Source organism: Collimonas sp. (genome assembly GCF_035566555.1).
Classification (GTDB): Bacteria; Pseudomonadota; Gammaproteobacteria; order Burkholderiales; family Burkholderiaceae_D; genus Collimonas.
This window is the reverse complement of record NZ_DATMRB010000146.1, coordinates 1-45,207: the sequence shown is the minus strand read 5'-3', so window position 1 is coordinate 45,207 and position 45,207 is coordinate 1. Positions and strand designations below refer to the sequence as shown.

Annotated in this window: 42 protein-coding genes and 1 tRNA gene; 16 read left to right on the top strand and 27 right to left on the bottom strand. The window is 58.9% G+C overall.

The window, feature by feature from the left end:
• Positions 1-3: 3 nt before the first annotated feature.
• Positions 4-3,219, bottom strand: a complete 3,216-nt coding sequence (locus tag VNZ65_RS18445; protein WP_325671588.1) for a di-heme oxidoredictase family protein — start codon at positions 3,217-3,219, stop codon at positions 4-6.
• A gap of 344 nt (positions 3,220-3,563) precedes the next feature.
• Here VNZ65_RS18445 and VNZ65_RS18440 point away from each other — a divergent pair, with 344 nt between their 5' ends.
• The 3 genes from VNZ65_RS18440 to VNZ65_RS18430 all read left to right on the top strand — a co-directional run bounded on the left by VNZ65_RS18440 (position 3,564) and on the right by VNZ65_RS18430 (position 5,078).
• Positions 3,564-3,698: a hypothetical protein gene (locus VNZ65_RS18440; RefSeq protein ID WP_325671586.1), complete on the top strand. Its 135-nt coding sequence runs from the start codon at positions 3,564-3,566 to the stop codon at positions 3,696-3,698.
• A gap of 111 nt (positions 3,699-3,809) precedes the next feature.
• A complete protein-coding gene (locus VNZ65_RS18435; RefSeq protein ID WP_414649170.1) occupies positions 3,810-4,436 on the top strand; it encodes a TetR/AcrR family transcriptional regulator in 627 nt (208 codons plus the stop codon).
• 237 nt (positions 4,437-4,673) lie between these two features.
• Positions 4,674-5,078 carry a VOC family protein gene (locus VNZ65_RS18430; RefSeq protein ID WP_325671582.1) on the top strand — a complete coding sequence of 135 codons (405 nt, stop codon included), beginning with the start codon at positions 4,674-4,676 and terminating at the stop codon, positions 5,076-5,078.
• 48 nt (positions 5,079-5,126) lie between these two features.
• Here the strand turns inward: VNZ65_RS18430 and VNZ65_RS18425 are convergent, their stop codons facing one another.
• Positions 5,127-5,756, bottom strand: coding sequence for a septal ring lytic transglycosylase RlpA family protein (locus VNZ65_RS18425; RefSeq protein ID WP_325671579.1), 630 nt, complete (start codon positions 5,754-5,756; stop codon positions 5,127-5,129).
• Between the two features lie 9 nt (positions 5,757-5,765).
• On the opposite strand from VNZ65_RS18425, the gene VNZ65_RS18420 reads away from it, so the two are divergent.
• The 4 genes from VNZ65_RS18420 (at position 5,766) to VNZ65_RS18405 (ending at position 12,038) form a co-directional block, all read left to right on the top strand.
• Positions 5,766-5,975 carry a hypothetical protein gene (locus VNZ65_RS18420; RefSeq protein WP_325671577.1) on the top strand — a complete coding sequence of 70 codons (210 nt, stop codon included), beginning with the start codon at positions 5,766-5,768 and terminating at the stop codon, positions 5,973-5,975.
• A 305-nt stretch (positions 5,976-6,280) separates the two neighbouring features.
• Positions 6,281-7,780: an efflux transporter outer membrane subunit gene (locus tag VNZ65_RS18415; RefSeq protein ID WP_325671575.1), complete on the top strand. Its 1,500-nt coding sequence runs from the start codon at positions 6,281-6,283 to the stop codon at positions 7,778-7,780.
• A gap of 24 nt (positions 7,781-7,804) precedes the next feature.
• The gene (locus tag VNZ65_RS18410) at positions 7,805-8,956 is read left to right on the top strand and encodes an efflux RND transporter periplasmic adaptor subunit (RefSeq protein ID WP_325671573.1); all 1,152 of its coding nucleotides are present in this window, start codon (positions 7,805-7,807) and stop codon (positions 8,954-8,956) included.
• Positions 8,957-8,969: 13 nt separating this feature from the next.
• Positions 8,970-12,038, top strand: coding sequence for an efflux RND transporter permease subunit (locus VNZ65_RS18405; protein ID WP_325671571.1), 3,069 nt, complete (start codon positions 8,970-8,972; stop codon positions 12,036-12,038).
• A gap of 76 nt (positions 12,039-12,114) precedes the next feature.
• Here VNZ65_RS18405 and cynR read toward each other — a convergent pair whose 3' ends face one another.
• On the bottom strand, positions 12,115-13,014 hold the full coding sequence (cynR, locus tag VNZ65_RS18400) for a transcriptional regulator CynR (RefSeq protein WP_325671569.1): 900 nt from the start codon (positions 13,012-13,014) through the stop codon (positions 12,115-12,117).
• Between the two features lie 113 nt (positions 13,015-13,127).
• Here cynR and VNZ65_RS18395 point away from each other — a divergent pair, with 113 nt between their 5' ends.
• From VNZ65_RS18395 to VNZ65_RS18380, 4 genes are all read left to right on the top strand, one after another.
• On the top strand, positions 13,128-13,790 hold the full coding sequence (locus tag VNZ65_RS18395) for a carbonic anhydrase (protein WP_325671568.1): 663 nt from the start codon (positions 13,128-13,130) through the stop codon (positions 13,788-13,790).
• Between the two features lie 63 nt (positions 13,791-13,853).
• A complete protein-coding gene (gene cynS, locus VNZ65_RS18390; RefSeq protein WP_325671566.1) occupies positions 13,854-14,324 on the top strand; it encodes a cyanase in 471 nt (156 codons plus the stop codon).
• A gap of 88 nt (positions 14,325-14,412) precedes the next feature.
• On the top strand, positions 14,413-15,612 hold the full coding sequence (locus VNZ65_RS18385) for an MFS transporter (RefSeq protein ID WP_325671564.1): 1,200 nt from the start codon (positions 14,413-14,415) through the stop codon (positions 15,610-15,612).
• 88 nt (positions 15,613-15,700) lie between these two features.
• Positions 15,701-16,351 (top strand): DUF1345 domain-containing protein, encoded by a 651-nt coding sequence (locus VNZ65_RS18380; protein ID WP_325671562.1) that lies wholly within the window; start codon positions 15,701-15,703, stop codon positions 16,349-16,351.
• A 131-nt stretch (positions 16,352-16,482) separates the two neighbouring features.
• On the opposite strand, the gene mgtA is transcribed toward VNZ65_RS18380, so the two are convergent.
• Positions 16,483-19,245, bottom strand: coding sequence for a magnesium-translocating P-type ATPase (gene mgtA / locus VNZ65_RS18375; RefSeq protein WP_325671560.1), 2,763 nt, complete (start codon positions 19,243-19,245; stop codon positions 16,483-16,485).
• Positions 19,246-19,896: 651 nt separating this feature from the next.
• Here mgtA and VNZ65_RS18370 point away from each other — a divergent pair.
• Together VNZ65_RS18370 and dacB are read left to right on the top strand one after the other, a co-directional pair.
• Entirely contained in the window at positions 19,897-20,079 is a 183-nt protein-coding gene (locus VNZ65_RS18370; RefSeq protein WP_061943661.1) for a hypothetical protein, read from the top strand.
• A gap of 173 nt (positions 20,080-20,252) precedes the next feature.
• A complete protein-coding gene (gene dacB, locus VNZ65_RS18365) occupies positions 20,253-21,671 on the top strand; it encodes a D-alanyl-D-alanine carboxypeptidase/D-alanyl-D-alanine endopeptidase (RefSeq protein ID WP_325671556.1) in 1,419 nt (472 codons plus the stop codon).
• 63 nt (positions 21,672-21,734) lie between these two features.
• Here the strand turns inward: dacB and VNZ65_RS18360 are convergent, their stop codons facing one another.
• The 3 genes from VNZ65_RS18360 to VNZ65_RS18350 are packed head-to-tail and all read right to left on the bottom strand — an operon-like array spanning position 21,735 to position 23,691.
• Entirely contained in the window at positions 21,735-22,235 is a 501-nt protein-coding gene (locus VNZ65_RS18360) for a TPM domain-containing protein (RefSeq protein WP_325671554.1), read from the bottom strand.
• Positions 22,235-23,092 (bottom strand): TPM domain-containing protein, encoded by an 858-nt coding sequence (locus VNZ65_RS18355; protein ID WP_325671552.1) that lies wholly within the window; start codon positions 23,090-23,092, stop codon positions 22,235-22,237. The genes VNZ65_RS18360 and VNZ65_RS18355 overlap by 1 nt, the downstream gene beginning before the upstream one ends.
• Entirely contained in the window at positions 23,092-23,691 is a 600-nt protein-coding gene (locus VNZ65_RS18350; RefSeq protein ID WP_061943649.1) for a LemA family protein, read from the bottom strand. Before VNZ65_RS18350 ends, VNZ65_RS18355 begins: the two co-directional genes overlap by 1 nt.
• A 173-nt stretch (positions 23,692-23,864) precedes the next feature.
• Between VNZ65_RS18350 and pyrF the strand changes: the two genes are divergently transcribed.
• Positions 23,865-24,692, top strand: coding sequence for an orotidine-5'-phosphate decarboxylase (gene pyrF, locus VNZ65_RS18345; protein ID WP_325671550.1), 828 nt, complete (start codon positions 23,865-23,867; stop codon positions 24,690-24,692).
• A gap of 42 nt (positions 24,693-24,734) precedes the next feature.
• Here pyrF and VNZ65_RS18340 read toward each other — a convergent pair whose 3' ends face one another.
• The 10 genes from VNZ65_RS18340 to VNZ65_RS18295 form a co-directional block, all read right to left on the bottom strand.
• A complete protein-coding gene (locus VNZ65_RS18340) occupies positions 24,735-25,238 on the bottom strand; it encodes a CinA family protein (protein ID WP_325671548.1) in 504 nt (167 codons plus the stop codon).
• Positions 25,239-25,338: 100 nt separating this feature from the next.
• Positions 25,339-25,863: a phosphatidylglycerophosphatase A gene (locus VNZ65_RS18335; protein ID WP_325671546.1), complete on the bottom strand. Its 525-nt coding sequence runs from the start codon at positions 25,861-25,863 to the stop codon at positions 25,339-25,341.
• Positions 25,860-26,855: a thiamine-phosphate kinase gene (gene thiL, locus VNZ65_RS18330; protein ID WP_325671544.1), complete on the bottom strand. Its 996-nt coding sequence runs from the start codon at positions 26,853-26,855 to the stop codon at positions 25,860-25,862. Before thiL ends, VNZ65_RS18335 begins: the two co-directional genes overlap by 4 nt.
• Positions 26,856-26,931: 76 nt before the next feature.
• A complete protein-coding gene (locus VNZ65_RS18325; RefSeq protein ID WP_325671542.1) occupies positions 26,932-27,489 on the bottom strand; it encodes a hypothetical protein in 558 nt (185 codons plus the stop codon).
• Between the two features lie 27 nt (positions 27,490-27,516).
• On the bottom strand, positions 27,517-28,224 hold the full coding sequence (gene trmB / locus VNZ65_RS18320; protein ID WP_325671541.1) for a tRNA (guanosine(46)-N7)-methyltransferase TrmB: 708 nt from the start codon (positions 28,222-28,224) through the stop codon (positions 27,517-27,519).
• 131 nt (positions 28,225-28,355) lie between these two features.
• Positions 28,356-28,429, bottom strand: a tRNA-Gly gene (locus VNZ65_RS18315).
• Positions 28,430-28,541: 112 nt separating this feature from the next.
• Positions 28,542-29,111, bottom strand: a complete 570-nt coding sequence (locus tag VNZ65_RS18310) for a hypothetical protein (protein WP_325671539.1) — start codon at positions 29,109-29,111, stop codon at positions 28,542-28,544.
• A gap of 92 nt (positions 29,112-29,203) precedes the next feature.
• Positions 29,204-29,524 (bottom strand): DUF4359 domain-containing protein, encoded by a 321-nt coding sequence (locus VNZ65_RS18305; RefSeq protein WP_325671537.1) that lies wholly within the window; start codon positions 29,522-29,524, stop codon positions 29,204-29,206.
• A gap of 165 nt (positions 29,525-29,689) precedes the next feature.
• Positions 29,690-29,932 (bottom strand): hypothetical protein, encoded by a 243-nt coding sequence (locus VNZ65_RS18300; RefSeq protein WP_325671535.1) that lies wholly within the window; start codon positions 29,930-29,932, stop codon positions 29,690-29,692.
• Positions 29,933-30,057: 125 nt separating this feature from the next.
• The gene (locus VNZ65_RS18295; protein ID WP_325671533.1) at positions 30,058-30,396 is read right to left on the bottom strand and encodes a helix-turn-helix transcriptional regulator; all 339 of its coding nucleotides are present in this window, start codon (positions 30,394-30,396) and stop codon (positions 30,058-30,060) included.
• Between the two features lie 349 nt (positions 30,397-30,745).
• On the opposite strand from VNZ65_RS18295, the gene VNZ65_RS18290 reads away from it, so the two are divergent.
• Entirely contained in the window at positions 30,746-31,009 is a 264-nt protein-coding gene (locus tag VNZ65_RS18290) for a hypothetical protein (RefSeq protein WP_325671531.1), read from the top strand.
• Positions 31,010-31,383: 374 nt separating this feature from the next.
• Here VNZ65_RS18290 and VNZ65_RS18285 read toward each other — a convergent pair whose 3' ends face one another.
• From VNZ65_RS18285 to psrA, 8 genes are all read right to left on the bottom strand, one after another.
• On the bottom strand, positions 31,384-31,692 hold the full coding sequence (locus tag VNZ65_RS18285) for a hypothetical protein (RefSeq protein WP_325671530.1): 309 nt from the start codon (positions 31,690-31,692) through the stop codon (positions 31,384-31,386).
• A gap of 395 nt (positions 31,693-32,087) precedes the next feature.
• Positions 32,088-32,972 (bottom strand): response regulator, encoded by an 885-nt coding sequence (locus VNZ65_RS18280; RefSeq protein ID WP_325671528.1) that lies wholly within the window; start codon positions 32,970-32,972, stop codon positions 32,088-32,090.
• Positions 32,973-33,032: 60 nt separating this feature from the next.
• Positions 33,033-35,126 (bottom strand): PAS domain S-box protein, encoded by a 2,094-nt coding sequence (locus VNZ65_RS18275; RefSeq protein WP_325671526.1) that lies wholly within the window; start codon positions 35,124-35,126, stop codon positions 33,033-33,035.
• 139 nt (positions 35,127-35,265) lie between these two features.
• Complete coding sequence (locus tag VNZ65_RS18270; protein ID WP_325671592.1) at positions 35,266-36,015, bottom strand: Crp/Fnr family transcriptional regulator; 750 nt, start codon at positions 36,013-36,015, stop codon at positions 35,266-35,268.
• A 355-nt stretch (positions 36,016-36,370) separates the two neighbouring features.
• A complete protein-coding gene (gene phnY / locus VNZ65_RS18265) occupies positions 36,371-37,828 on the bottom strand; it encodes a phosphonoacetaldehyde dehydrogenase (RefSeq protein ID WP_325671590.1) in 1,458 nt (485 codons plus the stop codon).
• Between the two features lie 81 nt (positions 37,829-37,909).
• A complete protein-coding gene (gene phnA, locus VNZ65_RS18260) occupies positions 37,910-39,142 on the bottom strand; it encodes a phosphonoacetate hydrolase (protein WP_325671524.1) in 1,233 nt (410 codons plus the stop codon).
• A gap of 131 nt (positions 39,143-39,273) precedes the next feature.
• Entirely contained in the window at positions 39,274-40,500 is a 1,227-nt protein-coding gene (locus VNZ65_RS18255) for an MFS transporter (RefSeq protein WP_325671522.1), read from the bottom strand.
• 263 nt (positions 40,501-40,763) lie between these two features.
• On the bottom strand, positions 40,764-41,867 hold the full coding sequence (psrA, locus tag VNZ65_RS18250) for an iron-containing alcohol dehydrogenase PsrA (RefSeq protein ID WP_325671520.1): 1,104 nt from the start codon (positions 41,865-41,867) through the stop codon (positions 40,764-40,766).
• Positions 41,868-42,260: 393 nt separating this feature from the next.
• Here psrA and VNZ65_RS18245 point away from each other — a divergent pair, with 393 nt between their 5' ends.
• Positions 42,261-43,145 carry a LysR substrate-binding domain-containing protein gene (locus VNZ65_RS18245; RefSeq protein ID WP_325671519.1) on the top strand — a complete coding sequence of 295 codons (885 nt, stop codon included), beginning with the start codon at positions 42,261-42,263 and terminating at the stop codon, positions 43,143-43,145.
• Positions 43,146-43,183: 38 nt separating this feature from the next.
• Here VNZ65_RS18245 and phnD read toward each other — a convergent pair whose 3' ends face one another.
• Entirely contained in the window at positions 43,184-44,182 is a 999-nt protein-coding gene (gene phnD, locus VNZ65_RS18240; RefSeq protein ID WP_325671517.1) for a phosphate/phosphite/phosphonate ABC transporter substrate-binding protein, read from the bottom strand.
• A 112-nt stretch (positions 44,183-44,294) separates the two neighbouring features.
• On the bottom strand, positions 44,295-45,207 hold a 913-nt coding region (locus VNZ65_RS18235), incomplete at its 5' end, for a phospholipase domain-containing protein (protein WP_325671515.1).

The window sequence follows — 45,207 nt, the reverse complement described above, 5'->3', positions numbered from 1 at the left end:
AAACTACAGAGACCTGAGGAACGCCAGCAAAGCTTCGCGGTCGGTCGCGGACAGGGCCTGGAAGCGCTGGCGGGTGCGGTCTGCCTCGCCGCCATGCCAGAGGATGGCCTCGGTGAGATTGCGGGCGCGGCCGTCATGCAGATAACCGACTTTGGCGCTGTTGCCCATCACCTTGTCGGTGTAGCCGATACCCCACAAAGGCGCGGTACGCCACATGCTGCCTTTGGCCTGGCCTTCGACAAATTTGTCGGCAAGGTCGGCGCCCATGTCATGCAGCAGCAAGTCGGTGTAAGGGTGGATGGTCTGGTTGCGCAGCTCGGCAAACAGATGGCCTGGCCCGGTCTTCATTTCTACTGCGTGGCAGGCGGTGCAGCGTATTCCCTGGAAGACCTTGGCGCCGCTGCTGACCTGCGCCGGATCGACGCGGTGTTCGTCCAATGGCGCGACGCCCTTGGGGAAGCCGCTGGCAAGACTGCGCTGGGCCGGCACGCCCACCAGCGAAAGATAGTGGGAGATCGCTTGCAGGTCGGATTCCGCGATGCCCTTCTGCACGCCGGCGGAGGCACAGCCGGCCGGATCGGTGTTGCAGGCAAGGTTGGGGTAGACCGGCGAGGTCACGGCCATGTCCAGCAGCAGCGCGGAAGCGGCCTGCTGGCGCAGCGTCGCCTTGGACGCCTTCCAGCCGAAACGGCCCAGGCGCACCGCGCCCGTCTCAGGATCGAAGACGAAATTAGGCAGGCCCTTGACGCCATCCTCATCCGGCGTCGCCCGAGCGCGCGCCAGGATGTCCGCTTCCGGTACGGCTTCCAGCAAGCCGGTGCCGATCATGGGCTGGGCGGCGCGTAGCGAGAAGGCGTCCGGCACCGGTCCCTCGAAGGCCAGTGTCGGCTTGCGCAATTCGACTGCGCTGCCGTCGGCCAGCTTCACCGAACGGCTCTCGAAGCCGCCGACGCTGACGCTGTTGCCCCAGTTCTGCGAGGTTCCGCTCGCCGATGCGCCATTCATCTGCACTGCGGTGCCGTATTGCGGATGCGGCAGCTGCTGGCCGCTGGCATCGGTCATCGCCACCCGCACCGACATGCTGTCCAGCCGCTGGTTCAATGCGCCTGGCGCAATGCTGCGGCCATTGTTGACGTGGCAGGCGATACAGGCGGACTGGTTAAAGCGCTGCCCCTGCAAGCCGACAGCCGGCGCGTAGCGGTCATTGCCCGGCTCGTTGTGGTCACCGGTGGTGAAGTTGGTATGCACCAGCCGCCGGCCTTCGACGAAGCGCTGCATGTTCTGCATGCCGACATTGTTCTGCGGCTGCTGGAACATGAACAATCCATTGTTTGAATAGTTGTAAGACACCGAGCCGACGCCGCCCGACAAAGTCTCTGCCGGCAGCGGCACCGAGTTCAGGCGCGGCTGCACGCCATACCAGGGCCGGAGGCCCGTGCCCACCACGTAGATCCATTCGGACGAATAGTAGCGGATGCCGCCATCGTCGCCTTTGGCGAGCATGGCGTCCTTGGTGGAGAAGAACGACGGCGAGACTTCGATGACATCGCCAACCACCAGCGGCCGTCCGGGAACGTTTTGACCGTTGGGGAAACCGTCGGCGCCAAGGGCGCCGTGCCCGGGGTAGCCGGTCACAGTCAGGCTGCAGCCGTTGTTGAGCAGGTTGGCGCTGGCCAGCTTGCCGTTCGGCGGGTACGGTACGGAAGGGCAGATGGTGAGAGTGCGGTCGACCAGTTCGCCGGGATTCATCCAGCCGTAGCCGGTGACGCCAGGCCGGTCGAAGGCGCGGAACCAGGCCACGCCGCCGGGCAGCTGGGCTTGCTGGAAGTACTCGTTGACCTTCAGCGTCGGCTTGGTCACGCCCGCGACGCGGCTATTGTCGATGACCTCGAAACCCCAGGTGCGGTTCTTGAAGTATTGCGGCACGAAGGTCAGGTAATTGCCCGGCCCCTTATCCACCGGCAAGCCGGTGACCGGGTCGACCGTCTCGTTGGGACCATAGCCGACCTCGTTCCATTCCTCGCCGCGCTCGCGGCCGTGACGGGCCAGGCCGCGCGCGCCGAAACGGGTCACCAGCGTGCCGTCCGGCAGCGTGAACTGCAGCGTTTCCAGCGGTTCGGCGGAGGTCGGCAATGGCATCATGCCGTTGCCGCTGGCGGGGAATTTCAGCGCCGAGGTAGTACTGCTTGGCAGCGTGTTGTCGCTGCCCGGCGTCTTGAATTCGACCTCGAACAGCGAGTAGCCATATTGCGTGGCCCGGGCGATACCTTGCAAGCGGATGTAGCGGGCATTGACGCCGAGATTGAAGAATTCTTCGGTGCCGCCCTGGCCATTGCTGACGTAGCGTAGTTGCGACCAGGTCTGGCCGTCGTTCGACACCCGCAGTGCGTATTGCTTGCCGTAGGAGTTTTCCCAAAGCAGTTTCATGTAGCCGATCTGCGTCTTGGCGCCAAAGTCGAATTGAATCCAGGCGCCGTCTTCGGAGGCGCTCGACCAGCGCGTCGTCATTTTGCCGTCGATCGCCATGGCGGCTGACAAGCCGGGATTTTCCAGCGCCGAGGAAGTCGCCGCTACCGGCTTGATGGCAACGCCCGGCTTGCTGGTGTCGACCGGCACCGGTACGGGATCGGGCACGGGCGCTACCACCGGACTGCCGGAGAAGGCCTGGATCTCGAAGATGGAATAGCCGTACTGCGTCGACCGTTTGACGCCCTGCATGCGCAGATAGCGGCCCTGGCCGGAAAGCCCGGTCCAGTCCTCGGCGCCACCCTGGCTATTGTCCACGGTCTTGATTGTGGTCCAGTTTGTATTGTCGTTGGAAACCTGCAGCAGGTATTGGAGAGCGTGGGCATTCTCCCAATCGATGTGTACGCGATTGATGACCTGGGATGTGCCGAAATCCAGCGTCAGGTACTCCGCGTCGGAAAATCCGCTGCCCCAGCGCGTGCTCTCATTGTGGTCGATGGCTGCGGCGGCAGAGAGGTCGCCGCGCTCCGCCGAACTGGCGCTGGCGCTCACCGGCGTCAGCACCACTTCCGCCGCGGCGCTGGCGGCGGCCAGAGACTGGGCGCTCTTGGCCGCAGCATTCTGGGCGGCGGGATCGTCGCTGCCGCCGCCGCAGGCGGCAAGCAACAAGCTCAAGGCCAGGACTAACCCTTGCGCGGAAAGAGCGCGTGCAGATTCCCGTTTTAGTCGACGCCTGTATGGCAGTTTATTCATGATGTTTCCTTTGCTTTTTTGTTAGTGCGTTCTAATCAAAAAAATGAGCAGTTTGATCAACCGTCAAAACTTTTCAGGACTTGCTTGCAGATGCGGCTTCAGAACAGCGGGCAGGTAACCATGCGAAGCCTGTGCGCGGACTTGCCCGAGTCCATGGTGTTTACTGATCAGATAGTTTTCACTTGCTGACGCGTGCGCCGTGCATGGCGCCGGTCAAATACTGCATTCCTCAAGCCGAGGTTCGCGTGAATTGATCCGTGGTGGACTCAGCGCGTTCGCAGTGCATGTATTGCGTAAGAGCAAGTGTTGTACCAGCAATATTACGGGTGTTTTCTTGACATTTAATGGCAGTAAAAGATTTATTGCTGCTCATTTGTCAGGTACTGACATTTTTTGTCGCCGGGATTGGTGTGTGCGGCAAGCAAGCGCTTGATTTGTTTAGGGTTTCTTTGATTTGTTTAGCGGATCTGCAGCGCTGACATGGCTTTAGACGTGCGCATTTCAGCCACTGCGCGATGATGGCGGGCGGGCTCGATACATCGTCCGATAGCCGGTAGAATATGAGTCATTACTCGCTTATGCCAGGTGGCATCGTGACGACCAAAAAACGCCAATCATTAAAGCCGCGCAAGATTCCCCAGCAATCGCGCGCCGGACAAACCGTTGCTGCGATCCTGGAGGCGGCGGCCCGCATCCTGGAAAGCAAGGGAATCGAGGGACTGAATACCAATATCGTCGCGCAGCGCGCGGGCGTCAGCATCGGCTCCCTGTATCAATACTTCCCCGGCAAGGATGCGCTTATCGTGGCCCTGTGCCAGCGTGAGCGCGCCGTGTTTTTCGCGGAGGCTGAAGGGGCGCTGAGCGAACCGGACGGGCAGCGGGGATTGCAGCATCTGATTGCCGCTTCCGTCCATCAGCAGCTGCGCCGGCCGACGCTTGCGCGGCTGCTCGATGCCGAGGAAAGCCGCCCGCCGATTGCCAGGGAACTGGCGCCGTTCATTGTCGCCATGAGTGAATTGATCCGGCAGCTTCTGGCCCATGAGGATATTCCGCCGCAGCCGGACATCGACATAGCGGCCGACGACATCATCGCCATCGTGCGCGCCATGGTGGATGCGGCGGGATACCGCGGCGAAGTGGATCGCGCGGCGCTGGAAGGCCGTGTCAGCCGTGCCCTGTTCGGATACCTGGGGATCGTGGAGCGCCGGCCCGGATAGCCCCGGGCGACTCCGCAAATGTGAGCAATTGCACGGGCCGTGGCTGCGCACGGCGCGCAAAGCCCGCGCCACTTCTGTGGCGGCGCGCTACAGACAGGCGCGGGAGGCAATGCGAGTTTTAAAATCGAGCAATTGCTCGCAAAATGGACCTTGTGGAGAGTCAAACGATCAGCGCAGCTGCATGGATCGGTGACTGCTTCCTCTATGACATATTCCAACCTTTTTGCGAGAGCCATCATGCATATTCATACCCAAGCAAAGCTGAATCATTTGAGCTTTCCCACCACCAATGTGGCAGAGACGGCTGCATTTTTTGAGAAATACCTCGGTTGCGAAATCGTCGCCGCCGGCGACAGCTGCCTGCTCAAGCGGCACGACTTTGACATTGTCCTCGACCATGTCGCGGAGGAGCAGCCGGCGTGGCCCAAAAATTTTCACTTCGGCATAGAGCTCGACAGCCTGGATCAGGTTCATGCTCTATATAAGGAGTTCCTGGAAGATGGCGTTCATATGGAAACGGAGGTCTTCAACAACGCGCGCGGATCGCGCTTCTTTTGCCGTACGCCGGGCGGCGTCCTGCTTGAAGTGAATACCCGTGCCGACATGCAGCAGCAGGATCAATGGCAAAAGCTGTTTGCATAGCGCCGTGGCGCTTTGCCTAGCTGGACTTTGTCGGCTAGCGCCAGGTACTTATTCTTCGCTTGCGCTGCAGTCACCGATATCAGCCGCCGGCGCGATGCCGCGCGCCACCTGCGCCTTCGCCAGCGGCATTTCGCTAGAGGACAAGGGCCGCACTTCGACGCGGGCCGTGCCTTTGCCGGCGAAGCCCAGCTGTTTCGCCGCGCTGTAGGAGACATCCAGTATGCGTTTGCTGTGGAAGGGGCCGCGGTCGTTGACTTTCAATATCGCCATCTTGCCATTGCCGACGTTACGCACCAGCACCCAGCTATGCAAAGGCAGGCTTGGGTGGGCAGCGGTCATGGCGTGCATATTGAAACGCTCGCCGCTGGCCGACTTGCGGCCATGCAGCTTGCCGCCATACCAGGAAGCCGTGCCGCGCTGGACCGGTTTTGTCGGCGCATCACTATCCGCTAGCGCGTGGTCATCGGTGGGAGCCGGACACTCGCCAGCCGGCGCCGTGACCATTGCTTGCTGCGTGGCGGCGGTCGCCGCGCCATCTCCGGCGGCAGCATCCGCGTGGACAGGCGCTGCGTCGGCAAGCGCGTCGGCTGCCCGGGCCGCTGGCAGCCACAGCATGCAGGCGCAAGCGCTCACTCGCAGGAGCGGCAAGAACATGCGGTACGGGTGTCGAGGCGTCATGGCCCTGGCTTGAAAATCATCATCTGGCCGAGTCTACATTTCTGGCGGCAATCTTGGCCACCTGTGTTGCAAAATCAAACAAATTTCCTGCGGCGGCGCCTGCGCTGCGCCTGCCGGCCGCATGGCGGCAAATCCTGGACGAATCTATATAGAGTATTCAGCAAAACCGGCTGGAAGCAAGCTATTATTGCCGGTCGGAAATTTGATTGGCGTGATTAAGCCGCTCAGTATATTATTTTTCCCACAACAAAGATGCATATTTGATAAATCCCGGCACGATTGCGTTCCATCCCGCGTTTTAGTCGATTTATCCTATCAAATCTGCAGCTTGTCGCAATCGCATACTCAGTAGCAATTTTCCTCTTTACAGTGTCGCCACACCCTGTACATTGGAGAGTTGTACAGAGCAATCAAAGATCTCGCTATATATAGTCAGGCAGTAAATCAGGCAGTACGAAAACCGCATAAAAAATTGAACATCCCGCATTTGGGAGCCCCGCAAAAAACTAGGTAAGGGAAAAAGGATGCGTTTATTAAAGATGCTCGGCAGCGTACCCCTGCTGTCCGTGATCGCCGGTTGCGTGGTTGGGCCTACCTATCAGGTACCCTCGCCAACGACATCATCGCAAGCAGTACTGCCGCAATTTCAAGGCGCTTTGCCGAAGCCGGCGGGAGCCGAGGCCGGCGCCACCGACCTGACACGCTGGTGGTCGCAATTCGACGATCCGCTGGTGGCCGAACTGATCGCCACCGCCGAGGCCAGCAATCCTAGCGTGGCGCAGGCGCTGGCGCGTATCAAACAGGCGCGCGCCACGGCGGGTTCCGCCGGCAGCGCGCTCTATCCTTCGGTGGCCGCCGATGCCAGCAGCACGCGCAGCAAATCCCTCTCCGGTGCGACCGGCGGCTTTGGCAGCCCGACCATCGTCTCGACCAGCAGCAGCGCGACTTTCGACGCCAGCTGGGAACTTGACCTGTTCGGCGGCAAGCGCAAGACCGCTGAAGCCGCCAATGCGCGCGTATTTGCCCGCAATGCAGACTGGTATGGCGCCAAGGTGTCGCTGGCAGCGGAAGTCGGCAGCACCCTGGTGGATTACCGTGCTTGCGTAGCCACTGCAGCGATGCTGGCGCAAGACCTGACGTCGCGCGAACAGACTGCCCAGCTCACCGCACTCAAGGTCAAGGCCGGCTTCACCGCGCCGGCCGATGGCGCCCTGATCAACGGCTCGACCGCGGACGCCCGGCAAAAACTGGTGGTGCAGCGTACCGAGTGCGATCTCGACGTCAAAGCCCTGGTGGCGCTGACAGACATTCCCGAGCCGCTCCTGCGCGGCAAGCTTGCTGCCAACGAACGCCTGCCGACGCCGCGCGGTTTCGTGGTCGAGAGCGTGCCGGCGCAGGCCTTGTCGCAGCGGCCGGACATTGCGGTCGCTGAACGCGAACTGGCCGCTGCCAGCGCCGAAATCAACGTCGCCCAGGCCAATCGCTACCCCAGCATTTCACTGCTGGGCAGCATCGGCATAGGCGGTTTCCGTTTCGACGGCAGCAGCTCGCGCTCCGACACCTGGTCGTTCGGTCCGTCGCTCAAGCTGCCGCTGTTCGATGCCGGCTTGCGCAAGGCCCAGGTGGACCTGGCGCAGGGGCGTTATGACGAGGCGTATGCCGGCTATCAGTTGCAGGTGCGGAGTGCCGCGCGCGAAATCGAAGAAGCCCTGGTGCGCCTGGATGCGGCGGCGCGGCGCGTCGACGACGCAGCGCTGGCGGCGAAGGAGTACGAGAGCTACTTCCACGCCAACGACGACAAATTCAAGGCCGGCAGCGGCAGCCTGTTTGAACTGGAAGATGCACGGCGCACCTTCCTGGCTGCGCAAACGACCCAGATCAGCGTCCAGCACGATCACGTGACCGCCTGGATTGCCCTGTACAAGGCTTTGGGCGGCGGCTGGCGCAACCAGACGGAACAGGCGGCCTTGCCGGCTACGCCCGCCGGATTGCCAAATGCTGCGCCAAACTCCGATCGTTCTTAATATAGATAAGCAAAGAAGACAGTCATGAAAAAGCCATCTTTGAAACTGGTAGTCATTGCAGTGCTGGTCGTGGTCTGCGGCTCGGCCGCGGTCTGGGCCATGACAGGGAAGAGCAGCAATAGCGGCAAAGCAGCCGAGAAGGAAGCGAGCAAGCCTAAAGCCTCCCTGACGGTCACCACCACCAAGGCGCAGAGCGCCGACTGGCCGCTGACCTTGTCGGCCAACGGCAGCATCGCTGCCTGGCAGGAAGCCGTGGTCGGCAGCGAACTGGGCGGCTTGCAGCTGGCCGAGGTCAGGGTCAACGTCGGCGATATCGTCAAGCGCGGCCAGGTGCTGGCGCGTTTCAGCAATGACAGCGTCGAGGCGCAAGTAGCGCAGCAAAAAGCAGCGGTGGAAGAGGCCAAGGCGGCGCTGTCGGAGGCGGACGCCAATGCCGAACGGGCGCGCACGCTGGTCAACAGCGGCGCCTTGAGCGGCCAGCAGACGACCCAGTATGAAGTCGCCCAGCGCAGCGCCAAGGCGCGCTTGCAGTCGGCCCAGGCCAGCCTGGAGATGCAGCAGATCCGCTTGCGCCAGACCCAGGTGCTGGCGCCCGACGACGGCGTGATTTCTTCGCGTACCGCAACCGTCGGTTCGGTGGCCTCGCAAGGACAGGAGCTGTTCAAGCTGATCCGCCAGAACCGCCTCGAATGGCGCGGTGAGGTGAATGCCACCGATCTGTTGCAGATCAAGGTCGGCCAGGCCGTCAAGCTCAGGGTCACCAATGGCGTCATGGTCGACGGCAAGGTGCGCATGATTGCGCCGACCGTCGATCCGCTCACGCGCAACGGCCTGGTCTATGTCGACCTGCCGGCGCCGGGCAGCGCCCAGGCCGGCATGTTCGGCACCGGCCAGTTTGCGCTGGGCCGCGCTGCGGCGCTGACCTTGCCGCAGAGCGCGGTGGTGATGCGCGACGGCTATAGCTATGTCTACCAACTGGGCAATGATGACAAGGTGATCCAGACCAAGGTCACGCTGGGGCGGCGGGTTGGCGACCGCATCGAGGTTGCCGAGGGCCCGAATGGCGTCACGATGGCGATGACGCTGGTGGAAAAGGGCGCAGGCTTCCTGGCCGACGGCGATACCGTGCGGGTCGCGCCGGAATCGAAACCGGCTGCACCGTTGGCAATGAAATAAGCGAGGACCGGCCATGAATTTTTCCGCTCTCTCGATCAAGCATCCGGTTCCGGCCATCCTGCTGTTCATCCTGCTCACCATCATGGGCCTGATGAGTTTCAAGGACATGCTGGTGCAGGATCAGCCCGATATCGACTTTCCCTTCATTTCGATTTCCACCAGCCTGCCAGGCGCTTCGCCCTCGCAGCTGGAAACTGAAGTGGCGCGCAAGATTGAAAATTCGGTCGCGACCGTCACCGATGTCCGCCATATCTACACCATGATCAACGACGGCGTGGTGAATACCACCGTCGAGTTCCGCCTGGAAAAGGATATTTCGGAAGCGATGGATGATGTGCGCGATGCGGTCAACCGCATACGCAGCGATTTGCCTACCGATGTGCGCGATCCGGTCTACGGCAAAGCGAACACCTCGGGCCAGCCCATCATCACCTACACCGTCAAGTCCGACCAGCTGGATGAAGAATCCTTGTCCTGGTTCGTCGACAACGACGTGTCCAAGGCCTTGCTGTCGGTGGCTGGCGTCGGCAAGATCGCCCGCGTCGGCGGCGTCAATCGCGAAGTCCTGGTGGAGCTGGATCCGGAGCGGATGGCTGCCCTGAATGTGTCGGCGGCGCAGATCTCGCGCCAGCTGCAGCGCGTGCAGCAGGAAGCGCCGGGCGGCAAGGCTGACATCAGCGGTGCGCGGCAGTCGGTGCGCACCATCGGCACGGTCGGCAATGTGGCGGAAGTCGCCGCCTTGCAGATGGCTTTGCCGGATGGCCATGTGATCCGCCTGGACCAGGTCGCCAAGGTGACCGACGGCATCGGCGAGCGCACTGCGCTGACGCTGCTGGACGGCAAGCCGGTGGTCGGTTTCGAAATCACGCGCAGCAAGGGCGCCAGTGAAATCACCGTCTCCAAAGCGGTCAAGAAAGCGGTCGCCGAGCTGAGCAAGAAAGCGAGCCACGTCAAGATCGAGGAAGCCTTCAACAACGTCGACGTGGTCCAGGAAAACTACGAAGGTTCGATGTCCTTGCTGTATGAAGGTGCGATCCTGGCAGTGCTGGTGGTCTGGTTCTTCCTGCGCGACTGGCGCGCCACCCTGGTGGCTGCCGCGGCGCTGCCGCTGTCGATCATCCCGACGTTCATGGCGATGAAGTTCCTCGGCTTTTCGCTCAACGGTGTGACCTTGCTGTCGCTGGCGCTGGTGATCGGGATCCTGGTGGACGATGCGATCGTGGAAATCGAAAACATCGTGCGCCACCTGCGCATGGGCAAGACGCCATACCAGGCAGCGCTGGAAGCTGCCGATGAAATCGGCCTGGCGGTGGTGGCGACGACGTTTACACTGGTGGCGGTATTTTTGCCGACCGCGTTCATGAGCGGCATCGTCGGCAGATTCTTCAAGCAGTTCGGCTGGACCGCGGCGATCGCGGTGACCACCTCGCTGATCGTGGCGCGCTTGCTGACGCCGATGATGGCAGCCTATCTGCTCAAGCCTATCGTGCATGAGAAAAAGGAAGGCCGCCTGATGGCGAAGTACCTGGCGGTGGTTTCCTGGTGCATGGCGCACCGGGTCAAGACCATGGGCATGGCGGCACTGTTCTTCATCTTGTCGCTGGCCATGATCCCGTTCCTGCCGACCGGTTTCATTCCGCCTAGCGACCGTGGCCAGACCCAGGTCACGCTGGAACTGCCGCCTGGCAGCATCCTGGAAGAAACCCGCGCCAGCTCGGAACAGGCACGCCGCTTGCTGATGACCAACAAGAATGTGGCTCAGGTCTATAGCGCCATCGGCGGCGACGAGGCACGCCGTTCGACCTTGACGGTATTGCTCAAGGACCCGCCTGAGCGCAAGGAAAAGCAGACCGAGGTGGACAGCGAATTGCGCAAGCTGCTGACGCAGTTGCCGGGGCTGCGGTTTACCGTGGGCGGTGGCGGCAATGGCGAAGAAATTCAGCTGCTGCTGTCGGGCGACGATCCGGCGGCGCTGAGTTCGGTGACGCGCGCCATCGAACGGGAAATCCGCACGATTCCAGACCTCGGCAACATTACTTCCAGCATCAGCCTGGTGCGGCCGGAAATCATCGTCACGCCGAACTTTGCCAAAGCTGCCGACCTTGGCGTGACGTCTTCGGCGATCGGTGAAACCTTGCGTATTGCTACTTCGGGCGATTACGACCAGCTGGTCGCCAAGCTGAACCTGCCGGAGCGGCAGATCCCGATCCGGGTGCGCTTGCCGGAAGATGCGCGGCATGACCTCAGCGTGCTGGAACGGTTATCGGTGCAGGGCAAGAGCGGCAACGTGCCTTTGAGTTCGGTGGCGGACATCCGCTTCGACAGCGGCCCGGCGCGGATCGACCGCATCGACCGCAACCGCCGCGTGATTATCCACGTCGAGCTGAACGGCCATGAAATCGGTGAAGTGATGGATAAGATCAATGCGCTGCCGAACGTGAGGAATCTGCCGCCTAACGTCAAGCGCGGCGAACTGGGCGACGCCGAAATCATGAAGGAGCTGTTCTCCGGCTTTGCGCTGGCGATGCTGACCGGCGTGCTGTGCGTGTACATGGTGCTGGTGCTGCTGTTCAAGGGCTTCCTGCAGCCGGTGACCATCCTGGCGGCCTTGCCCTTGTCCATCGGTGGCGCCTTTGCGGCCTTGCTGATCACGCATAATTCGTTCTCGATGCCGTCGCTGATCGGTTTGCTGATGCTGATGGGGATTGCGGTCAAGAACTCTATCCTGCTGGTGGAATACGCCATCGTGGCGCGCCGCGATCATGGCATGAGCCGTTTCGAGGCGCTGATGGATGCCTGCCATAAACGGGCCCAGCCGATCATCATGACCACCATCGCCATGGGCGCCGGCATGCTGCCGATTGCTCTCGGAGTGGGCGCCGATTCCAGCTTCCGCGGACCGATGGCGATTGCCGTCATCGGTGGCCTGGTGACTTCGACCTTCCTCAGCCTGCTGGTGATTCCGGTGGTGTTCACCTATGTCGACGATCTGCTGGTGTGGACCAGCAGCAAGTTCCGCCGCAAACCAGGCGAAAGCGTGGCGCACATGGTGGCCAGCAAGTTGCACATTACCGAAACCTGATCGCAATCTGATGTAGAAAAAAACGCCCGCAAGGGCGTTTTTTTATTGTCCCTGGCGTTTGCCTTGCCTGCGGGTTTTATTCAGCGGCAGCCAGGTTGCCTGCGAGTTCGGCGAAAGCCCTGGCCGCGGCGCTTTGATAACCATCCTTGCGCCGCAATAGCGAAACCGTACGATGCGGCAGGGCAGGGGCCAGCTGGATTTCCTGCAGCCCGGGATGTTCGCGCGCAATCGCCTCCGGCAGGATGGTGACGAGGCCGCCGCGGCGGACGATTTCCACGATTGCACTGATGGTGTTGGCTTCCACCGCGATCCTGGGGGCAATGTCCTGTTGCTGCAGGTAGGCGTCGACAAAGGTGCGGGTAGCGAAGTCGCTGCTGAGCAGCGCCAGCGATTGCCGGCCAAGCTCGCTGGCGGCCAGCGCCGCCGCACCGGTGGCAGCAGGGCGCTGCGCCAGCGGATGCCCCAGTCCGACCACGGCGCACAGCTTTTCGTCGAACAGCGGCTGGCTGCTGATCTCCGCAGAGCGCACCTGGCTGAAGGCCAGCCCAAGGTCGACCTGGTCCGCGGCCAGCGCCGTTTCAATCGCATCCAGGGTCTTTTCAATCACTTGCAGCGTGATGCCGGGATAGCTGGCGTTGAAGCGCGCGATCAGCGGTCCGGCCAGATAGGAAGTCAGGCTCGGCGTCATGGCCAGCCGCAGGGTGCCGCGGGTCAGGTCGCGCACGTCATGAATGGCGCGCTGGCCGGCCTCCAGCTCGCGCAGCGCCCGGCGCGCGTAAGCGATATAAGCGTCGCCGGCATCGGTGGCGCGCACCACCCTGCCGCTGCGGTCCAGCAGCTGCGCACCTAGTGTCTCTTCCAACTGCCGGATCTGCTGCGACAAGGTAGGCTGCGAAACATATAGGGTCTCGGCAGCCCTGGTGAAATTGCCCTGTTCGACCACAGCGAGCAGGTAGCGGATATGACGTAGTAGCATTTTTGGCAACTATAGGTGATTCTTATGATGGCGATTGTATATCGGTCTTGGACCTAATAGTTGGATGGCTTCATCATGGCTCCATTACTTCAACACTTACAAGGAGAAGCGCCATGAAGTCCATCGTCGATGGGGTCTTGAAATTCCAGAAACACACCTTCCCGGGCCTGTCCGGCCTGTTCAAGGAGCTGGCCACTACCCAAAGCCCGAGCGCATTGTTCATCACCTGTTCCGACAGCCGCGTCGTGCCGGAACTGCTGACCCAGCAGGATCCTGGCGATATCTTCGTGATCCGCAATGCCGGCAATATCGTCCCGTCCTATAGCTCGGCGCCGGGCGGCGTCACCGCCACGGTCGAATACGCGGTCGCGGTGCTGGGCGTGAGCGACATCGTAGTCTGCGGCCATTCCGATTGCGGCGCCATGACAGCCATCTCCAGCTGCAAATGCCTGGATCACTTGCCGGCGGTGGCGGGCTGGTTGCGCCATGCCGATTCGGCCAAGGTAGTGAACGCGGCGCGCACCCATGCCTCGCCTGCCGCACGGCTGAGTTCGATGGTGCGTGAAAACGTCATCGCCCAGCTGGTCAACATCAAGACCCATCCTTCCGTGGCGCTGGCGCTGGAGCAGGGCACCCTGAACCTGCACGGCTGGGTATACGACATTGAATCCGGCTCGATTGTGGCGCTGGATGGCGAAAGCAATCAGTTCGTCTCGCTCGCCGAATTTCCGCAAACCGTTGCTACGCAGGCCAAGCGCAGCGCCGTGGCTGCTTAAGATTTAACCATAGTCAGTTCTTCACCCGTGCTCTCACTGAACCCTCACTGAAAAGGAAACATCATGCAACAAGCAAACGTCTATCAAGATAACCGCGTCGCCCTCACTTCCCGCGTCATCGCCGCCAAGGCGCTGAAAGACCTGTCCTGGAAACAGCTGGCCGAAGGCACAGGCCTGAGCGTGGCCTATGTCACGGCAGCGCTGCTGGGGCAACACGCCTTGCCGAAGCATGCGGCGGAAGTGGTGTGCCGTCATCTCGGCTTCGAGCCGGAAGCGGCGGCAGAGCTGCAAATGATCCCTCTGCGCGGCAGCATCCCGGGCGGCATTCCTACCGACCCGACCATCTACCGCTTTTACGAAATGCTGCAAATCTACGGCACCACCTTGAAGATGCTGGTGCACGAAGAACTGGGCGACGGCATCATCAGCGCCATCAACTTCAAGCTGGACCTGAAGCGGGTGGAAGATCCGGACGGCGGTTCGCGCGCGGTGATTACGCTCGACGGCAAGTTCCTGCCGAACAAGCCTTACTAACACTGCTGGACGTTACAGCCTGGGTTGCCTCAACCCGGGCTGCAGTTACGCATGCTTTTTTACGAATCTTGCCGAAAGGTAGTTGGCGATGGAAACAGGAACATCATCCAGGCTCAGTTCCGGCCTAGTGGCATTGATGGCGATGGCGACCGGCGTTGCAGTAGCCAGCAATTATTACGCGCAGCCGCTGCTGCATACGATTGCCGGACAGTTCGGCGTCAGCAACGGCGCAGCCGGCTCGGTGGTGACGGTGGCCCAGCTCAGCTATGCGCTGGGTTTGCTGCTGCTGGTTCCCCTGGGCGATATGTTCGAACGCAAGAAGCTGATCGTCTTCATGGCCTTGTTGTCTGCCGCCGGCATGGTGCTGACGGCGCTGGCGTCCAATCTTGCGCTGGTATTGCTGGGGACGGCGCTGACCGGGATGTTTTCCGTGGTGGCGCAAATCCTGCTGCCGTTTTCCGCCACCCTGGCGGCGCCGGAAGAGCGCGGCAAAGTGGTCGGCCATGTCATGACGGGTTTATTGCTAGGCATTCTGCTGGCGCGTACGGTGGCGGGATACCTGTCGGCCATCGGCGGCTGGCAGACCGTGTACTGGTTCGGCGCCGCCATGATGTGCATCACCGCGCTGGCTCTGGCGCGCGCCTTGCCGCGCTATCACCAGCCGGCGGGCCTGCCATATCCGCGCCTGCTGATGTCGGTGCTGCGTCTGTTGGTTGACGAGCCGGTATTGCGCATGCGCGCCTTGCTTGGCGCGATCGTCTTTGCCGTATTCAGCATCTTGTGGACCTCTATTTCTTTCCTGCTGTCGGCCGCGCCCTACCACTACGACGACGGCACCATCGGCTTGTTCGGACTGGTTGGCGCCGCCGGTGCGCTGGCGGCTTCGCAGGTCGGGCGTCTGGCCGATCGCGGCAAGGCCGGGCTTGCCACCAGCATCGGGCTGGCGCTGTTACTGCTGTCCTGGCTGCCGCTGGCGTTTTCGGAACATTCGCTGGCTGCGCTGGTGTTCGGCGTGCTGCTGCTGGATCTGGTGGCGCAAGCAGTACACGTCACCAACCTGAGCGTGATCAGCCATCTGCATGGCGCGGCAAGGAACCGCCTGACCTCGGGCTACATGACCTGCTATTTTCTGGGAGGCGCAGCCGGGTCCATGCTTTCCACTTTCCTCTATGGACGCGGCGGCTGGCCGGCGGTAGCGGCAAGCGGAGCCTTGCTCAGCGCTCTTGGCCTGGCCATCTGGCAAGCCAGCGAGCGCCGCAGCGCGACTGCGGCGGCTGGCGCCGGCTGATCTGAACCGGGAGGGGCGGCAATACCGCGCCTCAGCCGGCTCTGGTAAAGTGCCTCTATTTACAGGCCGAATAAAGGAAAGCAGCATCATGGGGTTCAATAATCTGATTTTTCGTAGCCACCCGCGCCTGATCATCGCCATCGTGCTGGGCTTGATCGTATGGGCGCTGGCGCCGCAAAGTTCGGCCATTACCCGTGCCTTGATCGGCTGGAATGCAGGGGTCTGGGGCTATCTGCTGATGCTGTGGTGGATGATGGCCCGCGCCAGTTGCGAGCTGGTCAAGAAAAGAGCGGCGATCGAGGATGAGAACGATACGATGATCCTGATCCTGATTTGCGTCGCCGCGGTTTCCAGCATCGCCGCGGTGGTGTTCGGCCTGACCCAGGCCAAGGATTTCCTGCCGGGGCCGAAAGAGATCCGCTATCTGTTTACCGGCATGACGGTGCTAGGCTCCTGGTTCCTGGTCGGCACCATCTTTACCTTGCACTACGCGCGCCTGTTTTACGCCGCCGATGAAGCAACGCCGCCGCTGCGTTTTCCCGACGAGGAAAAGAATCCGAACTACTGGGATTTCCTGTATTTCTCATTCACCATGGCGGTTGCGGTGCAGACCTCGGATGTCAGCGTCATGACGCGTTCCATGCGCAAGATCGTGCTGTTTCAATCGGTGCTTACCTTCCTGTTCAATTCGGCGATTCTCGGTCTGTCGATCAATATCGCGGCAGGTCTGGTAGGCTAGCGTACGGCAGCAAGGCCGGCAGCGCCGCTTGCTGCAGCGGAAAAAAAAGCCAATCGTTTCTGCGATTGGCTTTTTGTTTTGCGGGGGCAAAGATGGCTGTTTCCATCTCCGCCCTGCGGGGCAGCGGCCTGTTACTGCCAGCCGTAGCGCCTTGCGTACCAGCCCTTCATGGCCTGCGTCAGCACGGCATAGGCAACCAGGATAAGCACCAGCCACGGGAAGTAGGCCAGCGGCAGCGCCTGCAGCTTGAAGTAATCGGCCATTGGCGACATCGGCAGCAGGATCCCGACCAGCATGATGATGATGGTCATGCTCATCAGCGACCAGGACGCGCGGCTCTGGAAGAATGGAATCTTGCGGGTCCGGATCATGTGCACGATCAAGGTTTGCGACAGCAGTCCTTCGACAAACCAGCCGGTGTGGAACAAGGTCTGATGTTCCGGGGTGTTGGCGCCGAAGATGTACCACATCAAGGCAAACGTGCTGATATCGAAGATTGAGCTGATCGGGCCGAAGTAGATCATGAAACGGCCGATTTCACCGGCATTCCAGCGCTGCGGTTTCTCCAGGAACTCCTTGTCGACGTTGTCGAACGGGATCGCGATCTGCGAGATGTCGTACAGCAGATTCTGTACCAGCAGCTGCAGCGGCAGCATCGGCAGGAAAGGCAGGAAGGCGCTGGCCAGAAGTACCGAGAAGACATTGCCGAAGTTGGAGCTGGCTGTCATCTTGATGTACTTCAGCATGTTGGCGAAGGTCTTGCGGCCTTCCAGCACGCCTTCTTCCAGCACCATCAAGCTCTTTTCCAGCAGGATGATGTCAGCGGCTTCCTTGGCGATGTCGACTGCGGTGTCGACCGAAATGCCGATGTCGGCGGCGCGCAGGGCCGGCGCATCGTTGATGCCGTCGCCCATGAAGCCGACTACGTGGCCTTTGTCGTGCAGGACGCGGACGATGCGTTCCTTGTGGGTCGGGCTGAGCTTGGCGAATACGGTGGTGGTTTCGACCGCGACCGACAATTCGGCATCGCTCATTTTTTCTACCTGATTGCCGAGCAGCATGCCGTCCACGGCGAGGCCGACCTGGCGGCAGATCTTGGCGGTCACCAGCTCATTGTCGCCGGTCAGGATCTTGACGGTGACGCCGTGCGCCTTGAGGGCGTCCAGGGCCGGCTTGGTCGATTCTTTCGGCGGATCGAGGAAGGCGATATAACCGATCAGCACCAGGTCGGATTCGTCGGCCACGCCGTACACTTCCTTGGTCGGCGGCAGGTCCTTGGCGGCCACCGCCACCACGCGCAGGCCCTCGGCGTTGAGGCTGGAGGTAGTATCGTAGATTTCCTGCAGCAGCTCCTTGGTGAACGGCACCACTTCGCCGTTGTGGCGCGCGTGGGTACAGACCGAGACAATTTCTTCGACCGCGCCCTTACAGATCAATTCATGATGGTCGTCGCGTTCGCTGACCACCACCGACATGCGGCGGCGCTGGAAATCGAACGGGATTTCGTCGACCTTGCGGTAGGCCGAGGCCAGCGCCATTTCGCGCTGCAATTCAGCGTGTTCCAGCACGGCGACGTCCAGCAGATTCTTGAGGCCGGTCTGGTAGTGGCTGTTGAGGTAGGCATATTCCAGCACCAGGTCGTCCTGCTCGCCGAGGATGTCGGTATGGCGCTCCAGGAAAATCTTGTCCTGGGTCAGGGTGCCGGTCTTGTCGGTGCACAGCACGTCCATGGCGCCGAAGTTCTGGATCGCGTCCAGGCGCTTGACGATCACCTTCTTGCGCGACAGCGCGACCGCGCCCTTGGCCAGGGTCGAGGTGACGATCATCGGCAGCATTTCCGGCGTCAGGCCGACCGCGATCGACATCGCAAACAGGAAAGCTTCCAGCCAGTCGCCCTTGGTCAGGCCGTTCAGGAAGAACACCACCGGTGTCATCACCATCATGAAGCGGATCAGCAGCCAGCTGACCTTGTTGACGCCGGACTGGAAAGCGGTCGGCGTACGGTCGGTGGCGGTGACGCGTTCGGCCAGGGCGCCGAAGTAGGTCTGGTTGCCGGTAGTGACGACAATTGCTGTGGCTGAACCACTGACTACGTTGGTGCCCATGAAGCACAGATTGTCCAGTTCCAGCGGATTGCCGGTAACCTCGCCGCGATGGGTCAGGAATTTTTCAACCGGCAGCGATTCGCCGGTCATGGCCGCCTGACTGATGAACAAGTCCTTGGCGGTCAGCAGGCGCAGATCGGCAGGAATCATGTCGCCGGCGGACAGCTGGACGATATCTCCCGGCACCAGTTTCTTGATTGGCAGTTCGATGCGGCGCGCGCCCTTGGGGTGCAGGGTGACGTCGAAGTAGCGCAAGGCTTCTGCCGCAATGTCTTCGGCGAGGTCGTGGCGCAGCACGGTGGCGGTATTGCTGACCATTGCCTTGAGCTTGTCGGCCGCCGTATTGGAGCGCGATTCCTGGACAAAGCGCAGCAATGTCGACAACAGCACCATCGAACCGATCACGATGGTGGCCTTCATGTCTTCAGTCAGGTACGAAACCCCGGCCAGCACCGTCAACAGCAGATTGAAGGGATTCTTGTAGCATTGCCACAAATGCGCCCATTTCGAGATCGGTTTTTCGTGTTCGACTTCGTTCGGTCCGGCGCTGATACGGATTTCGTCCGCTTCAGCGTCGGTCAAGCCGTCGGCGCGGCTATGCAGTCTTTGGAACAGCTCGCTGATCTCGATGTTGGCAGCGCTCGACAAAGTCTGCGCCAGCGACGGCGGCACTTCCTTGTTGACCGGGGTACTGCGGAACATGTCGGGAGCCAGCCGGCGGAAATGGCGATCCATGCCGTGCGTGCGGACAAAGCTAACGAAGGTGTCTTTGAGAATATTCAGATTCATGGAATTCTTCTTTTTTCATGCAGTGCGGTCGGCTGTCGTCGATCAGAGGGGCTGGCTGGCGTCCTTGACCTGATGTTAACGACTTGCTATCCATCTGGATGACAAGTTCTTTACAAAAGGCAAAAACGTTCGGCGCGGCACAGACTGTAAATTCGATCGGTGACATCTTGATGACAATCAAGAGCCCGGAGACGGGCGCTACATTCGATGACCCGCCGCGGACGCGAAAAACGGGATCAGCCAAGCATGCAGCCGGTACAGCCCGGCGGCGCAGCTTTGCATAACAAGAAGAGGTGGTGGAACACTGCATGCCGGAAATATCTTCCGTGCACCGGGATACCATCATCCGCCGTTGGCGAGATGACGGCAGGGGAATCCTGCGTTATCTTGCCGAGGCGATGCCAGAACGGGTCTGGCAGCAACTGTCACTCGAACAAGTGCCCATTAAAGGGGCTCCATAAAATTTAGACTGGTGGATAGTAGCCGCGCAGTTGATGGCGGTCAAGAAAATTGTGCAGGACAGCAGAAGTGTTTTTTATTGGATTTTTATTGTCTTTTTGAGCATTTTTGTTGTCGTCATTGTTTGATTCCTCCTTGCTTTCGGGCATGCCAAACCTATACTGAAATTACAAGTAAACCAAGGAGACCATCATGATCAAGGTAATTATGGACAACCTGCTGTTTTTTGTTCCGATGGCGTTCGCCGGGTTGATCTTGTGTGGTGAAGTCCCGGTTGCGTCGCGGCTTGCGCGCGGCAGCCTGCGCGCCGTCGGCGCTGTTTGCGGCGCCATACTGGCGCTGATTATCCTGGAAGCCATACCAGCGCTGCTATAACAGCGAGGCGGTGTGCGTTTGCAGTGTGCGGGAGGCTGGCGTCCCGCGGCGGCCTGATATTTTCTGCGGGCTGCGCGTCTCCTTATTTTCCAATTTGTCACAACATCTGACTTTGCATCGGCCGAGTGCGTGGGATAATCCAGCGCAACCTATCTTTTTTCGCCGGTGCCCATTTGAAAAAAATCCTCGCGCTCAGTCTCCTGCTGTCATCCTCTTTCCTGTCGGTCAGCGTCCAGGCCCAAGAATCGGTTCCCGCTTCGTTTAGCAAGGCCTTGCAAGCGGCGGGCATTCCGCTCCAGAGCGTTGGCGTGTACGTGCAGGAAGTCGATGGCACGGGCCAGGTGCTGGCGTCGTCGAATGCCGCCATGCCCTTCAATCCGGCCTCGACCATGAAACTGGTCACCACCGACGCTGCGCTGGAGCTGCTGGGGCCGACCTATCGCTGGAAAACCCAGGCTTACGCCGCCGGCAGCCAGGTCGGCAATGTCTTGCAGGGCGATCTGATTTTCAAAGGCAATGGCGACCCCAAGCTGGTGCTGGAAAATTTCTGGCTGTTCCTGCGCCAGATCCGCGCCAAGGGGATCCGTGACATCCGCGGCAATATCGTGCTGGACCGCAGCGCTTTCGACCAAAACGCCTACGATCCCGCCGAATTCGACGGCGATCCGATGAAACCGTACAACGTCGGCCCGGACGCCTTGCTGCTGAACTACAAGACGCTAACCTTCCAGTTCGTGCCCGATGCCGACAAGCGCCAGGTCAGCGTGGTCCTTGATCCGCCCATGAGCGGCTATCCGGTCAGGCCGCCGCGCCTGGGGCTGGGCAGCTGCGATGACTGGCAGGGCAAGCTGCAAGCCGCGGTCGACATCGATGGCGCCAGTTTCAACGGCGCCTTGCCGGCTTCCTGCGGTGAAAAGACCTGGTATGTGAACCCCTACAAGATGAGCTCCACGCAATACTTCGGCGCGGTGTTCCGGCAGATGTGGAGCGATCTCGGCGGCAGCTTCAGCGGCAGCGTCAAGGATGGCGTTACGCCGCCCGATGCCCGCCTGGTCGCCGAATGGAGTTCGGTCACCTTGCCGGAAGTGATACGCGACATCAACAAGTACAGCAACAATGTCATGGCGCGCCAGGTTTTGCTGACCATCGCCGCCGATATCCTGAAACTGCCGGCCACTCCTGAGCGCGGCGCCCGCGCCATCCAGAGCTGGCTCGCCGGCAAAGGCATAGACGCCAGCGGCCTGGTGATCGAAAACGGCTCCGGCCTGTCGCGCAACGAAAAGATCTCCGCCAAGACCATGGGCCGCATGATGGCCTCCGCCTTCCAGTCGCCGACCATGCCCGAATTCGTCTCGTCGATGCCGCTGGTCGGTTACGACGGCACCATGCGCAAGCGCCTGAAAGACCAGAGCGTCGCCGGCCAGGCCCACGTCAAGACCGGCACCCTGAACGACGTCCGCGCCATCGCCGGCTACGTCCTCGCCGCATCCGGCAAATACTACGCCGTGGTGTGCCTGATCAACCACCCCAACGCCCCCCGCGGACAGGCAGCGCAAGACGGCTTGTTGCAGTGGGTATATGAGAATGGCTGAAAATAAATCGACTCTGACCCCATTTTTAATTGGGGTCAGAGTCGATTTAATTGATTGCGGAGATTACAGGACCAGCGGTTTGTCCGACAGTTCGTTCTTCTTGCGGCCCTGGTCCGGGAAGTGCTGGCTCAGGTAGCCGTTCATCTGCTCCAGCGCCGCCAGGGTGCTGTCATGGAAGGCGCCGCTGGCGAACTCCTTGGTCATGGTCTTGCACACGGCTTGCCATTCGGCGCTCTTGATGGCGCGGCCTACTGCGCGGTCGACGACGATTTCAACCTTATGATCGGCCAGGTTCACGTACAGCAGGACGCCGACGTTTTCTTCGGTGTCCCAGATGCGGTAGTGGGCGAACAGTTCATGCGCGCGATTGCGGGAAGTTACGCCGTTGAGCACGGCCGGCAGGCTGAGCGAGCCTTCGACGATCATTTTGACTTCCGCCCGGTGCGTGACTTCGCCTTCGGCGATCTTGTGCTGGATGGCTTTCAGCGTGGCGGCCGGAAAGGCGCGCCGCGCGTTGCGTTGGGTGGTCGTCAGGTGACGCCAGAGTCGTTGTAGAGTAGCCATTACCAGTCTCCCGAGGCGCCGCCGCCGTCAAAGCCGCCACCGCCGCCGGAAAAACCACCGCCGCCGCCACCGAAACCGCCACCACCCCCAAAGCCGCCACCGCCGCCGCGTCCACCCTGGCTCAGGATGCTGCCGATGATGACGCCGGCGGCATTGCCCCAGACATTGCTGTTGAGCGCGCGGCCGGAACCGGCGCTGCCGCCGCGGGAGCGGGAAATGATGGTGATCAGGATGATGAAGCCGAAGAACAGCAGCGGCGCCAGGGCGCCCAGCAGGTCGGAGGAGGGTTCTTGCGCCTGTACCGGCTTACGGCTGGGCGGCGCAAAGTTTTCCTGGTCCAGCAGCGGCATGATGGCGGAAATGCCCGCCGTCAGGCCGCCGTAGAAATCACCCTTGGAAAAATACGGCGCGATGATTTCCTGCAGCACGCGCTTGGACTGGGCGTCGGTCAAGGTGCCCTGGACGCCGCGCCCGGTGAGTATCATCATGCGCCGCAAGGCCTTGGGATTGTCTTTGGCCACCAGCAGGATGACGCCATCGTCGATACCCTTGCGGCCCAGTTTCCAGGCATCGGCGACACGCACCGCATAATCTTCTATGCCTTCCGGCTCGGTCTTGCTGAGCAGCAGGATGGCGATCTGGCTGCCGGTGCGGCTTTCGTATTCGCTCAGGGTATTGTCGAGCGTGGCGCGCTGCTCCGGCTGCAGCATGCCGACCAGGTCGGTGACATGCGACTGCAAAGGCGGCACCGGCACCTGCGTCGCCATGGTTTGCGCAGTGGCGGGCAAGGCCAGCAGCGCCAGCAAGCCCAGCAGCGTCAGCCAGGCAGCCGACGCGCGGAATACGCTACGCGACATTATTTTTTGCCGCCGAAATCGACGTCAGGCGAAGTCGAGATCGCTTTTTCATTATCCACGGTGAAGGATGGCTTGACCTTGTAGCTCATCGCCATGGCCGTCAGGTTGGTCGGGAAGCTGCGCGCCAGCACGTTGTAGTCTTGCACGGCGACGATGTAGCGGTTGCGCGCCACCTTGATGCGGTTCTCGATGCCTTCCAGCTGCGATTGCGCATCGCGGTACAGGCCGTCAGCCTTCAGCTGCGGGTAATTCTCCGACACCGCCATCAGGCGCGACAAGGCCGACGACAGCTGGCCCTGCACCTGCTGGAATTTCTCGAAGGCGGCCGGATCGTTCAGCACTTCCGGCGTGATCTGGAAGCTGGTCGCCGCCGAACGCGCCTTGGTCACGGCTTCAAAGGTGGCTTCTTCATGGGTGGCGTAGGCTTTCACGATCTGGGCAATCTTCGGCACCAGGTCGGCGCGGCCTTGGTACTGGTTGACGACTTCGCCCCAGGCGGCTTTCACGGCCTCATCCTTGGTCTGGAAATCGTTGTAGCCGCAAGCGCTGAGAACAGAAGCGAAGGCGGCAATGGCCAGCCATTTGAAGAAAGTTTTCATGGAATACCCCTGATAAAAGAAACAATGTAATGCACGTTAGCAAACTATGGCCGGCCGCTCAAGTGTTAAATAGCGGAGAAAGGCTGCAAATTGACAGCATATCGGCCTGTTTGCCAGTGAATTCCGGGGTGTTTGGATTTACAATGTGGGGTTCGCATTATTGAGGCCTGATTGTGACTTTTATAGAAAAACTCTCCGCCGCCTGGCGCACCAACAATTCCTTGCTGTGCGTAGGCCTGGACCCCGATATTGCCAAATTTCCCGCCCACCTGCAGCAGCAGCCGGACGCGATCTACACTTTCTGTAAGGAAATTATAGACGCTACCGCCGCTACCGCCTGCGCTTTCAAGCCGCAAATCGCCTATTTTTCGGCCATGCGCGCCGAAGACCAGCTGGAAGCGATCTGCGCCTACCTGCGTGAAAACCACCCGAACATTCCGATCGTGATGGACGCCAAGCGCGGCGACATCGGCGCTACCGCGGAGCAATATGCGCGCGAAGCCTTCGAACGCTATGGCGCCGATGCGGTGACTGTCAGCCCCTACATGGGCTTCGATTCGGTCGCGCCTTACCTGGAATGGAAAGACCGCGGCGCCATCGTGCTGTGCCGCACCTCCAACGCCGGCGGCTCCGACCTGCAGTTCCTGACGGTGGACGGCGTGCCGCTGTACCAGCACGTGGCCCGACTGGTGGCTGAGAAGTGGAACACCAACGGTCAGTGCGGCCTGGTAGTGGGCGCGACCTTCCCGCAGGAACTGGCGCAAGTGCGCAGCATCATCGGCGACATGCCCTTGCTGGTGCCGGGTGTCGGCGCCCAGGGCGGCGATATCCAGGCGACAGTGAATGCAGGCAAGACGGCCAACGGCATGGGCATGATGATCAATTCATCGCGCGCCATCCTGTACGCCAAGCCGGATTTGGCAGCCGGCGAAGATTTCGCGCAGGCGGCAAAGCGCGTCGCCCTGGAAACCCGCGACGCTATCAATCTGCATCGCGTCTGAGGCTTGCGCCTGAGGCGCATCAGCGGGATTACTTCTGCGGAATTACTTCAGGAAGCGCAGCAAGCCCTGCAGCGCGTGGATCACAGTCTGCTCCCGCACTGCGCGGCGGTCGCCCGCAAACACCAGCCGTTCGGTGTGGGTGTGATGGCTGATTGACCAGCCGAAGCAGACCGTGCCGACCGGCTTGCCCGGGACCGCGCCGCCGGGGCCGGCGATGCCGGTGGTGGAGAGCGTGACGTCGGCATTGCTGTTGGCCAGCGCGCCTTCAGCCATGGCGGCGGCGATTTCCTCGCTCACCGTGCCGTGCTGGGCAATCTCGGCTTCCGGGATATCCAGCAATTCCGTCTTGGAGGCATTCGAGTAGGTCACGAAGCCGCAATCAAACCATTCCGAAGAACCGGCGATTTCCGTGATCGCCTGCGACACGCCGCCGCCGGTGCAGGATTCCGCTGTCGACAGGAACCAGCCCTTGGCTTGCAGGGCGCGGCCGGCTTGCGCTGCCAGATCAGTGATTTGTTCGGTGTTGTCTGCGAGTGCGGTGGTCATGGTGCAACTCCTGTAATCTGCCTGGTAGGTAGTCACATACTGCCACTTGTTGCAGGCAGATGCAATCCGTCCCTGGCATGCCGCCCATTTGAACCAGGCGTTAAATCAGACGCCACAGCGCCAGCAGCAGCAGGGTATAGAACGCTGCCACAATGTCATCCCACATGACGCCGAAGCCGCCCTTGAAATGACGGTCGAAATAAGCGATCGGCGGTGGCTTCACCATGTCGAAAAAGCGGAACACGACGAAGGCGCCGAACTGGGCCGACAGGCTGGCCGGAGTGACCAGCACCAGCACCAGCCAGAACGCGATGATCTCGTCCCACACCATGCTGCCATGGTCCGGCGCATGCAGATGACGGCCGGTGGTCTGGCAGGTCCAGACGCCGACCACGAAACCGGCAGCAATAATCACCAGCCAGTTAAGCGGCGTGAAGATTTCCGGCCAGCGCGTGGTCATCACCACATACGAGAGCCAGGCAAACAGGGTGCCGAAGGTGCCCGGCATGATGGGCGACAGGCCGCTGCCGAAACCTTGGGCGATGAAATGGGCGGGATGCGACAGCATGAAACGCGGGCCAGGCCGGATCGGTTGCTGAGAAGGGTCTTGGTCCGCTGTTGTCATGTAGTTTGAAAGTGATCGAAAGAGCTAAGTTGCAGGTTGAGCGGCGCCAGGCTGGCGTCTTGCAGGCGCAGACCAGGGGCGGCATCGATGGTGCCGATGCGCGTCACCGCGGTAGCGCTGGCCTGGGCCGCGGCCAGTACGGCGTCGCGCTGGCTGGCGGTGGCGGTAAAGCACAGTTCGTAGTCGTCGCCGCCGGCCAGGGTGAAATGGCGCCGGATCGTTTGCTGCTGCTGGTTCAGTATGGCGCCGGCCGGCAGGCTGTCGACCGCCAGCGTGGCGCCGACGCCGGAGCGCTTCAGGATATGGCCGAGATCGCCGATCAGGCCATCGGATATGTCGATGGCGGCATGAGCAATTCCGCGCAAGGCCAGTCCCAGCGCAACGCGCGGGCTGGGCTGGTGCATGCGGGCAGCCGCCAGCAGAAAATTCTCGCTGCCCGGTTGCAGGTCGGGATTCAGCTGGTCGCATAGTTCCTGGCGGTAGACCGCCAGCGCCAGCCGCGCATCGCCCAGCGTGCCGGAGACCCAGATATCGTCACCCGCTTGCGCGGCATCGCGGCGCAGGGCCTGGCCCGGCAGGGTTTCGCCGAACACGGTGATGCAGATATTCAGAGGGCCTTTGGTGGTGTCGCCGCCGATCAGTTCGCAATGATGGGTGTCGGCCAGCGCCAGCAAGCCGCTGGAGAACGGCGCCAGCCATTCGTCGCGGGCGGCAGGTAGCGCCAGCGCCAGCGTGAACGCCAGCGGCCGTGCGCCCATCGCCGCCAGGTCGGACAGATTGACCGCCAGGCATTTGTGGCCCAGCGAGAAAGCGTCGGCATCCGGGAAAAAGTGCCGCCCCTCCACCAGCATGTCGGTGGAAATGGCCAGCTGCATGCCGGCCGTAGGGGTCAGCAAGGCACAATCGTCACCGACGCCAAGGGCAATATGCTCGATATTGCTGCGCGCGGTGCGAGTAAAGTAGCGGGAGATCAGGTCGAATTCGGACAACATGGAGGGATTGTACCGAATGGCGGGGTACTGCACGGGCATTTTGCCGAAATTGCATGCCCCGCACGGTCAAATTGCTTCAAAAGCCGGCGCCGCAGGAAGTGGTGCGCGAAATCGCGCCCTTCTGCATGATGTCTTCGCCCTTGGTGTTGCCGACCGAAATCTGGGTGACGCAATAGGTGCCGGTCGGTCCGGTCACCTTGGTGACCCGCTGGCCGTTAGGCAGCGTGATGTCTTCCATGGTGGTTTCCTTGGGCGAGCGTGGCGCCGGCGCGGCCGCAGGGGCAAGGCCCATTTCCAGCTTCTGCTGCATGGTCGGCTCCGCGCTCTTCGCGGCAGCCTCCTTGGGCGGCGCATCCTTGCGCAACTCGCGGTCTATCTTGCCGGCATCGCGTTTCGCAGCCTCAACCATGTTCTCGGCCGACGGCTTGCCAGAACCAGCCGGCAACTGCGTCGCCGAACCGGGCGCCGCGGGCTGGTAATGGGTATCCTCCACCGTGATCGTTCCCGGCGGCAGCGGTGTTGCCTGCTCTCCCGCCTGCGCCAGCGAAAGATGGGACAGGGCAAGTAGCGCTGCCGAGGCAGCAAGCGCGGCCAGCCGGCGGTCAATGCGGGGAAAAACTCGGCTTATCAACATAGTGCGGACTTCCTCTAACAATTCAGCTCAAACGCGCGTGAACACCAGATCCCAGACGCCATGCCCCAGCCGCAAGCCGCGATTCTCGAACTTGGTCACCGGCCGATACTCCGGCCGCTCCGCGTAAGTCTCGGCGGTATTCTTCAGCAGCGGTTCGGCGCTCAGCACTTCCAGCATCTGTTCAGCATACTCCTGCCAGTCGGTCGCGCAATGCAGATACCCGCCTGGGGCAATGCGCGAGGCCAGCAGGCTCACCAGCGGCCCCTGGATCAGGCGCCGCTTGTTATGACGCGCCTTGTGCCAGGGATCGGGAAAGAACACATGGGCGCCGGCCAGCGAGCCAGGCGCAATCATGTTGGTCAGCACTTCCACCGCATCGTGCTGGATCAGGCGCAAATTGCTCAATTGCTGCTCGCCGATCAGTTTCAGCAAGCTGCCAACGCCCGGGGTATGAACCTCGACGCCGACGAAATTCTTTTCTGGCATGCCGGCCGCAATCTTGGCCGAGGTCTCGCCCATGCCGAAGCCGATCTCCAGGATAGTCGGCGCAGTGCGTCCGAACACCTGCGCCAGATCGACTTCTGCCTTGTTATATGAGACACAGAATTGCGGCCCCAGTTCCTCGATGGCACGCGCCTGCGCCGTCGACAAGCGCCCGGCGCGCGTGACAAAGCTGCGGATCCGGTGTTCGGTCGGATCATAGAAGAGGGGTTTGCCGGATTTGTTTTCTGACATGCTAATTAAACTTTAGGTGGAACGAAGCAGGCGCTGGATTGGCCTTGCGGGTAGCGCCATTGTAACGCCAGACAAATACCTGCCTCAAAAATACAAATGGCACCCTGGAAAAGCGGGTGCCAACGCTGGCCTGGAGCGGGTAGAGGGGATCGAACCCTCGTCTAAAGCTTGGGAAGCTTTCGTTCTACCATTGAACTACACCCGCGATAGGCGCATTTTACGCGGGTTTTGGCGGGGTTTGCAAACTTGAAAGATGTTTGAGGGGATGGGGAATGTGATGGCCGATCCATCCGAAGTGTGATCGCATTGTTCGATTGTCATCTTGGCCCTATATCTGGAATAGCCGGATGGTAGTCTTGCGTGATAGTGATGGAAGATGCGCAGCTTTGCCCAAGACTAATGTTGGTGTCCATGTCATCAAATTTATGCCAAAAATTTTCTGTAACGGAACTGTGTAGGAATCCGTCATTCGGTGTCGCGCCCATGACGTGGATGACTTGGTCATTGGTTTGATGCGCCTTACCAAAAAATGGTATTAGATCCTGGGGTGAAATGCAGATATTTTCTCTAAAAACTATGTTGATTGTGTGATATCTCGTAGGGGAATTTGGATGGTTGGACATAAAGGCGAACAGCTTGATCAGCGGGGCAGAAATTGAAGAAAATTCCTGGTAGCTGTCTTTGCCTTTTACGGAAAACGATGCTGAAGACAACTTGAAATATTTTAACAAGTCAGCAGGAGATGCCAGTTCATCATGGTTTGCAAGTCGCCACAGGGCGTGTCCAATGTCTCTCTTAACGTTTGCGTCTCTGTCGACAGACAATGGTGAGGTGGAGCAAGCTACGATGCTAAGAAAAATGCAAATAGCCAGAAGATTTTTTGTCATCGAAGATAGTATTTTCAGGCATGAATGCTCTTTCTTGAGGAGCATAAAATTGAATGGGATGAATGTCCGAATGTACGGAAAATACTATGTGATCACGGTAAATGGTCGTTGCTTTGTGACTGTGAAATCTGAAAGAAATTACCAAGAATACCCACAAATTTCAGATGTTGATTTCCCAGATCGGAGTCGTAAGTACTAAACAGAACGTAATTATTTCTCACCGTGCTGCTAGCGATGAAACTGCTGGCCACCCCTCCAAATAGCGTCCCGAGTGTCCTGGTTAAGTCATCCCGTTTACTGGCTTCTTGGGTGATTATTTGATGAATGTGCTGCTCATAGCTGTCTAGTTTTGGATTTGTGAATGCCAACAACCCTACAATCGACAGCACTACGATGGTTGCTGATGGTTTCATTATTCGCACCTCGGATAGCCCTTACTCTTTTTTTTCGTCAATGTGGCGAACTCTGACATCGTGTGCAGGCTTGCAAACGGTGAGACAGTGCATCGCTTGAAACTTCATTTCGATCATCTGCATCTCTTTTAATTCGACAAAAGATTCCATCTCCTTGAGCGTGGATTACTGCTTCGCAGATGGATTCTTACAGAATTCGTTGAACGCTTCCCTCGACTTATCTAAACCGTTCTTCTGGGAGAGCTCCCAGGGCCGTTCGCATTGATTCGTGCCGGTACACCACGAATATCCTGCCGAGGCGATGCAGCCGTGTTCATCGCGATCCGATCCAGGTGCGGGCGCTGGCGGGGTGGAGCATCCAGCCAGGAAAACGATCAGGCAAGCGGCCAAATTGAATTGTGGTTTCATTGGAGGGTCTCCTATCCATCGATGAGGATGCGTCAAGATTTTGACGTGGTGGGTTTTTTTTTGTTTGGTCACACGCAAGTTTTATTCGAGAGTGCCAAAGCTATCAAATGGCAGTCATCGCACAGTTATTTTTTTGCAGCCAGCTTCTTGGCCCATATTTGCACTTGTTCGACCAAGAACAAGCGGTCTGCATCTTTTAGTGGTTCCAGCTGCGAAATGATGTTGTCTGCCAATGCACTGGTATTTGCTGACGCTCCGTCAAATAGTCTTCCAACCGGGACGCGTAATTCATCCGCAATCTTGTCCAGCGTTGGCAACCCTGGCGTGACAACGCCGCGCTCGATTCGCGACAGCGATACCGTGTCTATCCCTACCGCCTCAGCTACGTCCGCCTGAGTTCGCTTGCTCGCCTTTCGGGCGGCTGCGATATTTTTCCCTATTCGTCTTGCGATGTTGTCACTCATGGACTGGCTATAAATTGCTATGTTGAAGCAACTTATGTTGTCCTAGTGAGTATTTTTATGTAATAACTTAATACGCCTATACTAAGCATATTGAGTTTGTATTGTTATATTATCTCAACGCCGCAGATATCTTCATCAGCTCTGAACATATGGGAAATTGACGCAATCGGTTTATAGAATTTCCGTGTAAAAATTTTCCAGTACAAAGAGCCTCGCAGCGCACGTTGGAAAAGCCCGAGATTGATCAACTGCATATCAGGAGTACGCTATGAATGGCATTCCTTCACCCACTCATTCGTTCCCCGAAGCCACGCATCAATCATTTTCGTGGTTAACGGAAGATCTGCGCATGAATGCATCGGCGCAATTCGTGGCCATCACGCTGGATATCAGCCTGGGCATTCAAACCTGTCTGTCGCTGATCCATGCCAGCGATCTTGCGCGCGAGCAGCGCGACGATGCCGCTCCGCCGCCGCTGAATGTGGCCGACACCGAGAGCCTGACGCGCATGGCGATGGCCGCTGCGCGCATGTTGTCGGAGCGTGCGCAAGGCCATATCGATGTGCTTAACGACATGCATGGGAGTGCAGAGAATGGCAAACGCAAGGTGTGATCTGAGATGTGGCACAAATGTGCTACAGCTCAATAGCCTCCACAGGATTCGCTGGCAGGCATATATTCTTCCAACGCTTCAGCCAAGGAATTTCTTTTATCGCCGTCCTGGGCGCTAGCGAGACGCCTGTTTAAAATCCGTGGCCCCAGGCGCGGCTCGCTCGCTTCATCGCTGGAACCATATGGTAACCGCCTCGCCGATAATAGCGGTACAGATGTATGAATGTTCTCATGTCAACCCTTGTGTAGTTAGTGGCAATAAAAATTCAGTAAGCTTTGCAATCACGTCAAACTCTATTCATCACATCCGGATGTGGAATCGTGCGTGCGCTACGGGAGGCTTTTCGGCGGCGCGCACACTTTCGCTCGAACGGATCAGTCGTCGTGGCCGTGCTGTCTGTCGCGATCATGGCTATGTTCCCTTTGCCACTGGCTGGCCCTCAGCTGGCGCTCACGCCATTCTTGTTCACGTTCTGCCGGAATATAGGCAGGGCGTGCTTGCACATAAACCGCCTCCGGCTGCATGTACAGTGGACGAGCTTGCACATAGACCGGGGCTTGATATGCGCCGGGAACGCCAATATTCACATTCACGTCAACGCCTCCTGCCCTGGCTCGTGCAGCCGCCATCATCAGTATGGCGACGGTCATTATTCCAGCGGCTATGGTGAGATATTTATCCATTTTTTACTCCTGCAAGACTGCTCTATTTAAACGCTTCAACAGAAAGCTGCTGGCGCAGCGAGCCAGGGTTGCGCTTGCTTCTCCAGGAAGTCTTTGTCCGACGCGGATATTGCCTTTCGGCTGCCGCGATGCTTACCGTGACGAAGCTAGTTATAGGCTTGATTGTGAAGAAGAACCGTGCGGCCGCGCACATAGCGCCGGAAAGTTGGCTGGTCACGCGTAGCGGGAGATGATCCGGCAGTTTGGGATGGCAGGCAGCTAGCCTGAGCGGCGTGATGCTGCCTCGCCTGGATCGGACGAAAACCGTGGATGGGAGGCTTAGCTAGAAATCGGCTTACTGTGAGACGGCGAGCCGAAAATCCGGCTAGGCCATCAGGCGGGCCGGCGAATGCGGGTTAATCCGTGCCGTCAACGATTTTGTTCGTGTCGCCGCGCAGATGCCTTTCTTCCTGATCGCGGTGCATGCGGTCGGTGACGTCCATGCCGATTCCGCGATAGCCGATAAAAAGGCTGGTCGAATCGAACATCGGTTCCCCGCTGACTTGAAGATATTGCAGGGTGCCATCGGCATTGGTGCGGCTGTAGACAAAATCGAGGAATGGGCGTCGGTTAGCTATGTTGTCGTTGAGTTGCGCGCGCTCGGCCTCATTCCATCGTCCTGTCGCTGCGACGCCGCTCACACCGGATGTGTCGTCCGTGGCGATGCCGAGCATTTCAATGACCGGGCCGGAAATTTTGGTAAATTTCCCTTGCGAATCCTGTTCCCAATACCAGTCCGATGAAAGTTCCGTCAAACTCTTGAAGCGGGCTTCGCTCTCGCGCAGTTCTGCTGTGCGTTCCAGTACCGTCTGTTCCAGTATCTTGTTGTAGTTGTCCAGCTTTTGATACAGCAGCCGGACTTCCAGCATGTTGTGGATGCGTGTCTGCACTTCAATCAAGTCGAATGGCTTACTGACAAAATCCTTGGCGCCGGCTTGCAGAGCGCGCAGCTTATGTGCCGGTTGCGCCGTGATGACCAATACCGGCAAATATCCCGTCGTTTCGATTTCCTTCAAGCCTTCCATGACCTGGAAGCCATCCATATCCGGCATTTGCAGATCGAGCAAAATCAAGTGGTAGCGATGCGCCAGGTGTAGAGGGCAGACTGCATGGGGATCCATGGTCGACGTGATGTGCATGTAACCGGCATTGCGCAGCATTTGCTCGAGCAACAGGACATTGGCTTTCTGATCATCAACGATCAGGATTCTGGCTTTTAAAATTTCGGCTGCATCAAGCATTGCGTTGTTCCCAAAAAAGTCGTTCACCTACCAATGAATCAAGTGGCATTCCGTCACTGCCTAGGCGCCGTTCGGTAAACCGTTTTGTTCCGCATGGCGCAACGCGACTTCGAGGGCATCCATGAATTCGACGACCTCGATTGGCTTGGTCAAATAACGGAAGAAGCCGGCTTCCATGCCTTTCTGTATATCGCGTGGAACGGCGTTGGCCGACAGCGCCATGATGGGGATGTGCGCCGTCGCCGCGTCTTCGAGCAGAATTTTCAAGACACCATAACCGCTGATGCCGGGCAAATTGATATCCATCAGAATCACGTCCGGCTGATGAACGCGCGCCATCTGTATACCCAGATGGCCATTGATGGCGGTCAGCAGTTTTAAATCGCCGCGCCGCGCAATCAATTGCTCGACCAGGAACAGGTTGGCGGGATTGTCCTCAACATAGAGCAGTGTGCGCAGGGAGTGCGACGCGTGCGCCGCCGTATGATCCCGTTTATCCGCGTTGTGCTTGTCGATGCTGTCAAGCGCCAGTTCCGGCGCGCTTGATGCGGGCAATTCGACCCAGAATACACTGCCGACACCGACGCTGCTTTCGACGCCGAGGACGCCGCCCATCAACTCGACCAGCTGTTTGGTGACCACCAGGCCGATGCCCGTGCCTTCTTCGATGCTACTCTCTTGCCCGAGCCGGTTGAACGGCTGGAATAATTGCGCTATCTGTTCTGGCGTCAGGCCGGCGCCGGTATCGGTAACGCTTACACGGACCCGATCCTCACCGCTCATCGCGCATTTGACGACGACCTTGCCGTCGACCCGATTGTATTTAATCGCATTCGACAGCAGGTTGACCATCACTTGCTTGACCCTGGTCCGGTCGGCATGAATATAAAAGAGATCGTCAAGAAGCGGGAAACTCATCTGCACCCCGCGCTTGTGCGCCTGCGGTTCGATCATTGCCTGGCAGTCCTGTATCACCTCAGTGAGCGACATCGACTCTTGCGATAACGTCACCTTGCCCGACTCGATCATCGCCAGGTCGAGGATTTCATTAATCAGGCGCAGCAGATACCATCCGGCCTGCAAAATCTGATCGATCGAGAGCTTCTGCGCGGATGACGGCGGCGGTATGTCGGATGCCATCAGCTGCGCGAATCCGAGCACGGCATTGAGCGGGGTGCGTAATTCATGGCTCATGCTGGACAGGAAATCCGATTTCGCCAGATTGGCCTTTTCCGCAGCCGCCTTTGCATTTTCCAGTTCGACGTTATTTTCTTGCAGCGTACGTTCGAATTGCTTGCGGTCGGTGACGTCGCGGGCGGCCGCGAACACGCCCTGCAACTTGTTGTCGCGGTTATGGAACGTGGTAGCGTTATACGAGACTACCGTTTCCGTGCCATCCCTGGCGTGGGCGGTCAATTCATAATTGGTAACCTTGCCTTCGTGCAGCACCCGCGTGATCGCAGCCTCGGCACGTTCGGGATCGGTAAAATAATTTTTGAACGGGGCGCCTATCAATTCATCGCGCGTGCAGCCGGTCAGTGCTTCCATCTGCTGGTTGACGTCGCTGATGATGCCGCGGAGATCGGTTGTCATCAAGGCGTCGATATTCGATTCGATCAAGGAGCGCGTGTAGAACTGCTGGTCGCGCAGGCGCTGATCGAGCAGTGCCTGCTCGGCTTCGACTTGTTTGCGCGCCGTGTTGTCAGTGCCGATCAGGAGGTAGCCGATCACTTTTTCTTGCACATCGCGCAGTGCGGTGACTGACACCATCGCCGGGAAACGGCTGCCATCCTTGCGGATATAGGTCAATTCGTAGATGTCTTCAATGCCGCGCGAGGCCTTGAACACCAGCGCCTCAAAGCCTGGCGTGATCTGGGTATCCAGTTCAAGGCTCAGGGATGCGGCACGGGCAAGCAATTCCTGCGCATCCGAAATGCCGGCCGGTGTGATTTTGTCTACTACGTCCTCTGCCTTGTAACCCAACATGCGTTCAGCGCCGACATTGAAAATCTGAATCACGCCTTGGGCGTCGGTGGCGATGCAAGAGAAGTTGGCGCTGTTGAAAATGGCGTCTTGCAAGGCCCCCGCCTTCAACAATGGCTGCTGTACTGCTTGCGGTAGCTGTTCGACAGCGGTGTTTTCTATGATAGGCATAAATTCAGATTCTGATGGGCTTACAACTGAGCGCTAGCCTCGGCTCAAACAAGGTATTTGTGAATCTGTAAGGTCGACACGGGCGGTTAGCATTGCCTATCGTTTCTGTTGCAAGCACCTTTTGCAAGTACCTGCGGTGTCAGCCCGGCCGGCTTGGCGCCGGTTTGCCCTGACGCTGGTGTACATCAGACAACAAACGCGCAAATTCCTTCTTGACGACGCCATAGCATTCGCAAACGTTGCTGGTCAGGCCTGCCCGGTCCAGCACGGTGATATGACCGCGCCGATAACTGATAAAACCGAGACTTTGCAACTTGCCGGCTGCTTCGGTGACTCCCTCGCGTCGCACACCCAGCATATTGGCAATCAATTCCTGGGTAATCGTCAGTTCGTTCGAGGGTAGGCGATCCAGTGTCAGCAGCAGCCAGCGGCACAATTGCTGGTCCAGCGAATGATGGCGATTGCACACGGCAGTCTGGCTCATTTGTGTGAGCAGAGCCTGGGTGTAGCGAAGCAACAGACGCATCACCGGCCCGGCGCGATTGAATTCTTCAATCAATATGTGCGACTTGAGGCGATAACCATGGCCGCCGGTCTGCACCACGGCGCGGCTGGGCGTGCTGTCGCCGCCCATGAAAAGAGAAATTCCTAATATACCCTCATTGCCAACGCCCGCAATTTCGGAAGATCCGCCGTTTTCCAGAAGGTATTGCAGGGAGACAATCGATGTGATCGGAAAATAGACATGCTGCAGCTTGTCGCCGGAATCGTAGAGCAGGTCGCCCAGCCGCATGGGGATTAACTCCAGATGCGGCGCCAGGCGATCGAATTCAGTGTCAAGTAAAGCTGCCAGGAGATGATTCTGATTTGGATCAGGTGTACTGAACATATCCGTGCTCCCGCTCCCTGTCTTTGACTTGCAGATCATAAAAGCGGAAATCGAAGAATCACCGCATCAAGCAAGGTAACACGCGCAATCAGTCCGCCTGGACCGGATTGCGCCGCGGCGCCGTTGAATCTGCGTTATTGCATATAAGGGGTTGAAATAGTGCCAAAAAACAACACCGACGGCGTGCTGAACTGCATTCGGAGAAATTTATGAACGGGATGCCAGTCCGCAATGACGTCATAATTATTTCTCACGGTGCTGCTAGCGATGAAACTGCTGGGGCCCCCACCAAATAACGTCCCGAGCGCCATTGTTGTCGCCCGGCGTTGGCTGCGCCGGCGACAGGCAGCTCAGCTCAGTTCCATGGCAGCGAGTAAGTCTTGGTGTTGGAAAAGCTCTTCATGGCTTCCAGCACGCCTTCCTTGTAGCCGAGCCCGGAGTCCTTGATGCCGCCAAACGGGGTCAGCTCCAGACGATAGCCCGGCACTTCTCTGACATTGACGCTGCCGACTTCCAGTTCGCGGACGAAACGGGTGATGTAGTCCATGCGGTTGGTGCAGACCGAGGACGACAAGCCATACGGTGTCGAATTGGAGATCCGGATGGCATCGGCAATATCGGTGCAGCGTATCACCGGGGATACCGGTCCGAAGGTTTCTTCGGCAACCAGCTTGCAGTCGGCGGGGACGTGGTCCAGTACGGTCGGCGCATATACCGCGCCGTTGCGGTTATTGCCATATAAGAGTTTGGCGCCGTGGCGCTCGGCATCCTTGACCTTGGCTTCGAACTCTATTGCCGCACGTTCGTCGATTACCGTTCCCATATCGTTGTTCGGGTCCATCGGATCGCCATACTTGATCGCCCGGGTCTTGGCGACCAGCTTCTCGACGAATTCGTCCGCTACCGCCTGATGCACGATCATGCGCTTGATCGCGGTGCAGCGTTGGCCGGAATTCTTGTACGATCCCGATACTGCCAAGGTCGCGGCTTCTTCAATATCGGCATCTTCCATCACGATGATCGGATCATTGCCGCCCAGTTCCAGCACCTGGCGCTTGTAGACGGCCTTGCCGGCGATGTATTTCCCGATCGGCACGCCGCCGGTAAAGGTGACCAGATCGACATCGGCATTGGTCAGCATCTCATCGGCGATTTCTTTCGGGTCGCCGGTGACGACCGAAAACATCTCCGGCGGCAATCCGGCTTCATACAAGATGTCGGCCAGCAGCAGGGCGGAAAACGGTGTCTTCTCGGTCGGCTTCAGCACCATCCGGTTGTTGGTCGCAATCGATGGCGCCACTTTGTGCGCAACCTGGTTCAGCGGATGATTGAACGGCGTAATGGCGGAGATCGCTCCGAGCAACGGTTCTTTCATGGTGTAGACCTTGCGCTGCTTGCCGTGCGGCGTCAGGTCGCAGGAAAAGACCTGGCCGTCATCCACCAGCGCCTGATTGGCGGCAAATACGAAGACATCGCAGGCGCGGCCCACTTCATACAGAGAATCTTTCTTGCACAGTCCGGCTTCGGCGGTGATCAGGTCGGAAACGGCATCGGTATTGGCGCGCAAAATTTCGGCCGCCCGCAGCATGATCCTGGAGCGCTCGAAGCGCGTCAGCGTTGACTTGAACTGCCGCGCGATGCGGAAGGCGTCGCGGATATCGCCGACAGTCGCCTTCGGGATCGTCCCGACCAGTTTGCCGTTGTAGGGATTGAGCACCTCGATCAGGCGCTCATTGCCCACCAGCTTGCCGGCAATCCGCATCTTCTGGCGCAGTGGTTCGCCTTCCTTGATTTTTTTCAGTTCGCTTAGCATCGACATTTCATCTCCGGATTAGTTAATTGTCAGCGTCACTGCCAAGCGCCATCCGCCTGGGCCAGTGGTGCAGTACAGACATCAGGCAGCAGCATTCATTGCCAGAAAAAACACGTCAAAGTTGCGCAGCCGATGGTCAGACGGAATCGCACCAAGGCGGCGATTAAACATCAACGGCACGCGCTGTTCCGAGATGCCGCCGTGCGAGCGCAAGGGCAGCTTCAGTTCGGACAGGTCGTGGCGGCTGGCTGAGGTGCCGATTACCGTCAGGCGTTCGCTGACCACCACCAGGTCGCCGATGCGGTCCTCGGGCAGCTCAAAGCGGGCGGCGGCCTCGCTGCGCGTCAACACCAGTTCGATGCCAGGAATTGCGCTAATCTGCCGCGTAACGCTTGCCAGGTCCGCGCCTTCATTCAGATATACGGTGGCGTAAGAACCCAGTGCGCCGTGGTGTACGACATACGGATCGGTGATCGGCAAGATGACGCGGGTTTTGCCATTCCCGGCTTTGGCATCCAGCACGTCCTGCAGGTAAATCACGTTGGGCGTGCCGGCGCTGTCGGTCTTGGCGTTCATGCCATGGTCGGCGGTCAGGCCGATCACCGCGCCCAGCGCATCGAGCTGGGTCAGGTAGTGATCCATCATGGCGTAAAAGGCATTCGCGCCCGGGGTGCCGGGGGCAAATTTATGCTGGATGTAATCGGTGGTGGAGAGATACATGATGTCCGGGCGTTGTGTCTCCAGCAGCTTGACGCCGGCGGCAAACACAAACTCCGACAGTTCGGCGCTATACACCGACGGCAGCGGCATGCCGACCAGTTCCAGCAGATTTTCTACGCCGTTCTGCTCCAGCGTGGCCTGATCGGCTTTCTCTGCCGAGAAGCAAATGCCGCCGCGCATCTTGTGACCGAGCAAACTGCGCAATTTGTCCTTGGCGGTGATCACGGCGACCTTGGCGCCGGCGTTCGAGAAGGCCTCGAACAGGGTGCCGGCGCGCAGGTATTTGGCGTCATTCATCATGACTTCCTGATTGGCCTCGCGATCCAGGAAGTAATTGCCGCAGATGCCATGCACGGAAGGCGGGGCGCCGGTGACTATCGACAAATTGTTTGGATTGGTAAAGCTGGGTACTACGCAATCGCCGGTAAGCACGGTTCCTTGCGCCGCCAATTTTTTCAGGAACGGTGTGACGCCGGCCTGGATCGCCTGATTGATATATTCCTGCTCACAGCCGTCGACGCAGACGACCACGACAGCTTGCTTCATCCACGGATAGCTGCGGCCATTGACCTGCAGGGTTTTGCTGTTGGACATAATTTAGCCTTCTGGTTTTTGAGAAAATCGAGAGCAGCTGCCGCCGCATGTTCACCATGCATGTAGCGGCGGCCTGCCATGGCAGGCGCCTGCATGAAGGACGGGTCACATGAAACGGCCGGGCAGTCCTGTCAGCGTTTGATGAACATGGCAACCACTGCGCTGATGACGCAGCTGACGGCGACAATCGGAAATATCAATGCGGTATTGCCAGAGTGATCCAGCATTCTCCCGATCAGCGGTTCGCCGAGACCTGCAAACAGGTAAGACGAAAAATTCATGATGCCGGTGGCGGTGCCGGCGCGGCGCGAGCCGACCAGGTCAGGACATAGCGCCCAGAACGACGACGCCGGCCCGTACACAAAGAAGCCGCAGAGGAACAAAGCCATGATTCCCAGCATCGAATTGCCGGGTATCGTGAACATCCACATGGTCGTCAGCGCACCCAGCACCATGTAGAGCATGATGGCTTTATATCTCTTCGAGCCGAACAGTTTGTCCGATATCCAGCCGTTGCTGAGCGCGCCGATCGCCATGCCCACCGGCAGAGCGACGCTGATCCATTTGGGATCAATCATTGCGTCCGGCGACTTCGCCCAGTTCGATCCGAAAAAATGGACCGGGACCCAAACGATGAGGCCGTAGCGGGCAGCGTTCTGAAAACCGAGGGAAAGGGCTGCCACTATCAAGCGCCAGTTCTTCAGCACGGCCTTATAGCGGGCCCAGGAAGACTCCTGTTGTTCATCATGGACGGCATGTGCGACATCTCCCTGGTTGGCAACGCCAGTATCTAGCGGCTTGAACCCCAAGTCTTCCGGCCGTTCGCGGGCAATCAGATAGAACAATATGCCGCCGCCAAGCATCAGCAGGACAGGGATCCGGAATATCCAGCGCCAGTCAAGATGCAAGACGTCGAGCACGGCAATCGAGGTGATGTAAGAAAGCACGGAGGCGCAGCCGGCGGCAAATACGTAGAAGCCATATACTTTTCCTCGTTCGCCGATGCCCCACCAGTTTGACAGCAAGCGGCTGCCCGGCGCCCATCCCAATGCCTGAAAGTAGCCGTTAACACCCCATGGAATAATGAGGGTCGCGTAGCCGCTCGAAAAGCTGACGATCCAGTTGGCCAGGCAGGAAAGAATCGCGCCTAAACTCATGATCCGGCGGCCGCCGAACTTGTCGGCGAGGTTGCCGTTGATGGCCTGGCCGATGGCATATGACCATAGCATCGCACTGGATACCCAGCCCAAGGTCTCTTTGGTAAGGCCAAACTCCTTTTGAATGCCGGGAATGGCAAAACCGAAGGTTTGTCTGCCGGTGTAGAAGAAAAGATAACACAGCATCGCCGCCAGCAGCATTCTCCATTGCGCCCTGCGGAAGCTGGTGTCGGTGGCCGCGAGCGGATCCGACGCCGTATAGACGTAACTCATTGCGTGTCTCCTTTATAGAGGATAACCGAGTTGATATGCCCCGGAAAGCCTCGTTCCTATTTGGTTGGAAAAGGTAATTTTTTATTATTTAATCAGTTTGAATCTTGTATTGTTGCAGGCTGCTTGCCCCCTCCATGGAAATGTGAAAATCATTTGCTTCGTGAAATTCTTCACGGCTTTCTGCCTGTGCTTCATGTCAAGGCGACAGCGGCTTTTGCACCGATAAAGTTTTTCCCGCGCGCACCCTGCATGGCGTGCTGCACCATCTCCTGCGCTTCTTCGCCTGAAACGCCATAGTCGGAAAATTCGGTCCGGACTTCCAGCTGGTGCAGGAAGTCGCGCAAGCGCGCTACTGCGGTTTTTCGGTCGCAATTGAACGCTTGCTGCAGGACGGCGTCTCTGTCGGGACACTCACCCCATGCCATGCCGAGGACCAGGGGCAGCGTGAACGAGCAGGCGATCCCATGCGGCAAGCCATGGCGCAGTGTCATTTCGTAGGAAATGGAGTGGGCGAGAGCTGTCTTGGTATTGGAAAATGCCAATCCTGCCTTCATCGCCGCGAGCGCCATGGACGATCGCAGCGCCTTGTTATCGAGTTCCTTCGCCAGTAACGGCAGGCAAGCCATGATCTCGTGGATCGCGCTGATCGCGAAGGTGTCGGAAATCGGATTCGCATTGACGTTCCAGATCGATTCCAGCGCGTGCGACAGGGCGTCCAGTCCCGTGGAAACGGTAATTGACCTGGGCAGCGTCAGCATCAGCTCGGGGTCGACGATAGCCGCCTTGGGCCAGGTGCAATCCAGGTGCAATGAATATTTTTTTTGTTTCGCCGCATCCCAGATCGTGGCCCATGGCGTTACTTCGCTGCCGGTGCCTGCGGTGGTCGGGATGGCAATCAGCGTCTTTATCTTGCTTGGCGTGAAAGGCTTGCCGCTGGCAAGCAGGGCCAGCAGTTCATCGAAACTGCCGCCTGCCGTTCCAACGATCAATGCCTTGGCGGTATCGATGGCGCTGCCGCCGCCCAGCGCCACCACCGTATCGCATGCATCCGCGTTCTGCCAGAAGTGCTCATACATTGCCGCCAGCTGGGCGACATCCGGATTAGGGTGGACATTTTCAATGACATACCCCAGCTGCTCGCCTAGCAGGTCCTCCAGCTTTTTTACAAGACCCAGGGAGCGCGCTTCCGGAAACGTCACGACCACCACTTTTGCGCCGCCGATGATACGGGGCAGTTCTTCCAGGCTGCCCGGACCGAAATGGGTTGCGACCGGATTGCAGAATCGTTGCGTCATGAATGTCTCCTGTTTTTTTGCTTATGAATTTCCAGTAATTTGATTGTCGGCGCGCCCAGGTCTTAGTACAAATCGATTATTCTTCTATTTCTATCGTTTTAAACGATAGTAGAAAATGCTCCTGTTTTGATGGCGCACGGGTAAATTTGATGGAGCAGTCATGGGGCGCGCGTTTCAAGTGCAGCCGTAACTGTCTTGTTCTGCTTTTTAAAACGGAAAGACTATATTGGTTGCTCAGAGCGATACATGGAGATAATCTATCGGCGTAATCGATAGCAAACGGATTTGTCCGGCGATGAGATTCGCTGCGGTAAGTTGATGGCTGATGGCGTAGCTTTGAATGGCAGGGGGGTCATGTGGCCACGGAAGAAGATGCGCTCTTGAAGGAGCTTTATGTATCAGTACCATAAATGGATTCGTTCGTTCCATGCCGTAGCCAAAACGCATAGTTTTACCGCTGCGGCGGTCTACCTGAAAATAGGTCAGCCAACCATCAGCGAGCAGGTCAAGGCATTGGAAAGCAGATTTTCCGTCGAGCTGTTTTACCGTCGTGGCCGACATGTCGAATTAACCGATGCGGGGCGGCGACTATATGAAATTACCGAAGGGATTTTCGGTCAGGAAGACGAGGCGGTCCAGCTATTGCAAAGCCTGCATTCCCAAAAAACAGGATTGCTGCGTATCGGCGCAGTTTCACCGCCTGTCGTGATGAACCTGACCTACGATTTAATGCGCAAGCATCCCGGCATTGAATTTGCGATCTCGATCAACACGGAAAAGGAAGCGCTCGCCCGGCTCTATGATTTCACCATCGACATAGCGATTCTGGCTTTCATAGAAACCGACAAGCGCTTGCACGTCGTGCCGTACCGGACCTACCCCATTGTCGCTGTCGTCAGAGAAGACCATGCCTGGGCGAGCAGATCGTCCGTACCGTTGGCCAGCATAAAAAATGAAGCTGTCATCATGCGTGAACCCGGCTCCAAGACGCGCGAACTGCTCGAGAACGCGTGCAAGAAGCAGGGCGTCCAGATCAATTGCGTCATGCAGCTTAACAGCCGGGAAGCCACCATGCATGCGATTGCGGAAGGCTTGGGCATCGGCTTCGTCTCTGAAATCGAATACATGGCGATACCCGGAACGAAAGCGATCAAGCTGAGAGACGCGCCGGTGACCATCGACTATTACATGTGCGCGCTCGCCGTACGAAAAAACCGGCCGCTCCTTAGAAGCGTGCTGGAGTCGGAAACCTTGCAGAAGACTAGCCGTAAAAAGTAGTGTCGGCGCATCGGCATTATTCTTGGCGCGCCGGGCAGCTAGCGCAGGCGCGCCATTTCCAGGGTGGCGCTGAGTTTGCCGAAACGAGCCGTAATCTCTTCAAACGCTTTTTGCTTTTGTTCCGTGCTCAAGCTGGCGTCGTACATATTGCTGCGCAGGAGTCCGAACATGGCGATGTCTGCGATGGGCTTTAGCTGGGCGTCGGTGGAATGCTGAAAGCCGGATAAATTCAGTATGCTTTGCAGCACGTCGGCTTGACTGGCCGGATTTTTCGGTTTGCCGTAAGTAATGAAAAATTCTTCGATCCTGGCTTTGGCAGCGGCCGGCAAATCCTTGCGGTACAACAGCGGATCGTTGGAGATCAGGGGCGAGGTCCAGATCACGCGTATCTTGTTGAATTGGTCGGGCGCCTCTTTTTTCAAGCGATCCAGCTCGTCGGTATTGTTGGTGGCGACGTCGACCTGGCCGTCGATCACGGCTTGCAGGTTCTTTTTGTGGTTGCCTGTGGTGATTTGCTTGAACAGCCTTTCCGGTTCCACCTTGTTTTTGGCGAAGGCGTAGTAAGCAGGCACCAGATAGCCGGAGGTTGAGCCCTTGTCGCCGTCATAGAAGCGATAGACACCTTTGTTCGCCAAAATATCTGCCAGCGATTTGATCGGACTGGCGACCGGCGTGATCAGCACCGAGTTGTAGCCGTGCGAACCGTCTCTCTTCACCATCTGGGCGAAAATCGTTGCGTGCTGGTCTTCCACGGCATCCAAGGCAGCCTTGTTGCCCAGCCAGGCTACCTGGATGGCATTGGATTTCAGCCCGGCCAGAATCTTGTTGTAGTCGGTGGAAACCACCACATGGACTTCTGCTCTTGTGTACCTTGCAAAATCATCGATGACCGGCTGCCAGCGCTTTTCGGTATCTTCGACCGTGGTGGTTGCTATCAGGCCGACGGTGAGCTGCTTTGGAAAGTCCTCGTCCTTGGCGAATGCGCATGATGCGGCCACGGAGCAGAAAACAAGGATGATTCTCCATGATATTTTCATGCATTGCCTTTCTAGTTGTTATTCAATCCCTGTGAAAATTCGTGACGACGGCGCCCTGGCTAACCGCTGGCCGGCGCCGTCGTTCATGGCAAGCACCAGAAAGCTTGCTGCCTTACCAGCGCAACACCGGCGGCCGTGTCAAGCCTTGCTGTCCTTCGGTGTAGCCCACCATCGACTGCATGAAATTGCTGTCGCCTTCCAGCGTGATCTTCAAGTCGTACCAGCCGCTGGTGGTGCTGAACTGAATGGTGACGGTCTGCTGCGGCGCCACCGTGATGGTCTGGCTGCTGGCGCTGGCCGAGGTGATCCGGTCCAGCAAGGTAAACACTGCCGTGTTGCTGGTGCCGCTGTTGTCGAACAAGATGGTGACCGCCTGGCCGGCGCCATTATTGGTCAGCTGCACCAGCGGTTCCGGCTGGCCCTGCCACGCTGCGGCGTTGAGATAGCCCTTGAAGCGGCGGTAGAACTGGTTCGGCGCCAGCATCTCCAGGTCGTAGTAGCCGTTGCCATAGGCAATTGCATGCCAATAGTGACGCGAGGTGGCGTTGGCCGCCATGGTGTCGATCCACGGATTGTCGGTGCGATAGTTGTTGGCGTTGATCTGCAGCGGCGCCGTCTTGCTGCCGCCATTGCTCCAGTTGGTCCAGACTTCTTTGTTGGCCAGGTCTTGCGTGAGCCAGCCGTTCAGCTGGTAGGGTTGCACGCGCAGGGCTTTTTGCCCGGCCTCATACGGCGGCATGACCGTGTTGGCGGCCGGCGGCACCGGTTTCGGCAGGCTCTTCTGGCTGCTGGCCAGGGCCGCCAGCGCGGCGCTGTCCGGCAGCACCGGGAAGGCGGCGTTGCTGGTGGTGAAATCGAAACACGACGTGAGGTCGCCGCAGATATCGCGCCGCCACTGGCTGATGTTGGGGCAGGTGACGCCGGTCCATTTTTCCAGGAACTGGATGGTGGAGGTGTGATCGAACACCTCGCTGGCGACCCAGCCGCCGCGGCTCCAAGGCGAGCAGACGATGGTCGGCACCCGT

What these genes read in the sequence shown, in the direction of transcription:
- phnA (WP_325671524.1), bottom strand. Translation starts at nt 39,142, where the DNA reads ATGTCCAACAGCAAAACCCTGCAGGTCAATGGCCGCAGCTATCCGTGG.
- mgtA (WP_325671560.1), bottom strand. Translation starts at nt 19,245, where the DNA reads ATGAATCTGAATATTCTCAAAGACACCTTCGTTAGCTTTGTCCGCACG.
- VNZ65_RS18270 (WP_325671592.1), bottom strand. Translation starts at nt 36,015, where the DNA reads ATGTTCAGTACACCTGATCCAAATCAGAATCATCTCCTGGCAGCTTTA.
- VNZ65_RS18300 (WP_325671535.1), bottom strand. Translation starts at nt 29,932, where the DNA reads ATGAAACCACAATTCAATTTGGCCGCTTGCCTGATCGTTTTCCTGGCT.
- VNZ65_RS18255 (WP_325671522.1), bottom strand. Translation starts at nt 40,500, where the DNA reads ATGCTGCTGGCGGCGATGCTGTGTTATCTTTTCTTCTACACCGGCAGA.
- VNZ65_RS18415 (WP_325671575.1), top strand. Translation starts at nt 6,281, where the DNA reads ATGCGTTTATTAAAGATGCTCGGCAGCGTACCCCTGCTGTCCGTGATC.
- VNZ65_RS18280 (WP_325671528.1), bottom strand. Translation starts at nt 32,972, where the DNA reads ATGCTTGATGCAGCCGAAATTTTAAAAGCCAGAATCCTGATCGTTGAT.
- phnD (WP_325671517.1), bottom strand. Translation starts at nt 44,182, where the DNA reads ATGAAAATATCATGGAGAATCATCCTTGTTTTCTGCTCCGTGGCCGCA.
- phnY (WP_325671590.1), bottom strand. Translation starts at nt 37,828, where the DNA reads ATGCTAAGCGAACTGAAAAAAATCAAGGAAGGCGAACCACTGCGCCAG.
- psrA (WP_325671520.1), bottom strand. Translation starts at nt 41,867, where the DNA reads ATGACGCAACGATTCTGCAATCCGGTCGCAACCCATTTCGGTCCGGGC.
- VNZ65_RS18380 (WP_325671562.1), top strand. Translation starts at nt 15,701, where the DNA reads ATGGGGTTCAATAATCTGATTTTTCGTAGCCACCCGCGCCTGATCATC.
- VNZ65_RS18310 (WP_325671539.1), bottom strand. Translation starts at nt 29,111, where the DNA reads ATGACAAAAAATCTTCTGGCTATTTGCATTTTTCTTAGCATCGTAGCT.
- VNZ65_RS18445 (WP_325671588.1), bottom strand. Translation starts at nt 3,219, where the DNA reads ATGAATAAACTGCCATACAGGCGTCGACTAAAACGGGAATCTGCACGC.
- VNZ65_RS18395 (WP_325671568.1), top strand. Translation starts at nt 13,128, where the DNA reads ATGAAGTCCATCGTCGATGGGGTCTTGAAATTCCAGAAACACACCTTC.
- VNZ65_RS18385 (WP_325671564.1), top strand. Translation starts at nt 14,413, where the DNA reads ATGGAAACAGGAACATCATCCAGGCTCAGTTCCGGCCTAGTGGCATTG.
- VNZ65_RS18285 (WP_325671530.1), bottom strand. Translation starts at nt 31,692, where the DNA reads ATGGATAAATATCTCACCATAGCCGCTGGAATAATGACCGTCGCCATA.
- VNZ65_RS18295 (WP_325671533.1), bottom strand. Translation starts at nt 30,396, where the DNA reads ATGAGTGACAACATCGCAAGACGAATAGGGAAAAATATCGCAGCCGCC.
- VNZ65_RS18325 (WP_325671542.1), bottom strand. Translation starts at nt 27,489, where the DNA reads ATGTTGATAAGCCGAGTTTTTCCCCGCATTGACCGCCGGCTGGCCGCG.
- VNZ65_RS18290 (WP_325671531.1), top strand. Translation starts at nt 30,746, where the DNA reads ATGAATGCATCGGCGCAATTCGTGGCCATCACGCTGGATATCAGCCTG.
- VNZ65_RS18275 (WP_325671526.1), bottom strand. Translation starts at nt 35,126, where the DNA reads ATGCCTATCATAGAAAACACCGCTGTCGAACAGCTACCGCAAGCAGTA.
- VNZ65_RS18245 (WP_325671519.1), top strand. Translation starts at nt 42,261, where the DNA reads ATGTATCAGTACCATAAATGGATTCGTTCGTTCCATGCCGTAGCCAAA.
- VNZ65_RS18340 (WP_325671548.1), bottom strand. Translation starts at nt 25,238, where the DNA reads ATGACCACCGCACTCGCAGACAACACCGAACAAATCACTGATCTGGCA.
- VNZ65_RS18335 (WP_325671546.1), bottom strand. Translation starts at nt 25,863, where the DNA reads ATGACAACAGCGGACCAAGACCCTTCTCAGCAACCGATCCGGCCTGGC.
- VNZ65_RS18410 (WP_325671573.1), top strand. Translation starts at nt 7,805, where the DNA reads ATGAAAAAGCCATCTTTGAAACTGGTAGTCATTGCAGTGCTGGTCGTG.
- trmB (WP_325671541.1), bottom strand. Translation starts at nt 28,224, where the DNA reads ATGTCAGAAAACAAATCCGGCAAACCCCTCTTCTATGATCCGACCGAA.
- VNZ65_RS18405 (WP_325671571.1), top strand. Translation starts at nt 8,970, where the DNA reads ATGAATTTTTCCGCTCTCTCGATCAAGCATCCGGTTCCGGCCATCCTG.
- VNZ65_RS18350 (WP_061943649.1), bottom strand. Translation starts at nt 23,691, where the DNA reads ATGAAAACTTTCTTCAAATGGCTGGCCATTGCCGCCTTCGCTTCTGTT.
- cynR (WP_325671569.1), bottom strand. Translation starts at nt 13,014, where the DNA reads ATGCTACTACGTCATATCCGCTACCTGCTCGCTGTGGTCGAACAGGGC.
- VNZ65_RS18305 (WP_325671537.1), bottom strand. Translation starts at nt 29,524, where the DNA reads ATGAAACCATCAGCAACCATCGTAGTGCTGTCGATTGTAGGGTTGTTG.
- cynS (WP_325671566.1), top strand. Translation starts at nt 13,854, where the DNA reads ATGCAACAAGCAAACGTCTATCAAGATAACCGCGTCGCCCTCACTTCC.
- thiL (WP_325671544.1), bottom strand. Translation starts at nt 26,855, where the DNA reads ATGTTGTCCGAATTCGACCTGATCTCCCGCTACTTTACTCGCACCGCG.
- VNZ65_RS18430 (WP_325671582.1), top strand. Translation starts at nt 4,674, where the DNA reads ATGCATATTCATACCCAAGCAAAGCTGAATCATTTGAGCTTTCCCACC.
- VNZ65_RS18355 (WP_325671552.1), bottom strand. Translation starts at nt 23,092, where the DNA reads ATGTCGCGTAGCGTATTCCGCGCGTCGGCTGCCTGGCTGACGCTGCTG.
- VNZ65_RS18425 (WP_325671579.1), bottom strand. Translation starts at nt 5,756, where the DNA reads ATGACGCCTCGACACCCGTACCGCATGTTCTTGCCGCTCCTGCGAGTG.
- VNZ65_RS18360 (WP_325671554.1), bottom strand. Translation starts at nt 22,235, where the DNA reads ATGGCTACTCTACAACGACTCTGGCGTCACCTGACGACCACCCAACGC.
- VNZ65_RS18440 (WP_325671586.1), top strand. Translation starts at nt 3,564, where the DNA reads ATGGCAGTAAAAGATTTATTGCTGCTCATTTGTCAGGTACTGACATTT.
- VNZ65_RS18370 (WP_061943661.1), top strand. Translation starts at nt 19,897, where the DNA reads ATGATCAAGGTAATTATGGACAACCTGCTGTTTTTTGTTCCGATGGCG.